Annotated in this window: 50 protein-coding genes (2 of these 50 only partly in view); 31 read left to right on the forward strand and 19 right to left on the reverse strand. The window is 46.5% G+C overall.

The window, feature by feature from the left end; all coding sequences use genetic code 11:
- A protein-coding gene (gene argF, locus C2740_RS07640) for an ornithine carbamoyltransferase (protein WP_215292877.1) crosses the window boundary here: on the reverse strand, window positions 1-385 show its beginning. It extends 554 nt beyond the left edge of the window; 385 of the gene's 939 nt are visible here — the first part of the coding sequence; the start codon lies at window positions 383-385; its stop codon lies beyond the left edge, outside the window.
- Window positions 386-543: 158 nt separating this feature from the next.
- Between argF and C2740_RS07645 the strand changes: the two genes are divergently transcribed.
- Window positions 544-858 (forward strand): DUF3579 domain-containing protein, encoded by a 315-nt coding sequence (locus C2740_RS07645; protein WP_215292879.1) that lies wholly within the window; start codon window positions 544-546, stop codon window positions 856-858.
- A 73-nt stretch (window positions 859-931) separates the two neighbouring features.
- Here C2740_RS07645 and rpsT read toward each other — a convergent pair whose 3' ends face one another.
- Complete coding sequence (rpsT, locus tag C2740_RS07650) at window positions 932-1,198, reverse strand: 30S ribosomal protein S20 (RefSeq protein ID WP_071466054.1); 267 nt, start codon at window positions 1,196-1,198, stop codon at window positions 932-934.
- A gap of 151 nt (window positions 1,199-1,349) precedes the next feature.
- On the opposite strand from rpsT, the gene murJ reads away from it, so the two are divergent.
- Together murJ and C2740_RS07660 are read left to right on the forward strand one after the other, a co-directional pair.
- A complete protein-coding gene (gene murJ / locus C2740_RS07655) occupies window positions 1,350-2,903 on the forward strand; it encodes a murein biosynthesis integral membrane protein MurJ (protein ID WP_215292881.1) in 1,554 nt (517 codons plus the stop codon).
- A gap of 5 nt (window positions 2,904-2,908) precedes the next feature.
- Window positions 2,909-3,751 carry a SirB1 family protein gene (locus C2740_RS07660; RefSeq protein WP_215292889.1) on the forward strand — a complete coding sequence of 281 codons (843 nt, stop codon included), beginning with the start codon at window positions 2,909-2,911 and terminating at the stop codon, window positions 3,749-3,751.
- 33 nt (window positions 3,752-3,784) lie between these two features.
- Here the strand turns inward: C2740_RS07660 and C2740_RS07665 are convergent, their stop codons facing one another.
- Window positions 3,785-4,429 (reverse strand): VTT domain-containing protein, encoded by a 645-nt coding sequence (locus tag C2740_RS07665; RefSeq protein ID WP_215292891.1) that lies wholly within the window; start codon window positions 4,427-4,429, stop codon window positions 3,785-3,787.
- A 58-nt stretch (window positions 4,430-4,487) separates the two neighbouring features.
- Here C2740_RS07665 and miaA point away from each other — a divergent pair, with 58 nt between their 5' ends.
- Window positions 4,488-5,492 carry a tRNA (adenosine(37)-N6)-dimethylallyltransferase MiaA gene (gene miaA / locus C2740_RS07670; protein ID WP_215292893.1) on the forward strand — a complete coding sequence of 335 codons (1,005 nt, stop codon included), beginning with the start codon at window positions 4,488-4,490 and terminating at the stop codon, window positions 5,490-5,492.
- A 23-nt stretch (window positions 5,493-5,515) separates the two neighbouring features.
- Here the strand turns inward: miaA and purM are convergent, their stop codons facing one another.
- Complete coding sequence (purM, locus tag C2740_RS07675) at window positions 5,516-6,568, reverse strand: phosphoribosylformylglycinamidine cyclo-ligase (RefSeq protein ID WP_215292895.1); 1,053 nt, start codon at window positions 6,566-6,568, stop codon at window positions 5,516-5,518.
- Window positions 6,569-6,640: 72 nt separating this feature from the next.
- Between purM and C2740_RS07680 the strand changes: the two genes are divergently transcribed.
- From C2740_RS07680 to panB, 6 genes are read left to right on the forward strand one after another with little or no spacing between them, the layout of a single operon-like run.
- Window positions 6,641-7,630 carry an AI-2E family transporter gene (locus tag C2740_RS07680; RefSeq protein WP_215292897.1) on the forward strand — a complete coding sequence of 330 codons (990 nt, stop codon included), beginning with the start codon at window positions 6,641-6,643 and terminating at the stop codon, window positions 7,628-7,630.
- Between the two features lie 10 nt (window positions 7,631-7,640).
- The gene (gene hda, locus C2740_RS07685; RefSeq protein WP_215292899.1) at window positions 7,641-8,396 is read left to right on the forward strand and encodes a DnaA regulatory inactivator Hda; all 756 of its coding nucleotides are present in this window, start codon (window positions 7,641-7,643) and stop codon (window positions 8,394-8,396) included.
- A gap of 19 nt (window positions 8,397-8,415) precedes the next feature.
- A complete protein-coding gene (locus C2740_RS07690; protein WP_215292901.1) occupies window positions 8,416-9,096 on the forward strand; it encodes an HAD family phosphatase in 681 nt (226 codons plus the stop codon).
- A complete protein-coding gene (pcnB, locus tag C2740_RS07695) occupies window positions 9,093-10,496 on the forward strand; it encodes a polynucleotide adenylyltransferase PcnB (protein ID WP_215292903.1) in 1,404 nt (467 codons plus the stop codon). The genes C2740_RS07690 and pcnB overlap by 4 nt, the downstream gene beginning before the upstream one ends.
- 52 nt (window positions 10,497-10,548) lie before the next feature.
- A complete protein-coding gene (folK, locus tag C2740_RS07700; protein ID WP_215292905.1) occupies window positions 10,549-11,076 on the forward strand; it encodes a 2-amino-4-hydroxy-6-hydroxymethyldihydropteridine diphosphokinase in 528 nt (175 codons plus the stop codon).
- Between the two features lie 17 nt (window positions 11,077-11,093).
- On the forward strand, window positions 11,094-11,909 hold the full coding sequence (gene panB, locus C2740_RS07705; RefSeq protein WP_215292907.1) for a 3-methyl-2-oxobutanoate hydroxymethyltransferase: 816 nt from the start codon (window positions 11,094-11,096) through the stop codon (window positions 11,907-11,909).
- 7 nt (window positions 11,910-11,916) lie between these two features.
- On the opposite strand, the gene dnaJ is transcribed toward panB, so the two are convergent.
- The 5 genes from dnaJ to hrcA all read right to left on the reverse strand — a co-directional run bounded on the left by dnaJ (window position 11,917) and on the right by hrcA (window position 18,054).
- Window positions 11,917-13,056: a molecular chaperone DnaJ gene (dnaJ, locus tag C2740_RS07710; protein ID WP_215292909.1), complete on the reverse strand. Its 1,140-nt coding sequence runs from the start codon at window positions 13,054-13,056 to the stop codon at window positions 11,917-11,919.
- 100 nt (window positions 13,057-13,156) lie between these two features.
- Window positions 13,157-15,091 (reverse strand): molecular chaperone DnaK, encoded by a 1,935-nt coding sequence (dnaK, locus tag C2740_RS07715; RefSeq protein WP_215292911.1) that lies wholly within the window; start codon window positions 15,089-15,091, stop codon window positions 13,157-13,159.
- Window positions 15,092-15,282: 191 nt separating this feature from the next.
- Entirely contained in the window at window positions 15,283-15,825 is a 543-nt protein-coding gene (gene grpE / locus C2740_RS07720) for a nucleotide exchange factor GrpE (protein WP_215292913.1), read from the reverse strand.
- 75 nt (window positions 15,826-15,900) lie between these two features.
- The gene (gene hemH, locus C2740_RS07725) at window positions 15,901-16,995 is read right to left on the reverse strand and encodes a ferrochelatase (RefSeq protein ID WP_215292915.1); all 1,095 of its coding nucleotides are present in this window, start codon (window positions 16,993-16,995) and stop codon (window positions 15,901-15,903) included.
- A 48-nt stretch (window positions 16,996-17,043) separates the two neighbouring features.
- Entirely contained in the window at window positions 17,044-18,054 is a 1,011-nt protein-coding gene (hrcA, locus tag C2740_RS07730) for a heat-inducible transcriptional repressor HrcA (protein WP_215292917.1), read from the reverse strand.
- A gap of 37 nt (window positions 18,055-18,091) precedes the next feature.
- On the opposite strand from hrcA, the gene C2740_RS07735 reads away from it, so the two are divergent.
- Both C2740_RS07735 and recN read left to right on the forward strand, forming a co-directional pair.
- Window positions 18,092-18,997, forward strand: a complete 906-nt coding sequence (locus C2740_RS07735; RefSeq protein ID WP_215292919.1) for an NAD kinase — start codon at window positions 18,092-18,094, stop codon at window positions 18,995-18,997.
- Between the two features lie 26 nt (window positions 18,998-19,023).
- The gene (recN, locus tag C2740_RS07740; RefSeq protein WP_215292921.1) at window positions 19,024-20,694 is read left to right on the forward strand and encodes a DNA repair protein RecN; all 1,671 of its coding nucleotides are present in this window, start codon (window positions 19,024-19,026) and stop codon (window positions 20,692-20,694) included.
- A gap of 6 nt (window positions 20,695-20,700) precedes the next feature.
- Here the strand turns inward: recN and glnE are convergent, their stop codons facing one another.
- Window positions 20,701-23,499 (reverse strand): bifunctional [glutamate--ammonia ligase]-adenylyl-L-tyrosine phosphorylase/[glutamate--ammonia-ligase] adenylyltransferase, encoded by a 2,799-nt coding sequence (glnE, locus tag C2740_RS07745; RefSeq protein ID WP_215292923.1) that lies wholly within the window; start codon window positions 23,497-23,499, stop codon window positions 20,701-20,703.
- A 78-nt stretch (window positions 23,500-23,577) separates the two neighbouring features.
- On the opposite strand from glnE, the gene C2740_RS07750 reads away from it, so the two are divergent.
- Genes C2740_RS07750 through C2740_RS07765 form a run of 4 tightly spaced genes read left to right on the forward strand, consistent with a single transcriptional unit; the run spans window position 23,578 to window position 31,225 of the window.
- On the forward strand, window positions 23,578-27,723 hold the full coding sequence (locus tag C2740_RS07750; protein ID WP_215292925.1) for a YhdP family protein: 4,146 nt from the start codon (window positions 23,578-23,580) through the stop codon (window positions 27,721-27,723).
- Between the two features lie 5 nt (window positions 27,724-27,728).
- Window positions 27,729-28,559, forward strand: coding sequence for a carbon-nitrogen hydrolase family protein (locus C2740_RS07755; RefSeq protein ID WP_215292927.1), 831 nt, complete (start codon window positions 27,729-27,731; stop codon window positions 28,557-28,559).
- 20 nt (window positions 28,560-28,579) lie between these two features.
- The gene (tldD, locus tag C2740_RS07760; protein WP_251369624.1) at window positions 28,580-30,070 is read left to right on the forward strand and encodes a metalloprotease TldD; all 1,491 of its coding nucleotides are present in this window, start codon (window positions 28,580-28,582) and stop codon (window positions 30,068-30,070) included.
- 30 nt (window positions 30,071-30,100) lie between these two features.
- Window positions 30,101-31,225, forward strand: a complete 1,125-nt coding sequence (locus tag C2740_RS07765; protein WP_215292929.1) for a 3-deoxy-7-phosphoheptulonate synthase — start codon at window positions 30,101-30,103, stop codon at window positions 31,223-31,225.
- 38 nt (window positions 31,226-31,263) lie between these two features.
- Here the strand turns inward: C2740_RS07765 and C2740_RS07770 are convergent, their stop codons facing one another.
- Window positions 31,264-31,833, reverse strand: coding sequence for a cob(I)yrinic acid a,c-diamide adenosyltransferase (locus C2740_RS07770; RefSeq protein ID WP_215292931.1), 570 nt, complete (start codon window positions 31,831-31,833; stop codon window positions 31,264-31,266).
- 27 nt (window positions 31,834-31,860) lie between these two features.
- Here C2740_RS07770 and C2740_RS07775 point away from each other — a divergent pair, with 27 nt between their 5' ends.
- From C2740_RS07775 to proC, 5 genes are read left to right on the forward strand one after another with little or no spacing between them, the layout of a single operon-like run.
- The gene (locus C2740_RS07775; protein ID WP_251369723.1) at window positions 31,861-33,366 is read left to right on the forward strand and encodes an FAD-linked oxidase C-terminal domain-containing protein; all 1,506 of its coding nucleotides are present in this window, start codon (window positions 31,861-31,863) and stop codon (window positions 33,364-33,366) included.
- Window positions 33,366-34,508: a glycolate oxidase subunit GlcE gene (gene glcE, locus C2740_RS07780; protein ID WP_215292933.1), complete on the forward strand. Its 1,143-nt coding sequence runs from the start codon at window positions 33,366-33,368 to the stop codon at window positions 34,506-34,508. Before C2740_RS07775 ends, glcE begins: the two co-directional genes overlap by 1 nt.
- Before the next feature lie 8 nt (window positions 34,509-34,516).
- Window positions 34,517-35,794 carry a glycolate oxidase subunit GlcF gene (glcF, locus tag C2740_RS07785; RefSeq protein ID WP_215292935.1) on the forward strand — a complete coding sequence of 426 codons (1,278 nt, stop codon included), beginning with the start codon at window positions 34,517-34,519 and terminating at the stop codon, window positions 35,792-35,794.
- Complete coding sequence (locus C2740_RS07790) at window positions 35,791-36,516, forward strand: YggS family pyridoxal phosphate-dependent enzyme (RefSeq protein WP_215292937.1); 726 nt, start codon at window positions 35,791-35,793, stop codon at window positions 36,514-36,516. The genes glcF and C2740_RS07790 overlap by 4 nt, the downstream gene beginning before the upstream one ends.
- On the forward strand, window positions 36,513-37,382 hold the full coding sequence (gene proC, locus C2740_RS07795) for a pyrroline-5-carboxylate reductase (protein ID WP_215292945.1): 870 nt from the start codon (window positions 36,513-36,515) through the stop codon (window positions 37,380-37,382). The genes C2740_RS07790 and proC overlap by 4 nt, the downstream gene beginning before the upstream one ends.
- 15 nt (window positions 37,383-37,397) lie before the next feature.
- On the opposite strand, the gene ubiA is transcribed toward proC, so the two are convergent.
- Window positions 37,398-38,261, reverse strand: coding sequence for a 4-hydroxybenzoate octaprenyltransferase (gene ubiA, locus C2740_RS07800; RefSeq protein WP_215292947.1), 864 nt, complete (start codon window positions 38,259-38,261; stop codon window positions 37,398-37,400).
- Window positions 38,262-38,271: 10 nt separating this feature from the next.
- Window positions 38,272-40,338, reverse strand: coding sequence for an ATP-dependent DNA helicase RecG (recG, locus tag C2740_RS07805; RefSeq protein WP_215292949.1), 2,067 nt, complete (start codon window positions 40,336-40,338; stop codon window positions 38,272-38,274).
- 30 nt (window positions 40,339-40,368) lie between these two features.
- Between recG and queA the strand changes: the two genes are divergently transcribed.
- The 5 genes from queA (at window position 40,369) to secF (ending at window position 45,890) form a co-directional block, all read left to right on the forward strand.
- Window positions 40,369-41,415 (forward strand): tRNA preQ1(34) S-adenosylmethionine ribosyltransferase-isomerase QueA, encoded by a 1,047-nt coding sequence (gene queA, locus C2740_RS07810; protein WP_215292951.1) that lies wholly within the window; start codon window positions 40,369-40,371, stop codon window positions 41,413-41,415.
- Window positions 41,412-42,569, forward strand: a complete 1,158-nt coding sequence (tgt, locus tag C2740_RS07815) for a tRNA guanosine(34) transglycosylase Tgt (RefSeq protein WP_215292953.1) — start codon at window positions 41,412-41,414, stop codon at window positions 42,567-42,569. Before queA ends, tgt begins: the two co-directional genes overlap by 4 nt.
- 131 nt (window positions 42,570-42,700) lie before the next feature.
- Entirely contained in the window at window positions 42,701-43,027 is a 327-nt protein-coding gene (gene yajC, locus C2740_RS07820) for a preprotein translocase subunit YajC (protein ID WP_215292955.1), read from the forward strand.
- A 25-nt stretch (window positions 43,028-43,052) separates the two neighbouring features.
- Entirely contained in the window at window positions 43,053-44,912 is a 1,860-nt protein-coding gene (gene secD / locus C2740_RS07825) for a protein translocase subunit SecD (RefSeq protein WP_215292957.1), read from the forward strand.
- Between the two features lie 3 nt (window positions 44,913-44,915).
- Entirely contained in the window at window positions 44,916-45,890 is a 975-nt protein-coding gene (gene secF, locus C2740_RS07830; protein WP_215292959.1) for a protein translocase subunit SecF, read from the forward strand.
- 12 nt (window positions 45,891-45,902) lie between these two features.
- Here the strand turns inward: secF and C2740_RS07835 are convergent, their stop codons facing one another.
- Together C2740_RS07835 and purB are read right to left on the reverse strand one after the other, a co-directional pair.
- Window positions 45,903-47,258, reverse strand: a complete 1,356-nt coding sequence (locus C2740_RS07835; RefSeq protein ID WP_371818571.1) for a 3-deoxy-D-manno-octulosonic acid transferase — start codon at window positions 47,256-47,258, stop codon at window positions 45,903-45,905.
- A 2-nt stretch (window positions 47,259-47,260) separates the two neighbouring features.
- Window positions 47,261-48,640 (reverse strand): adenylosuccinate lyase, encoded by a 1,380-nt coding sequence (gene purB, locus C2740_RS07840; RefSeq protein ID WP_215292963.1) that lies wholly within the window; start codon window positions 48,638-48,640, stop codon window positions 47,261-47,263.
- A 95-nt stretch (window positions 48,641-48,735) separates the two neighbouring features.
- On the opposite strand from purB, the gene C2740_RS07845 reads away from it, so the two are divergent.
- Entirely contained in the window at window positions 48,736-49,350 is a 615-nt protein-coding gene (locus tag C2740_RS07845) for a glutathione S-transferase N-terminal domain-containing protein (RefSeq protein ID WP_215292965.1), read from the forward strand.
- A 16-nt stretch (window positions 49,351-49,366) separates the two neighbouring features.
- Here the strand turns inward: C2740_RS07845 and mnmA are convergent, their stop codons facing one another.
- The gene (gene mnmA / locus C2740_RS07850; protein WP_215292967.1) at window positions 49,367-50,488 is read right to left on the reverse strand and encodes a tRNA 2-thiouridine(34) synthase MnmA; all 1,122 of its coding nucleotides are present in this window, start codon (window positions 50,486-50,488) and stop codon (window positions 49,367-49,369) included.
- A 176-nt stretch (window positions 50,489-50,664) separates the two neighbouring features.
- Here mnmA and C2740_RS07855 point away from each other — a divergent pair, with 176 nt between their 5' ends.
- From C2740_RS07855 to C2740_RS07865, 3 genes are read left to right on the forward strand one after another with little or no spacing between them, the layout of a single operon-like run.
- The gene (locus C2740_RS07855; protein WP_215292969.1) at window positions 50,665-51,795 is read left to right on the forward strand and encodes a Re/Si-specific NAD(P)(+) transhydrogenase subunit alpha; all 1,131 of its coding nucleotides are present in this window, start codon (window positions 50,665-50,667) and stop codon (window positions 51,793-51,795) included.
- A gap of 28 nt (window positions 51,796-51,823) precedes the next feature.
- A complete protein-coding gene (locus tag C2740_RS07860) occupies window positions 51,824-52,159 on the forward strand; it encodes a proton-translocating transhydrogenase family protein (protein WP_215292971.1) in 336 nt (111 codons plus the stop codon).
- 29 nt (window positions 52,160-52,188) lie between these two features.
- Window positions 52,189-53,556, forward strand: a complete 1,368-nt coding sequence (locus tag C2740_RS07865; RefSeq protein ID WP_215292973.1) for an NAD(P)(+) transhydrogenase (Re/Si-specific) subunit beta — start codon at window positions 52,189-52,191, stop codon at window positions 53,554-53,556.
- Between the two features lie 57 nt (window positions 53,557-53,613).
- Here the strand turns inward: C2740_RS07865 and C2740_RS07870 are convergent, their stop codons facing one another.
- Window positions 53,614-54,447 (reverse strand): DUF5672 family protein, encoded by an 834-nt coding sequence (locus C2740_RS07870; RefSeq protein ID WP_215292975.1) that lies wholly within the window; start codon window positions 54,445-54,447, stop codon window positions 53,614-53,616.
- Between the two features lie 131 nt (window positions 54,448-54,578).
- On the opposite strand from C2740_RS07870, the gene C2740_RS07875 reads away from it, so the two are divergent.
- Window positions 54,579-55,397: a DUF5672 family protein gene (locus C2740_RS07875; protein WP_215292977.1), complete on the forward strand. Its 819-nt coding sequence runs from the start codon at window positions 54,579-54,581 to the stop codon at window positions 55,395-55,397.
- A gap of 14 nt (window positions 55,398-55,411) precedes the next feature.
- Here the strand turns inward: C2740_RS07875 and C2740_RS07880 are convergent, their stop codons facing one another.
- Together C2740_RS07880 and C2740_RS07885 are read right to left on the reverse strand one after the other, a co-directional pair.
- A complete protein-coding gene (locus tag C2740_RS07880) occupies window positions 55,412-56,971 on the reverse strand; it encodes a tetratricopeptide repeat protein (RefSeq protein ID WP_215292979.1) in 1,560 nt (519 codons plus the stop codon).
- A gap of 13 nt (window positions 56,972-56,984) precedes the next feature.
- Window positions 56,985-57,671 carry the final stretch of a tetratricopeptide repeat protein gene (locus tag C2740_RS07885; protein ID WP_215292981.1) on the reverse strand. The gene runs 1,500 nt beyond the window's last position, so the window shows 687 of its 2,187 coding nt (coding positions 1,501-2,187); its start codon lies beyond the right edge, outside the window — the gene reads right to left on this strand; the stop codon is at window positions 56,985-56,987.

Consider the following 57,671-nt stretch of genomic DNA (forward strand, 5'->3'; position numbering starts at 1 on the left):
CTGGCACCCTAGAATTGGCGGCAAAACGCTCAATGATGTCTTGGCCAAAAGTGCGGATCATGATGATGTCAGTCATCCGAGAGATCACCTGTGCAGCGTCCTCCACAGGCTCACCACGGCCTAACTGGGTATCACGGGTATTTAGGTATACAGCATGCCCACCAAGCTGATGGATGCCTGCCTCGAAAGAGAGGCGAGTACGTGTGGAATGCTTCTCAAAAATCATTGCCAAGGTGCGGTCGTGAAGTGGGTGCCAAGTCTCATAGCTCTTGAACTTAGACTTCAGCCATGCGGATCTTTTTAACAAATAGTCATATTCTTCACGGGTAAGGTCAGCAAACTGCAGGTAGTGCTTGACCTGACCAGGCACTTGAGGCTTCGCCATAGATGTCATAGTTGAGCTTTCTACTAAAGTTTTGGCTTGCATTTTTCTTAAACCATTCGACTGCACGAAAATAGAACCTAAAGTCATCTTACGGCCAACTCAGGCTGTTAAGCTAGATGACTTACCAATACTGATCCCACCACCCTCATTACGCGAACTTGAACCACAAAAAGCTTTTCATTCAAGGCATTACCACTTCTGGCAAACCATTTCGACCCAGTGATTGGGCGGAGCGTCTGTGCGGGGTAATGGCTAGCTTTCGCCCTCCAGGAGATTCTGGAGACCCGCGCTTCACTTATTCTCCCTATGTCATTCCGGTCGTGATTGCTGCAGTGAAATGCGTTGTTATTGATACCAGACTAGGCGATCTTGATCCAAGAGCGTTGGACTTTGTTACGAACTTTGCCAAAGACAACGGTCTACCGATCGAAGAGGCATGCGAGTTCGAACCCAAACCCCAAACCCAGTCCTAAAAACAAAAACCCGCTCTGATGAGGAGCGGGCTTAGGTCGAAATTACTTCGACCAGCCTAAAACAAATACTGTATTACGCTGCCATCGCCTTGATAGCTGCAGACAAACGTGACTTCTGACGTGCTGCAGTATTTTTGTGAGCAATCTTTTTGTCAGCGATCTTGTCGATCGTTGCTTGAGTTGCTGCAAATACTTTCGCTGCAGATGCTTTGTCACCAGTTTCGATCGCTTTACGAACTGCCTTGATGGAAGTGCGAAGCTTTGAACGCAAACTGGAGTTGTGTTCGTTCTGTTTTACTGCCTGGCGTGCGCGCTTACGCGCTTGTGCTGTATTGGCCATCTTTAAACCTTGCCTCTATAAATTGCAAAATGCGATTAGTTAAAAATCCTGCGGACTTGCCAGATTCATAAGCAAGCTCGCCAAAACCCAAGATTTTACCTTAAAGGGGCAAAAAAGCCCAGTCAACCTATAAATAGGTGAAAATCGGCTCATGAACCTGCTTTCTGCCGCCGCCAAGGTTAGCTCCCTCACTATGCTGTCCCGCATTACTGGACTGCTCCGGGAGACCTTAATCGCTCGAAGTTTCGGGGCTTCTGAGTGGACAGATGCCTTTAATGTGGCTTTTAGGATACCCAATTTACTGCGTCGATTATTCGCCGAAGGGGCCTTTTCGCAGGCTTTTGTCCCAATTTTGGGTGAAATCTCTAAGGATGGGGATCAAAAACAGGCTCAAATCCTCGTTAATGCTGTCGCCACCCTCTTATTTTGGGCGCTGCTACTCACGGTATTCCTAGGTGTAATTGGCGCCCCCTTGCTGATCCTGGTGATTGCTACAGGGTTTAGCGGTGGCCCAGCATATGAAGCCAGCGTCGTCATGACCCGCATTATGTTTCCCTATATTGGCCTCATTTCCCTAGTTTCACTATCAGCCGGAATTCTCAACACTTTTCAGCGCTTTGCCATTCCAGCTTTTACTCCCGTTTTATTAAACCTAGCTTTAATCGGAAGCGCGCTGTTTCTTGCGCCGCATTTAGAACAGCCAATCTATGCACTCAGTCTTGGAGTGCTCTTGGGCGGGGTCCTGCAATTAGTCATTCAAATTCCGGCGCTATCTCGCTTGGGTCTTTTGCCCCGCATTGGCTTGTTTCCAGGCGCCATTAAATCTGCCCTCACCAATCCCGAGGCAAGACGAGTTTTAAAACTCATGGGGCCAGCAGTCTTTGCAGTCTCAGTTGCCCAAATTTCCCTCATCATCAATACCAACATTGCTTCACGCTTACAAGCAGGTAGCGTGTCCTGGTTGTCCTACGCGGATCGCTTGATGGAGTTTCCGACAGCGTTGTTAGGCGTCGCCTTAGGGACCGTTCTTCTTCCAAGCCTAAGTAAAGCCAATGCTAAGAATGACCTAGTTCACGCCGGTGAACTACTCATCTGGGGATTACAACTCACGTTCTTATTAGCCGCACCTTGCGCAATTGCACTCTTTATTTTTGGTGAGCCCTTAGCGGCAGTGCTTTACCACTATGGAAAATTTAATGCGCTAGATGTCTTGATGACACAACGTGCATTAGCAGCCTATGGTGTCGGCCTCATTGGATTGATTTTGGTAAAAATTTTGGCGCCTGGTTTTTATTCACGCCAAGATATTCGCACTCCCGTAAAAATTGGTTTGCTGGTGCTGGTTGCAACTCAGCTAGCCAACTTTGTTTTTGTACCCTGGCTAGGGCATGCAGGTCTCGCCCTTTCTGTTGGCGCTGGCGCCTGCCTCAATGCCGCCCTCCTTTGGATAGGTCTGCATCAGCGTGGTGCCCTACCAAGCTCAGCGTGGGCGAAATACCTTGGGCAGCTATTTTTTGCCTTAATCCCCTTTTCTGCGGTACTTTTTTATGCCGCGGGAGCCCATAACTGGATCGCGCTGCAAGCAGAACCCTGGACGCGCATTAGTCTGCTGGCAGCATGGTTAGCACTTGCTGCCCTTGTTTACTTTGGAACCCTAGGTCTAGTTGGAATTCGCTGGCAAAAATTCTTACGTCATGCAAAATAGGACTTATGCCAACACAACAACTCGACTATTTCACCTCCTTAGTTGCTGAGGACGAACATCTTCCATTAACGGAGGCAGCAATCGCCGTAGCGCAACATGCATATCCAGATTTAGATGTTCAAGGCGTGCTCGATCAACTCGATCAACTGGGTAATAAGTTGAAGTCACGAATTACTCCTGACACATCACCAATTCAGCGCTTACAAATTCTGAAGCACTTCTTTTATACCGAGTTAGGATTTGGCCCTAACCCAAATGATTTCTACGCACCCGAAAATTCGTATTTGCACTATGTGCTTGAGAATCGCCGGGGCATTCCGATTTCATTGGCCATTCTCATGATGGAATTGGGAAATCAAATTGGCTTAAAAATTCGTGGCGTTTCATTTCCCAACCACTTCATGATGCGCATCTCCTTGGCGCAAGGTGAAGTGATCATGGATCCACTCACTGGAGAATCACTCTCTAAAAATCAATTACAAGAGATGCTAGATCCCTATTTAGATGCCAAGGGCTATCGTGGTGAATTGAGTTTGCCACTCAACGTCTTCTTGCGAGCCTCCAACCCACGTGAAATCTTGTCTCGCTTTCTGAGAAACCTCAAAATGATTTACTCGGAGCACGAACGCTGGGAGCGCTTACTGGGAATTCAGGAGCGCTTAGTCATTTTGTTGCCAGACTCCATTGAAGAGATTCGTGACCGCGGGCTAATCTTTGCCCAACTAGAATATTTGCGTCCTGCATTAGAGGATATGCATCACTACCTTAGTGAATCGCCAGAGGCGGAAGATGCCAGCGATATTCGTGAACATATCGCCACACTGGAGAGTCAAGCGAAGTTTCATTAAAGCCCAGCTTAAATCCAGGGATGATGTTTAACCCTACTTTTCTTTGCCCTGAAATATTTTGTAAAGGGCAGCCAAGACAACTGGAATAGCTGCAGCACCAACGCCTATCAAAACAATCACATTGAGGTTTTGGCGAATGATCGGAATATTGCCAAAGAAGTATCCGGCAATGACTAAACCAAATACCCATAATGCCGCGCCAGTAATATTAAAAAACTGAAAGCGTGAAAAGTTCATTTCTGATACCCCTGCAATAAAGGGTGCAAAGGTGCGAATGATAGGCAGGAAGCGCGCTAAGATGATGGTCTTGCCGCCATGCTTTTCATAAAACGCATGTGTCTTTAACAGGGCTCGCTGATCAATCCAGCGCGACTGGCTGCTAAAAACCCGTTTGCCGATCCAGCGTCCAATAAAGTAATTCACGGTGTTGCCCGCTACTGCAGCAGCCAATAAACCCAAACATAAGGTCCAGATATTGAAATGCTCAGTAGCGCAATAAGCTCCTGCTATAAATAAGAGGGAATCGCCCGGTAGGAATGGAGCAACCACTAAGCCGGTTTCAGCAAATACGATTGCAAATAGCAGCCCATAAGCCCAGGGGCCATATTGCGCGATCACTACATCTAAGTGGCGATCGATATGCAGAAATAAATCACTGAGTTGTAAAAGGGCATCCATTCACTTGCACTCCAAATATTGGCTTGATGCGGATATTAACAGGCTCCTATAATCAGGCATGCAATCTGAACCCTACATTCAGCCTATGCATGCTCCAGAGGCTGTGCCCGTTCTTTGTATCGTTGGCCCAACTGGTGCAGGCAAAACTCATCTCGCCATGCAACTTGCCGAGCATGCCAAATCCAGCGGCTTAACCATCGAACTCATCAGCATGGATTCAGCATTGGTCTATCGTGGTTTAGATATTGGTAGCGCGAAACCTACGAAAGCAGAACAAGCTGCGGTCGTTCATCATCTAATCGATATTCTTGAGCCCACAGAAGTCTATTCCGCCGCACGCTTTGCGCAAGATGCAAAACGTCTCTGCGAAGAAATCCGTTGCAGAGGAAATATTCCAGTCATTGTTGGTGGGACGATGTTGTATTGGCGGGCATGGGCATACGGACTCTCTTCGCTACCGCCAGCTAACCCAGAGATTCGTGCACGACTTGATGAAGCAGGTAAAGTACTTGGCTGGCCCGCGATGCATACAAAGCTTGCCAGGCTGGATCCAGAAACTGCAGCGCGCTTAAAGCCCAATGATTCACAACGCGTGCAGCGTGCACTTGAGGTATTTGAAATTACTGGCAAGCCAATGTCTGTATTGCTTGCCGATGCTCCTAGCGAGGATGGCAGGGAAGGATCAAGTATCCCAGAGTGGATTCGGTTGGTTTCACTTGAACCCAGTGACCGTAAACGACTCCATCAGAATTTAGAAAAACGTTTTGATGAAATGCTGCTTGCTGGGTTTTTAGATGAAGTCAGGGCTTTGCGAAAAAATCCAGATTTACACGCTGATCTACCAGCTATTCGCTCCGTAGGTTATCGCCAAGCTTGGGAATTTTTGAATGGCGAAATTGACGCTGAACAAATGCGCTATAAAGCATTAGCAGCTACGAGACAGCTTGGGAAACGCCAACTTACTTGGCTCAGAGCAATCGCAGGCAGAAATACTTTTGACCCCTTCAACCCAGGAGATCTGAAGGCTGCTCTAGATTACTGCAAAAGTAACTTAAAGAAATAAAAAGCGATTGTAGTAAGCGCTGTCTAGACAACAATAGTTTGTGGCGCGCCCTTTGGACGCTCAAGCACCTCGCCAACGGCCCAAGCCTTTAAGCCTTGAGCAGTTAATGACTTGATCGCAGCATCTGCTTGGTTAGAAGAAACAATGACCACCATGCCAATGCCGCAATTGAATACGCGAACCATCTCTGCATCTGCAACGCCACCCTTCATCTGCAACCAACGGAAGAGCTCAGGCATCTGCCAGCTATCACGATGCAAGACTGCTTGAGTATTCTCTGGAAGAACGCGTGGTACGTTATCTACTAAACCGCCACCGGTAATGTGCGCCATACCCTTCACATCAATTTCAGAAATGAGCTTCAGGAGAGGCTTCACATATATTTCGGTTGGCGCCATCACCACATCGCCGAGTAATTGACCGCCTAAATCGTCAGTAGGTTTTGCGCCTGCGCGTTCGATAATTTTGCGTACCAAAGAATATCCATTGGAATGCGCACCACTTGAACCAATTGCTAGCACAACATCGCCAGGAACAATAGTATTACCAGTAATAATTTTGGATTTTTCAACCGCGCCAACTGCAAATCCAGCTAGGTCATATTCACCCGGCGGATACATGCCCGGCATCTCGGCAGTTTCACCACCAATTAAGGCGCAGCCAGCGAGTTCGCATCCTTCAGCAATACCGCCAACAACAGTTGCTGCAGTATCCACACTAAGTTTGCCGCAAGCAAAGTAGTCTAAAAAGAAAAGAGGTTCTGCACCTTGGACCAAAATATCGTTGACACTCATTGCCACCAAATCCTGACCAATGGTGTCGTGGCGATTCCATTCAAATGCTAGGCGAAGCTTTGTGCCCACACCATCAGTACCCGAAACTAAAACAGGCTCCTTGTAACGCTTGGGCACCTCAAAAAGGGCTCCAAAGCCACCAATTCCAGCCAAAACGCCTTCCCGCATGGTTTTCTTGGCTAAAGGTTTGATGCGATCAACCAAATCATCCCCAGCGTCAATATCGACGCCAGCATCACGGTAGGAAAGGCCTTTTGATGGGGAATTAGTAGATGAAGTCATATTAGAGTCGGAATATTGGTGAAAAATGTCACTTGGTCAGTAGAATCATTGAATTCTAGAGGATTACTTGTAATGGCTGAAATTTTTACCCCTTTTCTGGCTGCTTTCATTCTGGCTTACATCCTTAGGCCTGCCTTTCTATGGCTGGAGAGACGACGAGTGCCAACTTCTTTGGGGGCTCTACTGACTGTAGTCCTTGGCTTAGGAGTCTTGATTGCAATTTTGAGTCTATTTATTAGCCTTCTTAGAACTGAGTTGCCTTTGATTAAGACCCAATTGCCCGGCTGGATTCAAAATACTCAAGCATGGTTAGGTCCAAAGCTATCTGAATTCCATATTGATGTCGATTGGGGTACCTTAAAAACTACCGCATCTCAAAAAATCTCAGATCATATTAGCGACAATGCTGATGCTCTCATGACCACTACTTTTGAAACTGTGCTCATGTCTGGCAGCTCTGTAATCGCTGGGTTTGTAAATTCTGTTTTGATTATCTTTGTCATGTTCTATTTACTCATCGACTGGGATCACTTCTTTGGACTTGTCAAAAAAATGGTACCGCTGCGCGCTCAAGAAACCGTTCATCACTTAGCAATGCACACGGATGGTTTGCTCTCACAATATTTACGCGGGATGGTCATCGTCATTTCCATCATGTCTGTTTTTTATAGCATTGGTCTAAGCTTGATTGGCATCAAAGGTTCTGTGGCCTTAGGTGTATTCACGGCCCTGATGATTGTGATTCCCTATATTGGTATTGCCCTCGGCTTAAGTCTTGCAGTCCTCTCCGCAATTCTACAATTCGGCATTGGCACTGAGTTGCTTGGGGTTTTAGTGATATTTGGCATCGGTCAACTCCTTGAAGGCTTTTTCTTAACACCCCGACTCATCGGTGAACGAATCGGCTTACACCCCGTTGCAGTGCTATTTGCCTTGCTACTTTTTGGCAATCTCTTTGGCTTTTTCGGAGTGCTACTTGCGCTGCCGATTAGTGCTGTGAGCTTGGTGTTAGTTCAATACCTTTGGTCTGTTTATACGCAAAGCTCTTGGTATCAAAAATAATTTCGCAGTAATGAATACACCCTCACTTCCAAGACAATTCGCTTTAGACCTTAGCCACATACCCAAAGCTAGTCTAGATAACTATCTACCTAGCAAAGACCTGGCTTTAGTTTCCGCATTACAGAATCTTTCAGAATCTTGGCAAGATCTTGCTCATACACAATCTAGCAATCCACTGAACAATCGCTGGATTTATTGGTGGGGCCCAGAAGGATCTGGGCGCAGTCATTTACTAGATGCCATGACAAACGCCGCAGAGAATGCGAAGATTCAATCTTTTTCTCTCAATCCGAGAGAGCCCATCTCCTGGGTGCGTGTTGAAGAAAAAATGGGCTCTCTTGCACAAAGTGATACGCCATCAGTTATTACCGTTGACGATGTGGATGCCTTAGACGAGCGCCTGATGGGCGCTTTATTTCGCATTCTCAACGGCGTTCAAGCCAGCAAGAACATTCATATTTTTATGGTCGGCAAGGCTGCTCCAGCCAATTTAGAAATACGCGAAGACCTGCGCACCCGCCTTGGATGGGGTTTGGTCTTTCAAACGCAACTTTTGGATGATGGTGAGAAAATACAAGCTTTAGAGCAAGCAGCTAAGGCTCGAGGATTGGTTTTGTCCCCAGATGTATTGCCTTGGTTATTAAATCGCTTTTATCGGGACATGCCCAATTTAATGGCCTTAATTGATGCTTTGGATGCGTATTCATTAGAAACAAAACGTGCCGTAACCTTGCCCCTCGTTCGCGAGCTCTTACAGTCAAAATAATTTACTTGATATTCAATTTGTGACCCAGCTAGCCCTCTTCGATTTAGATCACACCCTCCTACCTTGCGACAGCGATTATGAGTGGGGTCAATTTCTAGCGCGCATCGGCGTGGTCGACAGTGAGTATTACGCCAAACAAAATGAGCGCTTCTATCAAGACTATAAAGATGGCAAGCTCAATATTCATGAATTTTTACGCTTCGCCTTAAAGCCTCTTTCAGAACATTCGCGTGCCCAACTCAGAGATTGGCACGATACTTTCATGAAAGAAGTCATTAATAGTCAACTACGCCAAGAAGCGATTGACCTAGTAAAGCGCCATCAAGATGCCGGTGATCTTTGCTGTGTCATCACGGCAACCAATAGCTTTGTCACACGCCCGATTGTGGAAAGTTTTGGCATCGCACACCTGATTGCAACTGAACCCGCCACCGTCGACAATAATCCTGTCGCTAATTACACCGGCGAAGTGAAGGGCATACCGAATTTCCGCGAGGGCAAAATTCAAAATCTGCATGACTGGCTGGCAGCGCAAAAACTCTCTTTTGATCAGATGCCGCGGAGTTATTTCTATTCCGACTCGATAAATGACCTTCCTTTATTAGAAGAGGTCAGCAATCCTATTGCCACAAATCCAGATGATCGCTTGCGCCAAGAAGCTAGCAAACGTCATTGGCCTATTCTTGAACTGTTTACATGATTACTAAGTTCATCAAACGCATCCTGCGTCGCGACCCCATGGCAAAGCATACGCAAGCCAACAAAAGTGGGGCGCCAAAACGCATTTCTAAAAAAGCACACCGCATTGATCCCCATTTACTCTCAAAAAATGCTGTCAAAGTAACGCACACCCTTCAGCAAGCCGGCTTTGAAGCCTTCATTGTTGGCGGGGCAGTACGCGATCTCGTTTTAGGCATTGGCCCAAAAGATTTTGACGTTGCTACTAACGCCACCCCAGACCAAGTCCAAAGACTGTTTCGCAAGGCGCGCCTAATTGGCCGTCGCTTTCAGATTGTGCACGTAACTTTCTTTGGCAAAGGTCACCCTGAAATCATTGAAGTTTCCACCTTCAGAGCCTTGTTGGATAACGCTGGTGACCATGTTGCCGAAAGCGGTCGCATATTGCGCGATAACGTCTGGGGCTCACAAGGCGAAGATGCTGCAAGAAGAGACTTCACTATCAACGCTATGTATTACGATCCGTCTAGCGAAACAGTGCTCGACTATCACGGCGGCATGGCAGATATGCAAAAGAAAACTTTGCGTATGATCGGTGACCCAGCAAAACGCTATCGCGAAGATCCCATTCGTATGTTGAGAGCCATACGTTTTGCTGCAAAGACCGAATTTACTTTAGACGCTGCTACCCGCGAGCCCATTGCTAAGCTAAGCAATCTTTTGCAGGATGTTCCATCGGCTAGACTTTTTGATGAAATCCTCAAGTTACTCATGTCTGGCTATTCTTGGGCTGCGATTCAGGGCTTGAGAGATGCAGGTCTTCATCATGGTTTATTGCCATTACTTGATCACATTCTGGATAGTGGCGAAGATTCTAAGGGTGCAAATAATTTCGTTAAATTAGCATTAGCCAATACCGACGAACGAATTCAGTCCGGAAAAAGTGTTTCTGCTGGATTCCTCTTTGCCACCTTACTTTGGCCTGATCTGCTGAAAAACTGGAAAGCCAATATTGCCAAAGGTATATCCAATATCCCTGCGCTACACGATGCCATGGATGATACGATTGCCACTCAAAGTAGCGGTATGACGATTCAACGGCGCTTTGAGAGTGATATGCGCGAGATCTGGTCAATGCAGCCCCGCTTTGAAAAACGGGTTGGCCGCTATCCCTACCGCCTCATTGAATCCCCACGCTTTAGGGCTGGCTATGACTTCATGCTCCTGCGCTGCGCAACTGGTGAGCAAAACCCTGCTATTGGCGAATGGTGGACCAATTTCATTGCCTCCGATCCAGCAGGGCAAGAAGCCTTGATGGCTAGCGCCAAAAGTGACCCGGGGAACAGCGTGAGCTCTCCAACTAAACGGCGGCGGCGCCGAAAACCTAAATCTGCCTCAACTCCCGAACCTGAAGCAAGCTAAGCAAACTTAGAGAAATTTCAGTAAAGTAGTTTTATCTCAAGTTTGGAATCGTATGGCACGAGCATTTATTGGATTTGGTGGCAATATCGGCGACACACGGCAGCTCATTACTGACGCAATTGTTTGCCTTGCGCTGCGTGCTGAATTACAAATTCTTGCCAAAAGCTGTTTTTATCAAAGTGCGCCCGTAGAAGCAAGCGGTGGCGACTATATCAATGCTGTAATCGAAATTGAAACCGAACTTACACCCTATGGACTGCTGTATGTCTGTCAAGCGATTGAACAAGAGTTTGGCAGAGAGCGCCCCTACTCCAATGCGCCTCGTACACTTGATCTCGATATCCTGTCTTTTGAAGGTGTTACCCAAAACGATACTGCGCTGATTTTGCCTCACCCAAGAATGATTGAGCGTTCGTTTGTCCTCCTCCCTCTTCTGGAAATCGCACCTAATTTCTTTTTGCCAGATCTCGGCGAACTCAAGGCCTATTTACCCCAAGTTGCCCACCAAAGAATTGAAAAACTACCCTGCAGGAACTGCAATTGTGGGGAAAAAGACGTTTATAGCCAATCGGCGCATTAATTCATTAAACTCTCGCCATGGGTTACTTACAAGGCGATAAGCCAATCACCATTACCAAACTCCTCGCTATGCATGCTGAGCGAGAGAAAATTACTATGCTCACCGCATATGACTCGACTATGTCTGCGCTACTCAATCGCTGCGGAGTCGAGACTATTTTAATTGGTGACTCATTGGGCAACGTCATTCAAGGTCACTCCAGCACCACGCCAGTGACTATTGAGCAAATGGCCTATCACACTGAATGTGTGGCGCGCGTCAATACCCATGCATTCCTAATAGCAGACCTTCCATTTGCAAGTTACGGCGATCCAGCCCAAGCACTAGATTCTGCAGCAGAGCTGATGCGCGCTGGTGCCGACATGGTCAAACTTGAGGGCGGGGACTGGCAAGTAGACATCATTCAATATCTGGTTGAACGCAGCGTTCCTGTTTGCGCACACCTTGGCTTGCTTCCACAATCAGTCCATCTTTTGGGTGGCTATAAGGTACAAGGCAAATCTAAAGATGCTGCAAGTCATATGCTTGAACAAGCGCTAGCTTGCCAGGAAGCCGGTGCGCAGATGGTCGTGCTTGAAGCAATTCCTTCGTCACTCGGAGAAAAGATTACTGCCGAACTTCATATCCCAACCATCGGAATTGGTGCAGGACCAGATTGCTCCGGCCAGGTCTTGGTCTTACAAGATATGTTGGGTATCAGTCCAGGAAAACCACCCAAGTTTGTTAAAAACTTTATGGATGGTCACCAGTCAGTTGAGGCAGCGATTAAAGCTTACGTGCGCGACGTGAAGTCCGGAAAATTCCCCGGACTCGAGCACGGTTTTGCTGGCTAATTAGCCTCTAATTAAAGAAGCTCTTAACACCTTCAAACCAGCCTTTTTGCTGTGGGTTATGTTTATCGCCACCGGATTTGAGGCTTTCATCAAACTTTTGAAGTAGTTTTTTCTGCTCATCAGTTAACTTGACTGGCGTCTCAACTAAAACATGCACAAAGAGATCGCCCACCAAAGCTGAACGTAGTCCTTTAATGCCTTTATTACGCAAACGGAAAGTCTTACCTGTTTGAGTGCCCTCTGGAATCGGAAATTCCACGCGACCTGATAAGGTTGGAACCTCGATTTCACCGCCAATGGTTGCCGTTGCAAATGAAATCGGCATTTGTACATGCAAGTCGCTGCCGTCACGCTCAAATACTGGATGCGGCTTTACACGAACTTCTACGTAGAGATCGCCTGATGGGCCGCCGTTAATACCGGGCTCACCATTACCAACTGAGCGCACGCGCATGCCATCATCAATGCCTGCTGGAATTTTAATCTCCAGGGTTTTTTGCTCTTTGTGCTTGCCTGTGCCATGACAGGTTTTACAAGGCTTGGGAATGTACTCACCAGTACCGCGGCACTTTGGACATGTCTGCTGCATAGAGAAGAAACCCTGCTGGACACGCACTTGACCATGGCCATCACAGGTAGAACATTTTTCTGCTTTTGTACCAGGCTCTGCGCCAGTACCATGACATGGCTTGCAATTGCTCCAGCTGGGTATACGAATCTGTGTGGTGTATCCCTCGGCCGCTTGCTCGAGAGTGATATCCATGTTGTAGCGCAGATCGGAACCCTTATAAACCTGCGGACCAGCATGGCGCCCACCACCTTGACCAAAGATATCGCCAAAAATATCCCCAAAGGCATCAGCAAATCCGCCGCCACCGAAACCGCCGCCGCCGAAACCACCGCCACCCATTGAGGGATCAACGCCCGCGTGCCCATACTGGTCATAAGCGGCACGTTTATTGGGGTCGGAGAGTGTTTCGTAAGCTTCTTTAGCTTCTTTAAATTGCGCTTCAGCCGTTTTACTATCGGGATTGCGATCGGGGTGATACTTCATTGCCAGTTTGCGATAAGCCTTTTTGAGCTCTTCGTCATTAGCACCTTTTGCTACACCAAGCACTTCATAAAAATCGCGTTTACTTTTAGGCACGGCCTATTCCTCTCAACAACCTGAATGACACAAGTCGGCACGAGGCCGACTTGTTGTTTAAGCACATCAAAACTACGTTAATAGATATCCAATGACTTGATTACTTCTTGTCATCAACCTCTTTAAAGTCAGCATCCACTACGTCAGCATCTGGCGCAGCGCCAGGAGCTGCACCACCAGGGGCTGCGCCTGCAGCTGCACCAGCTTTAGCCTGCTCAGCAGCCATGACCTTTTCACCAAGTTTCTGACTTGCCTTACCCAAAGCTTCGGTCTTCGTTTCAATGGCTTCTTTATCGCTGCCCTTGATTGCTTCATCTAGTTCTTTGAGGGCCACTTCAATGACTTCTTTTTCAGACGCTTCTAAGCTGGCACCATGCTCTTCTAAAGCCTTCTTAGTAGAGTGAGCCAAGGCATCAGCAGTATTGCGAGCCGTTACCAACTCTAATGCTTTCTTATCTTCAGCAGCATTGGCTTCAGCATCTTTCACCATGCGTTGAATTTCTTCTTCAGTCAAACCAGAGTTCGCCTTAATAGTGATCTTGTTCTCTTTGCCAGTAGTCTTGTCTTTTGCTGTTACATGCAAAATGCCGTTAGCATCAATATCAAAAGTCACTTCAATTTGTGGCATACCGCGTTGGGCTGGTGCGATACCTTCGAGGTTGAATTCACCGAGCAATTTATTTGCAGCAGCCATCTCGCGCTCACCTTGGAAGCATTTGATGGTTACAGCAGGCTGATTATCTTCCGCTGTGGAGTAAACCTGTGAATGCTTGGTAGGGATCGTTGTGTTCTTTGGAATCATCTTGGTCATTACGCCGCCAAGAGTTTCGATACCCAATGACAATGGAGTAACGTCCAAGAGCAATACGTCTTTACGATCGCCAGACAATACAGAGCCTTGAATCGCAGCACCAACAGCAACTGCCTCATCTGGGTTTACGTCTTTACGTGGTTCTTTGCCAAAGATCTCTTTAACTTTATCTTGAACAGCCGGCATACGAGTTTGACCGCCGACCAAGATCACGTCATCGATATCCGCCACGTTTACACCAGCATCTTTAATGGCAGTTAAGCAAGGACCAGCCGTACGATTGATCAACTCTTCAACCAAAGACTCCAACTTGGCTCGGGTCAACTTCAAGTTCAAATGCTTAGGGCCACTAGCGTCAGCTGTCACGTAAGGCAAATTAATTTCAGTTTGTTGCGCAGATGACAATTCGATCTTGGCTTTTTCGGCAGCGTCTTTTAGACGTTGCAATGCCAAGACATCTTTACTCAAATCAACGCCTTGCTCTTTCTTGAACTCAGCAATGATCCAGTCAATAATGCGCTGGTCAAAGTCTTCACCACCCAAGAATGTATCACCGTTAGTTGAGAGCACTTCAAATTGCTTTTCACCATCAACGTTAGCAATCTCAATGATGGATACGTCGAATGTACCGCCACCCAAGTCATACACAGCGATCTTGCGATCTACTTTGTCTTGCTTGTCCAAGCCAAATGCTAATGCAGCAGCAGTTGGCTCATTAATAATGCGTTTCACATCTAGGCCAGCAATACGACCAGCATCTTTAGTTGCTTGGCGTTGGCTATCATTAAAGTAGGCGGGAACAGTAATCACCGCTTCCGTTACCTCTTCACCCAAATAATCTTCAGCAGTTTTTTTCATCTTGCGCAAGATTTCTGCAGAAACTTGCTGTGGCGCCATTTTCTTATCGCGTGCTGAAACCCAAGCATCGCCGTTCTCTGCCTGGACAATTGCGTAAGGCATTAGACCAATATCTTTTTGCACCTCAGGATCGGTGAATTTACGACCCATCAAACGCTTCACCGCATAGATTGTGTTTTTAGGATTGGTTACTGACTGACGCTTAGCTGGTGCACCAACCAATACCTCACCATCTTCAACGTAAGCGATGATGGATGGAGTTGTGCGACCGCCTTCTGCATTCTCGACAACCTTAGGTGCATTGTTTTCAACGACTGAAACGCACGAGTTAGTGGTTCCCAAGTCGATTCCGATAATCTTTCCCATAATTGCTCCAAAAAATTAAGTTACTTTGTTGTACTTCTAATGTGTAAGCGGCAATTCCCAGAACTACCGCAAATATTCCAATATTGAGTAAATGGGGGCTAAAAAGTCGAATTCAAGGGTAGAAACAGCAAAAAAGGCAGAAATCTGCCTTTTTTATGCTTTTATAAGGCTTTTAGCCCTACTGATTGGGTTTATTTAGGGGCGCTAACCGTCACCAAAGCAGGTCTAAGCACCCGATCAGCTACGGTATAGCCCCTTTGAAGGACTGAAACCACAGTATTGGCGTCTTGCTCAGAGGGGACCGAGGCAATTGCTTGGTGATGATGGGGGTCGAACTTATCGCCGACCGCAGGGTTAATTTCAGTCATTCGGCCTTTATCAAACGCAGATAAGAGCTGCTTGAGCGTGATTTCTAATCCTTCTTTAAAAGCCTTAGCATCGCCGGCATCAGTACTCAATGCTGCATACAGGCTATCAGTAACTGGCACTAAGTGCTCGGCAAAACTTTCAATCGCAAACTTATGCGCCTTGGCAATATCTTCAACTGCACGACGACGAATATTCTCACCTTCCGCTTTGGCTCTTAAGAAGTTATCTTCTAACTCGCCAATTTTTTGATTAAGCTCCGCAATCTCTTGCTCGGGAGTTTTGACAGCAGCAACTTCAGGAGCTGCTTCAGCTGGAGCATCCGCTGCTGGATTCTCTTGCTCTGGATTAGTGTTTTCTTGTGTCATGGATGCTCATTCACTTTTCTGTATTTGTTTTACGTAAGGCTAGTGCAAATGAATATTGGGGCATTCTATTCAATTTCAAGGCTTAGCCTTTTCAGCCAGTTCAGCCCTCTCGGCTCGTAGGGTTAACTCCGCTTTGGATTCAGTCCCCAAGGTCCAGCCTAGTAAGTGCTGATAGGCTATATCACTTAGGGCATCAATCCACTTGGAATTGCTATTCAAGCAAGGAATATAGCGGTAATCCTTACCACCGTGGTCTAAAAATATTTCTTTAGCTTCCATCGCAATTTCCTCTAAGGTCTCCAAACAGTCGGCCGGAAACCCTGGGCAAAAAATGTCAAGACGCTGGCAACCTTCTTTTGCTAACTTCTCAATAGTTGGAGCGGTATACGGTTTTAACCATTCGGCCTTGCCAAAACGCGATTGGAATGTAACGATGTATTGGCACGGCTCTAAACCCAAAGACTCTCCAAGCAAGCGACCTGTTTTAAGGCACTCACAGTGATAGGGGTCGCCCTTCATTAAATTGCGTTTAGGCAATCCATGGAAAGACATCACAAAACGATCGCCTCGATCAAATTCAGGGCGGCCATTTTGGTCCCAAGCACTAAGCACTTGATCACGCAATGCGTTAATGTATGCAGGATTATCGTGGTAATGCTTAACCAAACGGAGCTCAGGTTGATCCCTCCAAGTACCCAGCACCCGAAAGACTTCATCAAAACTAGATGCCGTAGTGGTTGCAGAATATTGCGGATATAAAGGCAGCAGTAGCAAGCGCTCCATGCCCTGGGCCTTTAGACTATTCAAGACCTCCTGGGTAGAAGGCTTGCCATAGCGCATTGCCAGATCAACTAAGACGGAGTGACCCTCATTCGCAAACTTCTCACCTAGCTCTTTCGCTTGTAAACGAGAGTAGTGCATCAAAGGCGACCCCAATTGTGGCAACCAAATCGATGCATATTTTTTTGCTGATGCACTACTGCGAATCGGCAAAATAATGCCGTTCAAAATGCACCACCAAATAATGCGTGGAATTTCTACTACACGTGGATCGGAAAGAAATTCTTTTAAATATGCTCTCACCGCTTTTGAAGTTGGTGCGGATGGCGTGCCCAAGTTCAATAGAAGAACTGCAGTCTTGCTTGCTCGTAAGTGTGGATTCTGATTCAAGATAATTTGTCTCTGATGGATGTATTGATAAATGCTTGAAATTGCTTGTTAGGAACTCAACGCGCCTGACAATAACTTGGAGGTGATATCTACTATAGGAATCACCCTGTCATAAGCCATGCGGGTTGGACCAATCACACCTAAAGTGCCAACAATCTGGCCGTCTACACTATAAGGCGCACTGATCACCGCTAAGTCCTCGTAAGGTAATAAATCGCTCTCGCCACCAATGAAGATTTGGATGCCATCGGCATGACTCGACACGTCAAGCAATTGCATGAGGACGGATTTTTGCTCCAACATATCAAACATCTTGCGCAGCTTATCCAGGTTAGAACTTAAGTCGCCTACATTCAGTAAACGCCTTTCACCTGAGAGCACCATATCGCCGCGACCCATATCGTAATCAGCAACACCACTTTGAAGCGCTAAAGCCATCAACCCAGAAATATCCGCCCTTAAATTATCCAAGTCAGCTTTGAGATGCAGGCGCACTTGATCAAAACTTTTTCCCGCAAATTGGGCGTTGATGTAGTTGCCAGCCTCTATTAATTGACTTGGCGTGTAATCCTGAGTTGTTGGCAAAATTCGATTTTGTACATCCCCCTCTGGGGTCACCATAATCAACAAGATCTTGCCTTCACCTAAGCGCAAAAACTCGATATGCTTAAAAACCTGAGCCCGCTTGGGGGTCATCACAACCCCTGCAAAATGACTCAAGTTCGACAAAATCTGGGCCGCAGAACTCAAAACCCTCTGGGGAGAATCTGGCAAAAGGCCTTTTTCAAGCTCGCGAGTAGCGATTTCTTCTAGAGGGCGAACCGTCACCATTGTGTCTACAAACAAGCGGTAGCCCCTAGGGGTCGGAATTCGGCCTGCTGAGGTATGCGGACTAGTTACCAACCCCATATCCTCTAAATCAGCCATGACATTGCGGATAGTGGCGGCAGAGAGGTCTAAACCCGAGAATCTAGATAGGGTGCGAGAGCCAATGGGCTGGCCCTCCTCGATGTAACGCTCAATGAGGGTTTTTAGTAAAGCGCGGGAACGTTCATCCATGGTGGAAGGGATTTTATGCCTATGGTTTAATCGTTATATGTTAAGCCCATCCCCAAATTCCACCAAGAAGGCATTTAGCCGGGTGGCGCTTGTCGGCAAATTTCAGGCCGATGGCATTGAGGAGCACCTTAAAGACCTTGCCAAACTGGTCTCAGGCTTAGGGTGCGAGGTTTTTATTGAGGCTGACACTGCCGCCAATCTTGGCTTAAACAACTACCCCACTAAAACTGCCCATGATTTTGCAGGCGCAATTGACCTGGTAGTTGTCTTGGGGGGTGATGGAACAATGCTGGGCATTGCCCGTCAATTAGCTGGCAGCAATGTTCCACTCGTTGGAATCAATATGGGTCGTCTTGGTTACATGACAGACATTCCCATTCAGTCTGTAAAAGATACCCTGCCCAAAATCATTGCCGGCGACTATGAAGCCGATACCAGAACCTTGCTAAATGCTGTCGTAATTCGTGATGGCAAAGAAATTAATCATGCCTTGGCGCTAAATGATGTTGTCGTAAATCGCTCTGGTATTTCTGGAATGGTGGAACTGGCTGTACGCGTTAATGGTTCCTTCATGTACAACCAACGATCCGATGGCTTAATAATTTCCACTCCGACTGGGTCAACTGCATACGCCCTGTCTGCTGGCGGCCCCATTTTGCACCCCCACGTTGCAGGCATTTTGCTAGCACCGATTGCACCCCATTCACTCTCTAACAGGCCGATCGTTTTGCCGCAAGATAGCGTTACCGTCATTGAAGTGGTTAATGGACTTGAGGTGATTGTAAATTTTGACATGCAATCCCAAACCAACCTTCAGAGCGGCGACATGGTTGAAGTACGTCAATCTGATAAAACAATCGCCCTTTTACACCCCAGCAATCACAGTGACTACAAAACTCTGCGTGAGAAGCTGCATTGGAATGAATATCCATCGACATTCTGATGTCGAGTTCTTGGCTACCCTAAGACATGCTTCAAACTATCTCGCTTCGTGACTTTGTCATTGTTGATCAGCTTGAGTTAGACTTTTCGGCTGGGTTTACCGTCCTCACCGGTGAAACTGGCGCCGGCAAGTCCATTCTTCTCGATGCGCTTAGTCTTGTTCTAGGTGAGCGCGCCGACAGCAGTCAAATTCGTGAAGGCAGTAATCGCGCAGAAATCTCTGCCCTCTTCCGAATCAATCCCGAGCTCTTGCAATCTTTTGGTCAATGGCTAGATGAGCAAGGCTTTCCTATTGAAGATGATGGTCAAAGCCTCTTACTGAAAAGAACAGTAGAAGCCAATGGTCGAAGTCGTGCTTTCATTAATGGCAGCGTTGCCACATTGGTACAACTGCGTGAGGCAGGTGATCAACTCGTAGATATTCATGGGCAACATGCGCACCAACTATTACTAAAGGGTGGTGCACAGCGTGAACTACTAGACCGTCATGCCGGCTTATTACCACTCGCTGCCGAGGTAGGGCAATCTTTTAAAACCCTCAATGATTCTCGTCGTCGCCTAGAGCAAGCAGAAAATGCAGGGCAAGATATTGAACGTGAACGTGAACGCCTAGAGTGGCAACTCGAAGAGCTCACTGAGCTTTCACCTCAAGAGGGTGAGTGGGCAAGTATTCAGGGTGAGCACGCACGACTAGCTAATGGCGCCAAAATTATTGGCGGCTGTCAAGAAGCCATTGAAGTCTTAAGCGATGCTGATAACTCCATTGAATCCAGCCTCTCCAAGGTATGCGGAACTATTAGCACATTGGCCGAACATGATCCAGTGCTAAGCAATATTAGCCAAGCGCTTGAATCTGCACAAATCCAATTGGATGAAGCCATTCATAGCCTTAATCGATACTTGCAAAAAGTAGATCTTGATCCGACAAGGCTGGCACAAGTTGAAGAACGCATGCAAGCACTTCACAGCACCGCTCGCAAATATCGAGTAGAGGTAGATGCACTGCCAGCACTCCTCCTAGAGACTACTGAGCGCCTAGATGCCTTAACCGCATCCCAAAATATTGAAGCCTTACGTGAACAAGTAAAGCAAGAGGAGTCAGCTTATCTCAAACTTGCAAAACAACTTTCACAAAAACGTGGGCTGGCTGCAGTTGAACTAGGCACACTAGTAACCAATGCAATGCAGAACCTATCCATGGCAGGCGGACGACTAGAAATAGCCTTGACCCCACTGAGCGAGGGTGGCTCACACGGCTTAGAACAAATCGAATTCTTGGTTGCAGGTCATGCAGGTAGTACGCCGCGCTCTTTGGCTAAAGTTGCGTCCGGTGGCGAGCTTGCACGTATCAGCCTAGCGATTAGTGTCATCACCAGCAAAGCATCATTTACACCCACCTTAATCTTTGATGAAGTGGATGCGGGGATCGGCGGCGCAGTTGCAGAAACTGTTGGCAAGCTATTACACCAGCTTGGTGAATCCCATCAGATCCTATGCGTCACGCATTTGCCTCAGGTTGCTGCGCAAGGAAACTATCACCTCAAAGTCAGCAAATCACAAACAGGCGACAAAACAATTTCTCAAGTACAGCCCTTGGGCAGGGTTGAGCGGGTCGAGGAAGTAGCACGCATGTTGGGTGGCACAACAATCACTGATACCACCCGTCGCCATGCTCGTGAGTTACTCGAGCAAAACTAACCCCGCTTAAGCCTCGGATGATGCTTGGAAAATTTCTAGCCAGAGCGCCATAACAGCGGTTCTAGCAGCACTAAGTTCAGATTCCTTTTCGAGCTTAATGCGCGTTTTTTCAGCCCCATCTAAACGCAAGCGATGCTGGCGTGACCTCAGGAGACGATAAGCATCCCCAACAGAGGCAGCAGTTTTTTGCTTAATCAAACCTACCTCTCCCGCAATGCGGAGCAAAGCAATATTACCAAGATTGTCAATCAGTTGCTGGTATTGATGCGAGTAAGCCAGCACCAAGAACTGCACAATAAATTCAATATCCACCATTCCACCAGAGTCATGCTTCAAGTCGAACTCACCGCTTGGATTGGGGTGGCCCGCATGAACTTTGCGGCGCATCTCTAAAATTTCATTACGGAGCTGATCAATATTTTGCTTCTGACTCAATACCTGCGAGCGCACTAGAGCGAACTTCAAACCTACGGCTGGATCACCAGCGGAGAACCGTGCTCTGGTTAAGGCTTGATGCTCCCATACCCAGGCAGTATTGTCCCCTTCACGCAATTGATACTTTTTGAATGCCTCTATATTGGTAACTAAAAAGCCAGCTGAACCATTGGGGCGAAGACGTGTATCAATCTCAAACAAACTCCCAGTAGATGTAAAAGCAGTCAACCAATTGATCATTCGCTTTGCTAAAAGCGCATAGATTTCTTGGGCGGCATAGTCTGACTCCTCTGATTGATATAAAAACACCAAGTCTAGATCCGAGGCATAACCCAGCTCCTTGCCCCCCAATTTGCCATAGGAAATAATTGCAAATGGGGCAACAAAATCTTTAGGTAAATTAAACTTCTGCGCAATACCAGGCCACACACGTTCAAATGTAATCTGCAGTATTAGATCCGCCAATGTCGACAAATGATCGCTTACCTTCTCGACCGAAAGGGGCTCCCCAACACCGATGCCAAGATCCGCTAAAAGCGTGATAAATGTCTCAGTGTGGTGAGTCACACGCAAAATATCCATTGCCTGCTCTGAACCATCGCCATCAGCCATGACATCATCGAGACGCATATTTAAATTCGCTTTTACTTCTTGCCAATATTTTTCTGGCTGATCGATTAAAGCTTTCTCTGTTCCAGAGTTGAGCAAGTGATCCAGTAAATGGGGGTGCCGCGTGAGGTACTGAGCGCCCCATTGCGATGCTTTAAGCAAATCCAACACATTCAACAGCGCCCTAGGATATTCGGCCAAAATTGACAGATATGCACTCCGTCTTACGACCGCCTCAAGCAAATCAAAAAAACGAAGCAGGGTTTGATCGCCACTACCAAACTGCATACTTTCTGCAGCCTTACGCATTAAATTATCAAAGACAAGTCGACTCTTCTCGGGAAGCTGTCTTTGCTTGGGGCTATCAACCCATCCCTGCCATCGCACAAGAGTTTGTGGAAAATATTGCTCATCCGGCTCCCAACTTAAATCTAAAGGGGCGAGTTCTAGCCTAGTGCTATCGTCAAGCAAAAAAGCCTTTTCAAAGAGGCGGGTAACATTATTTTGATGACGATCTAACTCGGCCATGAAAGATTTGCCATCTTCACCAAGACCTTCTCCCATTGATAATGCCAAACGCGCTCGAGCTGCCTCGTCATCAGGAAGGTAATGGGTCTGTTGATCATCCCAAACTTGAATGCGATGTTCTAAGCGCCTTAAAAAAACATATGCCGCTTCTAGAGCGCCCACTTCTTCTGTGGCTAAGATGCCTTGCTGCTTGATGAGATCAAGAACTTCTAAAGTAGGTCTGACTCTAAAGCGCGGATCGGTACCACCTCGCATCAATTGAAACATTTGTGCTAGAAATTCAATTTCTCGAATACCCCCACGACCAAGCTTAATATCCCGCGAGCGGCCCTCATGCCCAGATGATCTCTTATCCGCCTCACGCTGAATCTGTGCATGCAAATCGCGTATAGAAGCAATCACGCCATAATCCAGGTGGCGCCTAAACACAAATGGGCGGATCAACTGATCTAATTCTTTTGCACAATAGACGTGACCCGGAGATCCAGTTAAGGGCGCAATCAAGCGCCCTTTAATCCAGGCGTAGCGCTCCCACTCCCTACCTTGAACCAGGAGATACTCTTCGAGCATTTCCAAGCTGCATACCAATGGGCCAGAATCCCCATTGGGACGAAGCCGCATATCCACCCGAAAGACAAAACCATTTTCATCGTGCTCAGACAAAAATCTAATTAAACTTTTGCCCATGCGGGAAAACCATTCATGGTTGGAAAGGCTTTTTGGCCCACCCACCGTTTCGCCCTCATGCTCATACAAAAAAATCAGGTCAATATCAGATGAAAGGTTGAGTTCGAGACCGCCCAACTTGCCCATACCCACAACCAGCAGCGGCATCTCCATGTTGTTTTGCTTGCTCCATGGAAGCCCAAATCGGTTTTTTAAGTCTTCGCGAATAAAGGCAACAGAATCCGCCACAGCCAACTCGGCAAAATGACTTAAACCCTGGGTAACCTCACCCAGACTCGCCATTCCATTAAGGTCTCTGAACGCAATCCAAATCATTAAGCGCTGTCTAGCAATTCTTAAATTGGCCATAAATTGCGCCTCATCTAGCGCAAGCCCCTGCCGAGAAATGCCACCAGTTTTCAGCAGATCTTGGATACCGCGCAAATCGACCTTTGTCTGCCCATAAGACCTTAACCAGTCAATCCACTCGGGTCGAGCATTGAGCCAGCGTCGCGCATACGTAGAATGCTGCTCTAAAAATGCAATTTGCCTTGAAAATTCATCCATCCCACCATCTTAATCGGTACCTAGAGCCTCATGACAGAAGCTTGGCGAGGGACCAAAGGCTGACGGATAATAGAGGACATGCTGCAAAACATCATTCCGCCTCGCCTCAAGAGCCTGCTTGCTAAACGTCTTAAAAGTTCTGGCGGACCTTGGCGCAAACGCGCCCTAATGCTCTGTAGTCTTGTTTTAACCCTTTTGGTAGTTGGCCACTTTGGCATTCGCTTTATTGTTTGGCCCCAAATCGAGAAATCCAAAGCATCAGTTGAAAAGCTCATTAGCGCTCGCGTTGGCGCAGACGTCACCATGGATAACTTGAGAGTTTCCTGGACTGGTATCAGACCCGATTTCGAAATCGATGGCCTACGTTTCAATGGCCCCGAACACTCTAAACCCTTATTGCAGATTCAAAAAATTCGTGGTGAACTCAGCTGGACTTCTTTTTATCACCTGGCGCCATACTTTCATGAGTTGTACTTTGAGGGTGCTGAAATATATGGTCAGCGCAGTAGCAAAGGCATCACTAGCATCGCAGGAATTCCCATTCACGGGAACTCAAATGATTATGGGTTTGAAGATTGGCTACTATCTCAAGACAAGATTGAAGTTAACAATGTCAAATTGTTTTGGACTGATGAATTAGAAAAAAAATCACTTACGTCTATTGAGATTCAAAATCTAGAACTGAGCAATGGTATTCGCAGACATCAAGCCTCACTTAAAACGATAACCCCATGGACTAATGGCCCCATTGAAATCAAAGCAGATTTTGTTCATCGTCTTGGCGGTCAGGCTGGAAACTGGCGCGACTGGATTGGAACCATTTACTGGGATCTAGCAGACCTCAATCTCAATCAAATTTCAAAAGAATTTTCGCTCCCCCTCGACACCTTGGAGGGCATGCTGAGCTCTAAAGGAAAATTAAAAATTGACAATGGACAAGCCGATGGTGGTGATGCCTATATTGTTGCCGACAACCTCACTATTCAACTGGCAAAAAATGAAGATGCGATTGCCCTGGGAAGGCTAGAAACAAACCTTACCCAAGAAAATGATAGCGGCTTGATTTCTGTTACCACTAAAACATTTGCTTGGCGAGAGATGGGAGGCTCACATACTGAGCCATTAGAAAATATAAGCCCTATGACTTTTAGCTGGAGGCCACCTGGAGCTGATGGTGAAATCAAAGAGTTTGGATTTTCCTCTCCAAAAATTCTGGTTGAGGATGTCGCGCTATTCGCACTAAATCTTCCTCTATCCAAAAAAGTTCACAAATGGATTAAAGCCTCTCATGCAGATGGCGAACTACAAGATCTGGATATCCGCTGGTCTGAGAGCAAGTCCTCCTTATCAACCCTAAATATCCCTGGTGGCTGGTTCAAATCAAACAAGCTTGATTTTTCTGTTAGCGCCAAACTAATCAATCTGAGCTTTGTTGGTATTGATAAATCCATGCCGTCCGTTTCAAACCTCTCCGGATTTATTGCTGGCGATCAAAATCAAGGAAGCTTCTTCATTAACTCAAGCGATCTTGAGCTTGATATCAATGACCTGTTAGCCGACCCCAAAATTAAATTAGATCACGCAAATGGAGAGGTTAGCTGGTCAAAGAAAAGAGGTAACTGGGTTGTCAACGCTAAAAAACTTGCACTAAGCAATCCAGAGATCAATACAACGCTTGATATCAGCTATCTGATTGGCGATCCCAAAAAACCCGATCTGATGACACTCGATATGGATTTTGCAACAGCCAATCTAACTTCTGCATACCGCTACTTACCACTTGGGATGGGTAAGGAGGCAAGACTTTACTTAAGCAAAGCATTTTCTGCGGGCACCACACAAAAAGGCAAGCTGCATATTAAGGGCGACCCCAATCAAGTTCCCTTTCCCAATAGCGGCGATGGAGAGTTCACCCTAAATCTGCCAATTATTGGAGCCACATATAGCCCTGTTCCATTACTACCAAGCAATCAAGGAGTTTGGTCTGCCTTTAGTAATGTCAATGGGGTGCTTGCCATGCAAAACTCTAGCTTGACAGTTGATGTTTCTCAAGCCAATTACAAAGGCGTTGGGCTCAGTAAATTTCATGCGGCAATTCCCAATGTCAGTGCAAAGCAATTAGTTCTAACGGCGCATGGCAATGCTCAGGGTGATGCGCCTCAGATGCTGGAGTATTTATTCGCTTCTCCGTTTGGTAAAAAACAAAATAAGCTAGAAAAGAATTTACGAGTTAACGGTCCGCTCAATTTAGATCTAGGCTTAAAGGTTCCCCTGTCTGGTAATGACGATACCAACGTTGATCTCAACCTTACTTTGCCTGGCAATAAAGCGCAGTGGGCTAACTTACCTCCGCTCGAAAATCTCAAGGGCAAGATTCGGATCACTGAAATTAACCCTGAATTTGAAGATGTCACCGCCAATTTCCTAGGCGGCTCTTTGAAAATTAGCAGCTCCCCATCAGCGATAGGCAAACAAAACTTTACGATTGCGGGGGACATTACTGCGGGATTTATTAAAGACTATCTTGTTAATACACTCAAAACAGAATCCACCTCCATCTTAGAGGCCATGAGCGGCTCCGCAAAGTATGAAGGCACTCTCAGCTTCAATAAAACGGGTAGCGAAACCAATCTTAAATTTGATTTACGCGACTGGGCAAGTGCCGCACCCGCACCTGCCAAGAAGTTGATGGGTGCACCCATGACCGGTCAAGTTACCTTTAAAACTGCGCTCAGCGCTCAACCCGGGGTAAATCGCTTGAGTTGGACCGGCAAAATTGGTGATGTGTATTCCGTTCAAGGCGACATAAATGCCGATGATGAATTGCGCTATGCCCTAGGTATCGGTGCACCAGCCAATCTCACTCAACCTGGATTCCAGCTAAACCTTGCCAGCAATGACCTGAATTTAGATGCTTGGTTAGATTTCTTAAAAAAACAAAAGCAAAAGAGTGATGCCACCGAGGGAAATGATATTAACCCAAATGGTATCTATGTGACTGCACAAGTGAAGAAGCTCACCTTGTTTGACCGTATTTGGCAGGACATAAACTTATCTGCAAACAATAAAAATATTGCCTGGAGGCTGCGCATTAATTCGCCACTGATTGCCGGTCAAGCTCAGTATCAAGCTCCCGATAAAACCTATACCAGTGGCTTAATCAGCGGTCATTTGAGTAGACTGAAGGTGCCAGATGAGTCCACCCTTGCGACAGATTCTAAGAACCTCAATTCAGATTCCGTCAAGCCTGCCCAACGGAATAGTGCTGGCAAAAGCAAGCTTTCACCCAATGCCATTCCGAGTCTTGATTTAACCATCGATGATTTTAATTGGGCAAAAGCGCATCTCGGGCAAACCAAACTCAAAACAAAAACCAGCAATAATCTACTTAATATTGAGTCTATTCAATTTAATAATCCACAGGGAAGCTCCACCACCTCCGGCCAATGGATTGGTGCTAGTGCAAATCAACAAGAACACAGCAACATCAACATTGACTTAGATGTTAAAGATGCCGGCAATATTATTGCCAACTGGAGCTCACAAAAATCGGTTGAAGGTGGCCAAGGAAAAATAACTGCTATTGCAGAGTGGGATGGCTCACCTTTTAATCCCAAATATGAGACTCTCACTGGCAAGGTCAATTTAAATCTTGAAAAAGGACGCTTGCTAGAAGTAAATACCAGTGGCGCTCAAATTCTGGACGTACTTAGCCTTCAAAGTCTATTTAGGTTTGCCACCCTAGACCTTCAAGGTAGTCTCGGCAATATCGTTAGCAAAGGCACTCCCTTTAATACTATCAATGCAAATTTTGATATCAGCAACGGAATTGCCCAGACCAAGCAATTCACCATGAGCCTAGATCAAGCTAGAGTGGCTATGACAGGACAAATCAACGTCCCAAAACAAACTCAAGATCTGCGGGTCACCATTTTCCCGACGATTGATGCTACCGCCGGCTCCTTGGCGGCGTTCGCAATCAATCCTATTGTTGGATTAGGTGCATTGGTTGGACAGTACCTCATCACCAACCAAATCAACCGAAATCTACAATCTGATTATTTGGTGCAGGGGTCTTGGGATAAGCCAGAGGTTATTCCGCTGGATCAAAAAGGCCAGCCAATTGATGCTAAAACCTTAGATACGATACGAAGCAAAGATTTGCTAAAAGAGCAAACCAAGCCCGGCACTAACACCACCCCTACACCGAAACCGCAAACGTAAACTTTATGAGTAACACAAACCCCCTAGAACTCAAAATTGCCGGGGTTCAAATGGTGTCCACTCCCGGGCTACAAGAGAATCTAGAAACGGCCAGTAGGCTGATTAAAACGGCAGCTCTAAATGGTGCGCAAGTTACCGTTCTGCCGGAGTACTTTTGCATCATGGGACTAAAAGACACTGATAAGGTATCTGCCAGAGAAGTATTTGGAAGCGGGCCGATGCAAGAAAGGCTCGCGGCGATTGCTAAAGAAAATGGTATTTATTTAGTCGCAGGGACAATTCCACTCGAAGCAAAAAATCCAAACAAAGTACTTAACACAACGCTGGTGTTTAACCCAGATGGTCAAAGGGTTGGACGCTATGACAAGATTCATTTGTTCGGGTTTCAGACTAGCGCAGAGCGTTACCAGGAATCAGAAACCATTGAGGCCGGTGAAGAGCCTAGCATGGTCAAAATTACCATCGACGGCGTAGAGTGGAAGCTTGGTCTGAGTATTTGCTATGACTTGCGCTTCCCAGAACTCTATCGCACCCTCGGGCAAGTGGATTGCCACATCATCCCTGCAGCATTCACATACACTACTGGCAAAGATCATTGGGAAATTCTATTACGTGCTCGCGCCATTGAAAATCAATGCTACGTTTTAGCTTCAGCGCAAGGCGGCACACATCAAAATCAAAGACGTACCTGGGGCAACACCATGCTAATTGATCCCTGGGGCACGGTCTTGAGCGCGCTCCCTGAAGGAGAAGGATTTATTTCAGGGGTTTTGAGCAAAGATAAATTAAACGAGGTACGCTCTAAGTTACCCGCGCTTGCGCACCGCAAGCTTTAAAGAGAGATCTACCGAATCACATGAATGCACCTGAAGCACTATTTCCAATCAATTGGACCAAAGCCAAAAAGCAGGGAGATCTTCTTAAATTAGCTAAATCTATTCTGCTTGAGCCTACCGGACTCTCAGAGCAAGATCTTCATAAGACATTTGGCAGCATGTTCGCTCATCGCCTAGATGATGCTGACTTGTACTTCCAGCATACCCGAAGTGAAAGCTGGAGCCTTGAAGAAGGCATTGTGAAATCAGGCAGCTTTAACATTGATCAGGGCGTTGGAGTGCGAGCAATTTACGGCGATAAAACTGCCTTTGCATACTCAGACGAAATTAATTTAGAAGCACTGAGCAAGGCCGCTAAAGCTACACGCGTGATTGGCCCAGAAGGTGGCAAACAGGCTGTTGCTAGCAAACTATTCAATCCACTATCGAATAAGCTTTACTCTGATGTCAATCCCCTGGACTCATTACAGCCCAAAGAAAAGATTGCCCTCCTAGAAAGTATTGAGCGTCGCGCCAAAGCACGTGATCCTCGCATCATTCAGGTAATGGCAAGTCTTGCAGGTGAATTTGATGTTGTCTTGGTTGTGCGTGCCGATGGCTTGCTGGCTGCGGATGTGCGACCGTTAGTACGCGTTTCAGTTCATGTCATTGCAGAACAAAATGGTCGACGTGAATCTGGATCTTCAGGTGGTGGCGCACGACATGATTACCATTATTTTGATACTGCCCTTATCAATCAATATGTAGATGAAGCAGTGGATGGCGCTTTGGTAAATCTCGAATCACGCCCTGCGCCTGCCGGCCCAATGACGGTTGTCATGGGTCCGGGTTGGCCTGGCGTTCTATTACACGAGGCCGTAGGACATGGCCTCGAAGGCGACTTTAATCGCAAAGGATCCTCAGCATTTGCTGGTCGCATTGGACAACGCGTAGCTGCAAAAGGAGTGACTGTTGTTGATGACGGCACTCTTTCTGGACGCAGGGGCTCTCTTAATATCGATGACGAAGGTACGCCCACTCAATGCACCACCTTAATTGAAGATGGGATTTTGAAGGGCTATATTCAGGACAGTCTGAATGCGCGCCTTATGAAAATGCCGCTGACCGGCAATGGTCGCCGGGAAAGTTTTGCGTCGCTACCAATGCCGCGCATGACCAACACTTATATGTTGGCCGGTAAAGATGACCCCCAAGAAATTGTTGCCAGCATCAAACGTGGCTTATATGCAGTCAATTTTGGCGGGGGCCAAGTCGACATTACCAGCGGCAAATTCGTATTCTCGGCATCAGAAGCCTATTGGGTAGAAAACGGCAAAATCCAATATCCCGTAAAGGGCGCCACTATTATTGGCAGCGGTCCAGAGTCCTTAAAACAGGTCTCTATGATTGGTAATGACCTCAAATTAGACGGCGGTATCGGGGTTTGCGGCAAGGAAGGGCAAAGTGTTCCTGTCGGGGTTGGGCAACCTACTTTGCGCATAGACAGCCTCACGGTCGGCGGAACTGCCTAAGATTGCTGAATTACGGCTTAAAATAGTTGCATGAGCCAACAAACCACTAATTCCACCAATTGGTACTCCGCCGTTGACAAAACGTCGGATACCGACGATCAACGCATTGATAAGATTGCCGTTCTGCCCCCGCCAGAGCACTTGATTCGCTTTTTCCCAATTTCGGGAACCCCAACTGAAGCTCTAATTAGCAAAACGCGTAAAAAGATTCGCGACATTATTCATGGCAAAGATGACCGCTTGCTCGTCATCATTGGGCCCTGCTCTATTCATGATCCACGTGCAGCGCTCGAATATTGTCAACGCCTTTTAGTCGAGCGTGAACGCTTTGCTGGCGAATTAGAAATTGTGATGCGCGTCTATTTTGAGAAACCTCGCACTACAGTTGGATGGAAAGGCCTCATTAACGACCCTTACTTGGATGAGAGCTACCGTATTGAAGAAGGTCTGCGTCTTGCACGTCAAGTCCTAATGGAAATCAATCGCCTTGGTATGCCAGCAGGTAGCGAGTTCCTTGATGTTATTTCCCCGCAATATATTGCCGACCTCATCTCTTGGGGTGCAATTGGGGCGCGTACCACTGAAAGTCAAGTTCACCGTGAGCTTGCCTCTGGTTTGTCTGCACCTATCGGATTTAAGAACGGCACTGATGGCAATATCAAGATTGCTACAGATGCTATTCAAGCGGCGAGTCGTCCACACCACTTCCTGTCCGTTCACAAGAACGGCCAAGTAGCGGTTGTAGAAACCAAGGGCAACAAAGACTGTCACGTCATTTTGCGTGGCGGCAAAGAGCCCAACTACGAAGCTCAGCATGTGCAGGCAGCTTGCGCTGAGCTAACAGCAGCAAAGCTTCCAGCTAGCTTGATGGTTGACTTATCGCACGCCAACTCTAGCAAGAAGCATGAGCGCCAAATTATTGTCGCTGACGATATTGCCCAGCAAATTGAGTCTGGTTCACATCAGATTTTTGGTGTGATGGTAGAGAGCCATCTGAATGACGGCGCGCAGAAATTTACACCTGGAAAAGATGATCCAAGCAAACTGGAATATGGCAAGAGCATTACTGATGCCTGTATTGATTGGGATGATTCATTGAAAGTGCTTGAGCGTTTAGCGACTGCTGTAAAGAAACGCCGAAGTAAGAAAAAATAATACGAGCAGCAATCATGACAAAACTAAAAGAGGCTAATTTATTTGGTCTCTTTTTTTTCGTGCTTCCAAAGTACATCTGTACCACCAGCCGCGCGATTGAGAATGCGTGACAGCACAAACAATAAATCAGATAAACGATTGACGTACTGACGAGGTGAGTCATATAAAGGCTCGGCCCATCCTAAGCGGACAATTGAGCGCTCTGCTCTTCTGCAAACCGTGCGACATACGTGCGCTTGTGCAGCAGCACGAGTGCCGCCGGGCAAAATAAATTCAGTTAACGGGGGGAGCTGTTTGTTGTACTTTTCTAGCCAAATATCCAATTGAGCAACATGGTCTGGATTTAGTAGCTTGTAATTAGGAATACAAAGCTCGCCACCCAAGTCGAATAAATCATGCTGCACCTGCAAAAAAAGCTCTTTTAGCTCAAGGGCAATGCCCTCTGGGATCTCCTCAGTCATCAAAACACCGATTTCTGAGTTCAATTCATCGACGTCGCCCATGGCGCAAATCCGCAAATGATCCTTCTCAACGCGACTTCCATCACCCAAGCCAGTCATTCCAGCATCACCCGTTCTAGTGGCGATTTTTGATAGTCGATTTCCCATGAGCTTAATTATAGGTAAATGGCTAAAATGATTCATATGAATATGGTGACCCCGCCCCCCGATCTGGCCGCTATTAGCGCGCTTCAGTCAAAACTGGTTTCGGCCTTGCGTCCAATCCTTCCTGAGCACGCCCTGCTTTGGGAGCCTGAAGACACGATTCCCTATGAATGTGATGGTTTAGCTGCCTATAAGCGTATGCCTTTGGCGGTAGCCCTCCCAGAAACAGAAGAGCAAGTTGCCCAAATCCTTAAAATTTGCTTTGCAATGCAAATCCCAGTGGTTCCAAGAGGATCTGGAACGGGGCTAGCAGGTGGGGCCATGCCAATCTCACAAGGTTTGGTGCTATCGCTTGCAAAGCTCAAGAAAATTCTGAGTATTGACCCATTTACTCGCACTGCAGTTGTTCAGCCTGGAGTTCGCAACTTAGCTATCTCTGATGCCGTTGCCCACCTAGGTCTTTACTACGCTCCCGACCCCTCATCACAAATTGCTTGTTCTATTGGCGGTAACGTCAATGAAAACTCGGGCGGCGTGCACTGCCTCAAATACGGCCTCACCCTGCACAATGTTCTACGCGTGCGCGGGATCTTAATGAATGGTGAAATTGTTGAATTCGGCAGCCTGGCACCAGATTCTCCTGGTTTAGATTTGCTCGCCATTGTTCTAGGCAGCGAAGGCATGCTTGCGGTCGTCACTGAAGTTACAGTGAAGTTGGTTGCCAAGCCAAAACTAGCGCGCGTCATTATGGCTAGTTTTGACGATATTGAAAAAGGTGGGAATGCAGTTGCCGCAATCATCGCTGCCGGCATTATTCCTGCAGGCTTAGAGATGATGGATCAAGCCACTACAAGAGCAGTAGAGGAATTTGTAAATGCAGGCTATGACCTAGAGGCGGCAGCCATTTTGCTTTGCGAATCGGATGGCACACCCGAAGAAGTTGCCGAAGAAATTGAGCGCATGACTAAAGTGCTTGAACAATCTGGCGCTAGCGGTATTCGTATTTCTAGAGACGAAACTGAACGACTGAAGTTTTGGAGTGGTCGCAAAAATGCCTTCCCGGCCGCAGGACGCATAGCGCCTGACTACTACTGCATGGATGGCACCATTCCGCGCCGTCATATTGCAACCTTGCTGAAGCGTATTCAGGGCATGGAAAAAAAGTATGGCTTAGGCTGCTTGAATGTATTCCATGCTGGTGATGGCAATATGCATCCTTTAATTTTGTTTAATGGTGCCGATGAAGAAGAATGGCATCGTGCTGAAGAATTTGGCACTGAGATTTTAGAAGCCTGCGTTGAGCTTGGAGGCACAATTACTGGCGAACATGGGGTTGGTATCGAAAAGATTAACACTATGTGTGTGCAGTTTGGCGAGGGTGAACGCGAATCTTTCTGGGGCGTTAAAGCCGCATTTGACCCAGAAAAACTCCTCAATCCCGATAAAGCTATTCCAACATTAAGTCGCTGTGCTGAATATGGCCGCATGCGCATTAGTGGAGGCAAATTGCCGCATCCAGAATTGGAACGTTTTTAATGAATGCTACCAATCCCATCATTGAGGCATTTCGTGAGCAAATCCTGAATGCAGCAAAAAATAAAACACAACTCTCCATTGAGGGTGGCAGTACAAAATCTTGGTATGGAAATACCAATACGCATACCAAGCTAGATACCCGCTCTTACTCAGGCATTCTGGAATATCAACCAGAAGAATTAGTCATCACGGCCTGTGCAGGTACGCCATTAAAAGAAATTGAGGCGGCTCTTCACGAAAAAAATCAGATGCTCGCGTTTGATCCGCCACACTTTGGTGAACATGCCACTTTTGGTGGCGCCATTGCAGTTGGCTTGGCTGGTCCGGGTCGTATTAGCGCTGGCAACTTGCGAGATTTTGTTTTGGGTGCGCGCATTCTTGATGGCAAAGGTCAGGATTTAACTTTTGGCGGACAGGTGATGAAAAACGTAGCAGGCTATGACGTATCACGCTTGATGCCGGGCTCTATGGGCACCCTGTCACTGTTACTAGAGGCGTCTGTAAAGGTGCTACCCAAACCAGCTGCGACTGCAACACTACGTTGCCACATCTCTCAAGAAAAAGCATTGCGCACTTTAAATGAGTGGGCCGGTCAACCACTGCCACTCTCTGCAAGTTGCTGGATTGGCAATGCTACTGACGAAGGTCAATTAACCATTCGTTTAGCAGGCGCAGCAGCAGCCATCAAGGCGGCTATTCCTTTGATGAGCTCCTTGGTAAATGCAAGTGAAATAGATCCTCAATCTGCAGAAATATTCTGGAATAGCTTGCGCGAACATCGGCTGTCGGAATTTGAAAATCTCGCTGCCGATCAAACGCTTTATCGCTTAGCTTTACCTGCAGCCTGTGGACCTCTTTCTATTCCAGGTGTAAATAATGAAGTTGTCTTGGAATGGCATGGCCAACAGCGCTGGATTAAAGCGCCTGGTGATGAAGCTACATTCAGCTTAATGAAACAACTCGCATCAAGCCATGGCGGACATGCAATGCGCTTTAAACAGGGCGCTGATGTTAATCCTGCGTTTCAGCGCTTTACGTTGCTTAATGAGCAGGCCCACTCTCAAGCCCTCGAACTTGTACAAGAGCGCCTAAGATCTGCATTTGATCCTGCCGGCGTATTTGCAACCAAACGTCTTCCATAAGTAACTCTATGTACACTCAACTTGCCCCCCAATTTGCCAATACTCCAGAGGGAATAGAGGCGGCTAGTATTCTGGGTAAATGTGTTCACTGCGGTTTTTGCACTGCTACTTGCCCAACTTACCAGATACTGGGTGATGAGCTCGATGGCCCACGTGGTCGCATCTACCTCATCAAGCAAATGGCCGAAGGTTTAGCACCCACAGAAAAAACCCGTACCCACTTAGATCGCTGTCTTTCTTGTCGCAATTGCGAAAGCACCTGCCCTAGTGGTGTGCAATACGGCAACTTAGTCGATATTGGTCGTAAATGGGCAGAAGACAATAGCCCATTGCGCCCACTTGGTGAGCGTCTTACTCGTTGGGCGCTAAAAGAAGGTCTGACTAAACCAGCATTATTTAATTCGGCAATGGCTCTAGGTCGTCTAGTACGCCCACTCATGCCAAGCGGCATTAAACGCAAAATTCCAGAAGCCAGAAATAAGGCTTTGAGCAACTCAACTGATCCTTATGCCAGACCGACAACTGGACACGCTCGCAAAATGCTCATTCTGGAGGGCTGTGTTCAACCGGGGATGTTGCCAAATATCAATTCAGCAACTGCACGCGTTTTAGATGCGCTAAAGATCCAATTGATTAGCGCTCCAAATGCTACCTGTTGTGGTGCCCTGCGCTACCACTTAAATGATCAAGCAGGTGGTCTAGAGAACGCCAAGCAAAACATGGATGCTTGGTGGCCTTTAGTTGAAAGCGGTGTTGAGGCGATCGTCATGACCGCCTCCGGCTGTGGTGTTATGGTCAAGGATTATGGTCATCTATTTGCCAATGACCCCGCCTATGCAACTAAGGCTAAAAAGATTTCTCACTTGACTAAAGATATCTCCGAGATATTGCCAAGCTTTCAGAATGAATTAATTCAACTCGTTGGCATAGATCAAAAGCCGGGCGTGGTTTATCACCCACCCTGCACGTTGCAACATGGTCAACAAATCCGTGGCAAGGTGGAAGGCTTGTTATCAAGCCTTGGTATTGGCGTCCGCCTGTGCGCTGATAGTCATTTGTGCTGTGGATCTGCGGGTACTTATTCAATAACCCAGCCTGAGCTATCGGAGCAGCTTCGCAAGAATAAGTTGGATCATTTACATGCAGCTTGTGAAGCATCAGGGGCAGAAGTCATTGTGTCCGGCAATATTGGCTGTATTACGCATCTTCAGCAAGAAGATAAGCCAGTGCTACATTGGATTGAACTCGTAGACCAATTAATCAGCAAATCCTTTAAGGCCCAATGAATTCAATCGTTGTTAATTTAATGCAGGTACGTCAGCGGATTGAACTTGCCGCCCTAGCAGCAAAACGAGAGCCCGAAGAAATTGAGCTCTTAGCAGTCAGTAAAACCTTTCCGGCCTCGGCAATTGAAGAAGCTATGCATGCCGGACAGTCTGCTTTTGGCGAAAATTATGTTCAAGAGGCTGTTGAAAAAATTACTCAGTTAGCCAAATTACGTCCATGGCTTATATGGCACTTTATAGGCCCACTTCAAAGTAATAAGACTAAAGAAGTCGCAGAACATTTTGATTGGGTTCACAGCGTTGATCGCCTGAAGATTGCGGAGCGACTTTCTGCTCAACGGGGTGAATTTCCTAATCTTCCAGAATTGCAGCTATGCGTTCAAGTCAATGTGAGTGACGAGGATAGTAAAAGCGGCATACCCCTTTCTGAGGCTGAGGCACTTTGTGATTCCATTACTCAATTACCCAATATCATTCTTAGGGGATTAATGGCCATTCCGGCTCCTAGCTCGGATTTAGCTGAACAGCGCAAGGCCTTTTCGCAGGTTCAAGATTGCTTTAAACATATTCAAACTACCAGATTAATAGATCCCAAATATCAATTCTTTGACACCCTATCTATGGGAATGTCAGATGATCTTGAGGCCGCCATTGCTCAAGGCAGTACGATTGTTCGTGTTGGTACAGCCATTTTTGGGAAGCGCGATAAGATTAGCCAATGAGCGAAAATCGGAATAAGCCAAACAATAGCAATGTTCACATTACCTTTATCGGTGGTGGCAATATGGGACGCGCTTTAATTAGTGGCTTACTCGCCAACGGATTTAGCTCTAATCAAATCTCTGTAGTCGAATCAAATGCGGCAACCGCCCTAAAGTTACATGAAGACTTTGGCGTTCAAGGTATTGCAGCCTTGGAACAAATAGCTTTTAACTTCTCAAAAAATAATGTCGTGGTGATGGCCATCAAGCCACAAGACTTTAATGTTGTTGCTAAGGGCATAGCAACAAAACTCAAACATAATTCAGCCTATGGCCCGCTGATCTTGAGTATTGCCGCTGGTATTCGTTTAAAAGATATGAGTCGCTGGCTAGACCATACCCGCTGCGTTCGTGCTATGCCCAATACTCCAGCGTTGATTGGCAAAGGCATTACTGGCCTATTTGCCGATTCAGCGGTAAATGAATCTGATCGTAATTTAGCGCAGACTATCTGCAATGCGGTTGGCCAAAGCATTTGGGTTTCTGAAGAAAAGCTAATGGATGCTGTTACCGCTGTATCTGGTAGCGGCCCCGCCTATGTCTTTGCGTTTCTGGAGGCGATGCAATCAGCTGGTGAAAAATTAGGTTTAGATGCCATAAGCGCTCGCAAGCTAGCCTACGCAACACTTGAAGGCGCAACGCAACTCGCCCACAACTCTGACGAACATGCTGGCGTCCTACGTGAGCGCGTCACCTCTAAAGGCGGCACCACAGCAGCCGCTCTTGATGTGATGCAACAGCAGGGATGGCACGAGATCTTAGAAAAAGCGATTGATGCGGCAAGCCAACGTGGCAAAGTAATGGGCGATGAACTGGGGAAGAGTTAATTACCCAAGCAACTCTTAGCGAAGGCTAAGACCGAGCACAACTCCTAGAAATAAAAATCCGCCCAAATAATTATTGTGGCGAAATGCCCGAAAGCATTCTTCACGTTTGCGCGTAGAGATGAGTTTTAAGTGGTAGACGGCACAAGCGAGAGCCGCAAACCATCCAACTAAAAAGTAATTACTCAAGTCAGTCAACTGGGCGACCCAAATTTGACTAATAAATAAGATGGCATAGCTAATCGCTATTGCCAGCACCTCAAATTGCCCAAAGGTGATTGCCGATGTACGTAAGCCCAATCGTAAATCATCCTCTCGATCGACCATGGCATAAGCGGTGTCATAGGCTATGGCCCAAAAAATATTTCCTATAAATAAGATCCAGGCCTCTAAGGGGATGGTGTTGAGAATGGCAGCATAAGCCATTGGGATGCCAAAACCAAAAGCAATCCCCAGAACAGCTTGGGGCATGGCAAAAAAGCGCTTGGTAAAGGGGTAAATAAACGCCACCGCCAATGCAAGTACTGAGAGTTTCTTGGTATACCCATTCAGGGTTTGAATTAGCAAGAAGGCAATCAAAGCCAAAATAGCGGCAATCAATACCGCCTCTTTGCCAGAAATCTTGCCACTAGTGACTGGACGCGCTTGTGTTCTCTGCACATGACGATCAAAGTTGCGATCAGCGTAATCGTTAATCGCACATCCCGCGCTGCGCATCAAGAAAGTACCTGCCACGAATATCAATAAGATTTTTAAATCTGGCACGCCACCACTAGCAAGCCATAAGGCCCACAGGGTTGGCCATAAAAGCAATAAGATGCCAATCGGCTTATCCAGGCGAATCAGATAAGCATATGAAATCAGGCGGTCGTTCAGAAACATTCTGTAATTATCACGCCTTTAGAAAATCAGCACGAGACCCAAGCCAACGCTCAAGATGACGCTCCACTACATCAGCATGCTCTGCTAATAATCGCTCAGCCGCTTGTTGAGCCAGCTCAATGAGCCAAGCATCACGCTGTAAATCAACAAATCGCAACATGGCATCTCCGGACTGCTTCGCTCCAAGCAATTCACCAGGACCACGTAAAGAAAGATCCCGCTCTGCGATAACAAAGCCGTCAGATACTTCACGTAAAGTTTGCAAACGCTCTTTAGCGGCCATTGATAAAGGCTCAGCGTACATCAAGATACAAACTGAATCGGCAGAGCCACGGCCCACGCGCCCACGCAGTTGATGAATTTGCGCATAACCAAAGCGTTCAGCATGCTCAATCACCATCAGCGCAGCATTGGGCACATCCACCCCGACTTCAATAACAGTTGTAGCAACTAAGAGTTGGATTTCATTGGCCTTGAAGGCGGCCATCACCGCCGCTTTTTCTTCGGCCTTTAAGCGGCCATGTACTAGACCAACCTTAAAATCAGGCAAGGCCTGTGTTAATTGCTCATAACTCTCAACCGCTGTTTGCAATTGCAGCGCTTCAGACTCTTCAATCAAAGGACAAACCCAATAAGCTTGTAATCCTTTAAATAGCCAACTCTGTAAACCTCCAATCACCTCATCGCGGCGACTGGCCTTCACCACCCTAGTGGCAATCGGTTTTCGACCGGGAGGCAACTCATCAATCACAGACACATCAAGATCTGCGTAATAGGTCATTGCTAAAGTACGCGGAATTGGCGTGGCGGACATCATTAATTGATGGCAGTAGAACAATTCGGATCCAAGTCTTTGCTGAATTTCGAGACGCTGCCTCACTCCAAAACGATGTTGCTCATCTATGACCGCCAAGCCCAATTTAGAAAAACTGACGCTCTCCTGAATAAGTGCATGAGTACCGATAATGAGCTGAGCCTGCCCGCTCTCAATCATTTCTTGGGCCAGTCTTTTTTCTTTGGCCTTCAAGCTGCCAGAGAGCCAGGCAATTCGAACACCTAACGGCCCAAACCATTCCTTCATCTTTAGATAGTGCTGCTCAGCCAAGATCTCTGTAGGCGCCATGATCGCAGCCTGATAACCATGATCCATAACCCTCGCCGCCGCTAAGGCAGCAACAACAGTCTTACCGCTGCCTACGTCACCCTGCAAGAGACGATTCATGGGAAACGATTTTTCTAGATCATTGCCAATTTCCGACCAGACGCGATCTTGTGCTGCAGTGAATTTAAAAGGTAGCACTTTGCATAAACCCCTCTCAAGACTTTGTTCTTGGGAAGGCTTTGCAAAACTCGGGGCATGTCTATCTCTACGAATGGCATGGGCACGCTTTAAAGAAATTTGTTGTGCAAGCAATTCTTCGAACTGCACTCGTCGCCATGCAGGGTCGGTACGCTCAAACAATGCTTGCGTATCAGCATCCGCAGGTGGTTGGTGCAAATAAGTAATGGCAGATTGCAGATTTGGCCAGTCATTACTGGGGAGCAACTCTGCCATTAACTTCTTAGGCAAGAACTCAGCTAAGCTATCTTGCAAGCGAGGATCACGTAATGCCTGCGCAACTGCTTTGCGAATGACCGTTTGCGAAACACCAGCACTTGCCGGATAGACTGGGGTAAGACTAGTTGGCAAAGGGGCATCTGCGGCTAGAGCCCTAACAGTAGGATGGACCATTTCCGACCCCTGAAACCCTTCGCGCACCTCTCCGCGGACTCGGACATGCGCACCCACTGCCATTTGCTTTTGCTGACTCGGATAGAAATTCAGGAAGCGCAGTTGCAAAGTCGCAGTATCGTCTTCAATGGTGACTAGCATCTGCCTTCTGGGTCTAAATAAGACCTGATTACGAATTACCACCCCTTGGGTCTGCGCCGAACTAAATCTGCCTTGATTTAAGGCGTCTTCAATCGTCAATAACTCGGTCTCGTCTTCATAACGTGAGGGAAGATGCAAAGCAAGGGCCATAGGGCTGTCTAAACCCATCTTTTGGAGTGTGCTTGGCGCTTGTTTAGTAGTCATCGTTAAAATCTAATACCTGATGGTAATGCTATGCAACTTTCCGACTTTAATTACGAACTTCCCGCCAATCTAATTGCCCAACACCCTTTGGCAAATAGAACCGATAGCCGCCTCCTAGAGGTCAATGCTGACGGGAAGAATGACGCCCAGCTAATAGACCGTCAGTTTAAGGATATTCTTAGCCTTATCAAGCCAGGGGATTTATTGGTATTCAATGACACCAAAGTCATTCCCGCAAGACTGCATGGCAAAAAAGAGACTGGCGGTAATGTTGAGCTTCTCATCGAGCGAATTAGTGGTGACATGCAAGCTTGGGTCCAAATCAGGGCATCCAAAGTTCCTAAAACAGGCTCCATTGTGCATATCCATAATCAAGCTGGAGAAACTTTTCCAGTAAAAATGATTGGATATGATGGTCGCTTTTACGAAGCCCGCTTTCCGGAAAATGTATTTTCTCTGCTCGAGCGTTTCGGTGAATTACCGCTACCACCCTATATCGAACATCAACCCGATGGTGAAGATGCACAGCGCTACCAAACTGTAGTGGCGAAAAATCCAGGTGCAGTAGCTGCACCTACCGCCGGACTTCATTTTGACGAAAACATTTTGCAGCAATTAAAAGATTTTGGAGTGCATCAAGCCACTATTACCCTACACGTAGGGGCGGGCACCTTTACCCCTGTTCGTGAAGAAGACCTCTCGAAACACAAGATGCATCATGAGTGGTTCTCCATTCCAGAAGAAACTTTGCAAGCGATTGAAGACACCAAGAAAAAAGGCGGGCGAGTAGTTGCAGTAGGTACAACCAGCCTCAGAGCCCTAGAGAGCCAGGCTCTTAGCCGACAAAGCAGTAGTGAGACCAACCTCTTTATTACCCCGGGCTTTCAGTTCAAAGTCGTAGATTGCTTGTTAACAAACTTTCATCTGCCAAAATCTACCTTATTAATGTTGGTGAGCGCTTTTGCGGGCATGGGCAATATCCGCGCCGCCTACCAACATGCCATTGATCAGAGATATCGCTTCTTCAGCTATGGAGATGCAATGTTTCTTTGCCGACTTGAGAATACAAATCCATGACCAAACCTGTTCACTTTAATATTTTGGCGCGCGACTCGCAAAGTCCTGCTCGCCTTGGTCAACTTGATCTTCCCCATGGCAGCGTGCAAACGCCCATTTTTATGCCAGTCGGAACTTATGGCACCGTAAAGGCAATGACACCGCGCGACCTGAATGAAGCAAAAGCGCAGATTATTTTAGGCAACACCTTTCATCTTTGGTTGCGCCCAGGTCTAGATGTCATCAAGAAACATGGTGGCTTACATCGCTTCATGGCTTGGGATAAACCTATTCTGACTGACTCAGGCGGCTTTCAGGTGTTTAGCCTGGGGGCACTTCGCAAGATCTCCGAAGAGGGCGTCACTTTTGCCTCCCCGATTAACGGCGACAAATTGTTCATGTCTCCAGAGGTATCAATGGAGATTCAGGCGGTATTGAACAGCGATATTGCCATGCAATTTGATGAGTGCACCCCTTACGAAATCAAAGGTCAACCTACTTCAGAAAAAACTGCCCGAGCCTCGCTTGAAATGTCACTTCGCTGGGGCGATCGGTCGCTCAAACGTTTTCGAGAACTCAATACTGGCAATGGTTTATTTGGCATCGTCCAGGGCGGCATGTTTGAGAATCTGCGCGAGTTTTCCTTAGATGCCGTCAGTCAGCAAGGTTTTGATGGAATTGCCATTGGCGGACTCTCCGTTGGAGAGCCTAAGCCTGAATTTGAGCGAATCTTGAATTTCACGGCACCCAAGCTTCCCGAGCATATGCCGCACTACCTTATGGGCGTTGGGACGCCCGAGGACCTAATTCTTGGAGTTAGCCTAGGTATTGATATGTTTGATTGCGTAATGCCCACCCGAAATGCCCGCAATGGCTGGCTATTTACCCGCTTTGGAGACCTCAAATTACGCAATTCTGGCTACAAGGACGATGATCGACCACTCGACCCTACTTGTAGCTGTTACACCTGCCAGAACTTCACCAGATCCTATTTAAATCACCTCCAAAAAGCCAATGAGATTCTCGGATCGCAGCTCAACACCATTCACAATCTCTCCTATTACCTCCAGTTGATGACGGAAGTCAGGGAGGCCTTGAGCAAAGATCGTTTTAGCGCCTATCGCGAAGAATTTCATCAGAATCGTCAGCGTGGCGTTGAGCCTGGGCAGGATTAATAGCCCTGCAGGGCGCACGCCCCTCTAAATCACCCCCAAAGCCCCACACAGTTTAGAATTGCGGGTTTACGGCTTTGCTTAAAAGCCTAAAACCGAAGCAGTTTCCAAATAGTCTTTAACGGAGGTTTTGTATGTGGATTAGTAACGCTTTTGCCCAAGCTACAGCTGCGGGTCCAGATTCTGGTGGCTTAATGAGCTTCCTTCCATTGGTTTTGATGTTTGCAGTTTTGTACTTCATCATGATTCGCCCACAAATGAAGCGTCAAAAAGAAACTAAAGCTATGCTCGAATCATTAGCAGTTGGCGACGAGGTCGTTACTGTTGGCGGCATTATGGGCAAAGTAACAGCGCTGAAAGATCAAGTTGTCACTGTTGAAATTTCTGCCGGCACTGAAGTGCAGTTGCAAAAAGGTGCTATCACTACCGTTTTGCCAAAGGGCACGCTGAAGTCTGCTTAATACCTTTGTTTAAAAGTATCCCACTATGAATCGCTACCCCCTCTGGAAGTATCTAGTTATCGCCGTTGCTTTATTAATTGGCGGGCTATATTCATTACCAAATTTTTATGGTGAGGCTCCAGCGGTTCAAATCTCGTCCGCCAAACCAACCATCAAGGTTGATTTGGCGACACAAGCTCGCGTTGAAAAGATTTTGACTGAGGCTGACATCAGCAACACTGGCATTTTCTTTGAGAACGCCACCAATGTAGGTTCAATCAAAATTCGGTTTAACAGCACTGACATCCAACTGCGCGCACGAGATCTCTTGCAGCAGAAAATGAATATCGATCCAAATGATCCCAATTTCACAGTTGCCCTTAATCTCCTATCCAATACACCGGGCTGGTTAAATGCAATTAACGCCCTACCTATGCCACTGGGGCTTGACTTGCGCGGCGGTGTCTACTTCCTTTTACAGGTAGATATGAAGGGTGCAGTTCAGAAGAAGGTTACCTCTTTGGCAACTGATATCCGCACCCAACTACGAGACAAGAATATTCGCCATCAAGGTATTGAGCGTGGCGCAGATAGCATTACTATTAATTTTGGCAGCACTACTGATGCTGAGGCTGCTCGTACAGTTCTGTTATCTACTCAGCCTGAACTGATTTGGCAAGTCAAGCCTACCGGCCTCTCCCCAAAGTTAGTTGGCGAATTCAAACCAACAGCTTTAAAAGAAATACAAGATAACGCAGTCAAGCAAAACATCATCACCCTGAATAAGCGCGTGAATGAGTTAGCCGTTAAGGAACCCGTTATTCAGCAACAAGGTGCAGAGCGCATTGTGGTGCAATTGCCAGGCGTTCAAGATACTGCGCGTGCCAAAGACATTATTGGTCGTACAGCAACCCTAGAGTCTCGCTTGGCCGACCCATTGGTCTCCACTATTGGTATTGGTGAAACGCCGCCTCCAGGCATGGATACCTTCCGCTTTGGAGAAAACCGTTTAGGCGTATTTAAGAAATCTGTCATTTTCAGTGGCGATCGCATTACTGATGCAAGCGCTGGTTTTGATCAAAACCAGCGTCCCGCCGTCAATATCTCACTGGATGCCGCTGGTGGCCGCGTAATGCAAGAAGTCACTCGCGAAAACATTGGCAAACCAATGGGCATGATTCTGTTTGAAAAAGGCAAAGGCGAGGTTCTGACAATCGCCACCATTCAAGGTGAATTTGGATCTAAGTTTCAAATCACGGGCCAACCAACTACTGCGAGCGCAAATGACTTAGCACTCTTGCTGCGCGCTGGCTCTTTGGCTGCCCCAATGGAAATCATTGAAGAGCGAACCATTGGACCAAGCTTAGGCGCCGAAAATATCGAGAAAGGCTTCAAGTCACTCTTAATTGGCTTTGGTGCAATTGCTATCTTTATGATGGCTTACTACTTACTCTTTGGCACATTCTCGGTAGTTGCCTTGGCAGTGAACTTGCTCCTGCTGATTTCCGTCTTATCAATGTTGCAAGCCACTCTCACCTTACCCGGCATTGCCGCGATGGCCCTGGCACTTGGTATGGCAATTGACTCCAACGTATTGATTAACGAACGTATACGTGAAGAGCTACGTAATGGCGCTGCGCCACAAACCGCTATTGCAGTTGGCTTTGATAAAGCTTGGGCAACGATTTTAGACTCCAACGTGACAACCTTAATTGCTGGTCTTGCCCTTTTAGCATTTGGCTCTGGCCCAATCAAAGGCTTTGCGGTGGTTCACTGCTTAGGCATTTTGACTTCAATGTTCTCGGCCGTCTTCTTCTCGCGTGGTCTTGTCAACCTTTGGTATGGCAGACATAAGAAGGTTCAAAAACTCGCTATCGGCCAAGTTTGGCGCCCACAGGAGAAATAAGTCATGGAATTTTTCCGGATCAAAAAAGATATTCCCTTCATGCGCCATGCATTGGTGCTTAATGCAATTTCTTTAATCACCTTTTTAGCAGCAGTCTTTTTCTTATGGCATAACGGCCTTCATCTCTCAATTGAATTTACTGGTGGCACGGTGATGGAGGTGAGCTATCCTCAAACTGCTCCACTAGATTCCATTCGCACTAAGGTTGAAAAGCTTGGTTATGCTGATACCCAAATTCAGAACTTTGGTAGCTCACGTGATGTCATGATTCGTTTGCCATTGCAAAAAGATGCTGAAGGCAAACTCATCTCTTCCGCAGACCAGAGTGCAGCTGTTATGCAAGCACTTGAGCCCGCAAGCAGCGGCGCCAAGTTACAGCGCGTAGAGTTCGTTGGACCACAAGTTGGCCAAGAGCTGGCCATGGATGGCTTGAAGGCTCTGGTCTTTGTGATCATCGGCATTGTGGTGTACCTCTCCTTCCGCTTTGAGTGGAAGTTTGCGGTCGCAGGCATCATTGCGAACTTACATGACGTAGTTATCATCCTAGGCTTCTTTGCGTTCTTCCAGTGGGAATTCTCGCTCTCTGTCTTGGCGGCAGTCCTTGCGGTTCTGGGTTACTCCGTGAATGAATCTGTAGTGATCTTCGACCGTATTCGCGAGAACTTCCGCAAATACCGCAAGATGAATACCCGCGAGATTATTGACAATGCGATTACCAGCACAATCAGTCGTACCGTCATTACTCACGGCAGTACTGAAATGATGGTTTTGGCCATGCTGGTCTTTGGCGGCCCAACACTCTTTTACTTTGCTCTCGCACTGACTATTGGCATTTTGTTTGGTATTTACTCTTCAGTGTTCGTCGCTGCTGCTTTAGCCATGTGGCTTGGAGTAACGCGTGAAGATTTGGCAAAGGGCGACAAGAAGCCGGATGATAATGCCCGCAACGATGACCCTAATTTTGGGGCACGCGTTTAAGCCAAACTTGGCTTAATTTAAAGAGAAGTTTTGTTGATCAAGGGCAGCTAGTATTCGCTTAGTTGCGCCTTGATGCTCAATTGAGTAAGTCTTTGCCGCTTGACTCATCGTGCCAAGCTCAGCAGTATTCAAGAGCAAAACCTTCAGAGCTTCCATCAAAGCAGTTGGTTCGCTCAACAATAAGTCACCCCCAATACGCTTTGCAGCGCCTGCTTGGATTGCATCTAAGGAGGCCTGCTGAAAGTTGTAAGTGTGCTCACCCAAAAGAACGGGGCAGCCTGCAGCACAGGCTTCAATAAGATTCTGACCACCGAATGGCAGTAGACTACCGCCCATAACCACCAAATCAGCCGCGCTGTAATACATTGGCATCTCCCCCATAGAGTCACCTAAGACTACATCTAAGCCAGCACACTCCGTTGGAATTCCTGACCACTCAGTGCGACGACGAAACTTCAAACCAGCCGAATACATTAGATCAGCAACATCAGCAAATCTTTCTGGGTGGCGCGGCACCAAACAGAGCAAAGGAGCAATCACAAAGGAATTGCTGAGCATTAAATCTTTCCAAGCTTTCAGAAGAATTTCCTCTTCACCATCGCGGGTACTAGCAGCGCAGACCATCAAACGTTTACTAGCATGCAGCTCCTGTTGCCATTGTTTTCCCTGCTGGATCAACAGTGGATCAAGAGGCACATCAAACTTGAGATTGCCTACGATGCTGATATTCTTCACACCAAGACTGCGATATCGCTGCGCATCAAATTCGGTTTGCGCTAAGATGCCAGCAAAGGCTTGAAACAATGAACGTCCAGCTTTACCAAATCGATTGACGCGACGTGCACTTCTCTCGGAGAGGCGGGCATTCACCAAGAACAAAGGTGGGCCGATCTCTGCGCAACGAAAAACGACCGTTGGCCATGCCTCAGTTTCCATAAAGAGCCCAAGCTTAGGCTTGAAAATATTCAAAAAATGTTCAACCGACCAGCAAAGATCATATGGCAAGTAAACCTGGCGAATCTGCCCAGAAGCAATTTGATTAGCAAACAATTGCTTACCTGTACGACGACCATTTAAAGTCATGTGTGTTAACAAAATGGTTTCACCACGAGCAAGGTAGGCGTCAATTAATGGCTGAGCAGCACGGGTCTCACCTACTGAAACTGCATGAATCCAAATTGATTCTTGCTTGATTGGTTTGTCATAACCAAAGCCAAGACGCTCTGGAATATGGTGCAAATAAGCAAAAGAATGGCGTGCGCGCCAAGCTAGGCGGATAAAAGCCAATGGCAACAAGAGATGCCATAGCAATTGATAAACAGCAAACCAGACTCGGGGGCGCGCCCCGTATTCTGCACTGGAGCTCACACTCACTTTTTGAGACGTTCGGTCAATTCAACCGCCTTACCTAGGTAAGAAGATGGTGTCATTTCCAGCAAACGTGCTTTTGCATCTTCTGGAATCTTCAATCCGCGAATAAAGGCTTGCAAATCAGCCTGATTAATACCTTTGCCACGAGTTAATTCTTTTAGCTGCTCGTAGGGATTCTCAATACCGTAACGGCGCATCACAGTTTGCACTGGCTCTGCCAGCACTTCCCAACAGGAATCTAAATCTGCAGCAATAGCTGCATGATTTACCTCCAACTTACCAAGGCCACGCAAAGCGCTGTCATAAGCTAATACGCTATGACCGAATGCTGGACCGAGATTACGCAAAACGGTTGAGTCGGTAAGATCACGCTGCCAACGAGAGATTGGCAACTTTTCTGCAAGGTGATGCAGTAGAGCGTTTGCAACCCCTAAGTTACCTTCAGAGTTTTCAAAATCAATCGGATTCACTTTATGCGGCATGGTTGAGGAGCCAATTTCGCCAGCCTTAGTGCGCTGCTTGAAATAACCCACAGAGATGTAAGCCCAGAAGTCTCGATCCATATCCAAGAGGATCGTATTGGCACGGGCAATCGCATCAAACAATTGGGCCATACCATCATGCGGCTCAATCTGAATGGTGTAAGGATTAAAAGTTAAACCAAGACGTTTCTCAACTACGTTCTTAGAGAAATTCTCCCAATCAAAATCTGGATAAGCAGATAAATGCGCGTTGTAATTACCTACTGCTCCATTCATCTTGCCGAGCAATGGAACCACGGCAATTGATTCAATAGCGCGCTCTAAACGTTTTGCGATATTGGCAATCTCTTTACCAAGCGTACTTGGTGATGCAGGCTGACCATGAGTGCGAGATAACAAAGGTACTTTAGCGTTTTCAAGAGCGAGATCCGTTAATACCGAGAGTACTTTTCTGAGTTGCGGCAAGAGAACTTCATCACGCGCCCCACGTAGCATCAAACCATGCGATGTATTGTTGATATCCTCAGAAGTACAAGCAAAGTGGATGAACTCACTCGCCTTTAATAGCTCTGGACGATCTGCTACCTTTTCTTTTAAGAAATACTCAACCGCTTTCACATCATGATTGGTAACAGCCTCAATATCTTTGATGCGCTGCGCATCCGCATCAGAGAAGTTTTCAGGGAGCGAGAGCAAGAAAGCTTCATCGGCTGCGTTGATTTTTGGCACGTCAGGAAGATCTGCGGCAGCCAATGCCAACAACCAATGAATTTCCACAAATACCCGCTGACGCATAAAGGCTGCTTCCGAAAGCCAGGGGCGCAAGGAATCGAGCTTGCTGGCATAACGACCGTCTAAGGGGGAAAGGGCATTAAGGGTAGAAAGCGGCTGACTCACGAATATTGCCTTTGCATTGAATATGTCAATAAAACCTGATTTTAATGCGTTCCAGGGTCAAGCAGGCCTCCATGAGGATGGCTATACTGTGCCCTATGAAACTAATCGGATCCCTCACTAGCCCCTATGTACGTAAAGTACGTATCGTATTTTCTGAGAAAAAGGTCGATGTTGACCTTGAATTGGAGAATGTTTGGGCTGCAGACACCAAAATAGCCAATTCCAACCCCCTGGGGAAGGTTCCCTGCCTTATTCTGGAGGATGGCGAGGCTATCTATGACTCTCGCGTGATCGCCGAATATGCCGATGGCCTTAGCCCCGTAAGCAAGCTCATTCCCACTGACAACCGCGAGCGTGCAACTGTCAAAACCTGGGAAGCCCTGGCTGACGGAATCACGGATGCTGGCATTTTGGCGCGACTCGAGCGCACATGGCGCCCAGCTGAAGAGCAAAGCTCAGCTTGGGTTGATCGCCAAATGGGTAAGATTCAAAATTCTCTGCGTCAAATGTCTGAGATCTTAGGAGAAAATGCCTGGTGCCATGGCAATCAAATGACACTGGCAGATATTGCAACAGGATGTGCGCTTGGCTGGCTGTTACTGCGCTTTCCAAACATTCAATGGCAAGCTCAATATCCAAACTTAGATCGTCTCTACCAAAAATTATTGCAGCGACCTTCTTTTATGGAAACTGAACCACCAGCAGCGTAAGTCAAATTTGCATTTCTCATTGGGATGAGGCGGAAATAATTCCGCCACCCAAACAAATATTGCCGTCATATAAAACCGCTGATTGCCCGGGTGTTACTGCCCATTGCGCATCCGGAAATCCCAGCTCAAAACTAAGATCTGCTGTACCAGCAGTTAAAGTGCATGCGGAGTCCGCTTGACGATAGCGAGTCTTGGCAGAGTAACTTCCAGAGGCTGGGGCGGCACCGGCAATCCAACTCGCATCAATAGCTTCTAGGGTCTTAGCCAAAAGCCATGGGTGTTCATGACCCTGCGCTACATACAGCGTGTTATTCGCCATATCCTTACGCGCTACATACCAAGCATCACCATTACCATCCTGACTGCCGCCCAAGCCAATCCCTTTACGCTGGCCCAAAGTGAAAAAGGCTAAGCCCATATGCTCGCCAACAGTCTTGCCATCTGGTGTTTTAATTGGGCCCGGTGTACATGGTAAGTAGCGATTTAAGAATTCCCTAAAAGGACGCTCACCAATAAAACAAATTCCAGTACTATCTTTTTTGCGCGCGTTGTGTAAGCCAATTTTTTCGGCAATCTTGCGCACTTCAGTTTTTGGAATTTCCCCTAGAGGAAACAAAACATTCGCCAATTGCTGTTGCGTTAAACGATGTAAAAAATAACTTTGGTCTTTGCTCGCATCAAGTGCTTTTAACAATTGCACTTTGCCGCCCTCGTGACGCACCCTGGCATAGTGCCCAGTAGCAATAGCATCAGCGCCCAAACTCATAGCGTGATCTAAGAAAGCCTTGAATTTAATCTCGGCATTACAAAGAACATCCGGATTAGGGGTGCGCCCTGCAGCATATTCACGTAAAAATTCAGCAAATACGCGCTCTCGGTATTCAGCGGCAAAATTAACCGCTTCAACATCGATTCCGATCAAATCGGCTACAGACACAACATCGAGCCAATCCTGACGGGAAGAGCAATACTCATCGTTATCGTCGTCCTCCCAATTCTTCATGAAAAGGCCAATAACCTCATAACCCTGCTCCTTGAGCATCCAGGCAGCAACTGATGAATCCACCCCTCCAGACATGCCAATGACGACTTTCTTGGGCTTTGTGGGCGGGATTGAGGAAGAATTGAGCGGGATCATCAAAAAATGCGAGAATTCAATATAAGCTGGGAGTCCATATTGTAGAAGTCTTAGTCTGATTTCACAGAAATTTAGGCAAAAACCAAGCATTTAGACTTAGAGGTGAATAAATAGGTGAAATTGAGCCTATTTAACTAAAATAGATTTTTTATAAATTTTGCTTTTGGAGACATGCCATGCGCATAGGAGTGCCGCTGGAAACAAGGCCCGGGGAAACTCGAGTAGCCGCAACACCAGAAACCGTAAAAAAACTGATCGGCCAAGGTCACAGTGTTGTCATTCAAAGAGACGCTGGCGTTCAGGCTAGTCAACCAGACGCTGCGTACGTAGCCGTAGGCGCCACTATTGGTAGCGCAGCCGATGCATTTGGCGCAGAAATTGTGCTTAAGGTGCGCGCTCCTGAAGCTGCTGAGCTTAAGCAAATTAAATCTGGCAGCGTACTCATCGGCATGCTCGATCCATTTGATAATGACAATATTGCTGCAATGGCTGCGCAAGGTGTAACAGCGTTTTCATTAGAAGCCGCTCCGCGCACCACTCGCGCACAAAGTATGGATGTGTTGTCATCACAAGCAAATATTGCGGGCTACAAATCAGTCATGATTGCTGCAAATGAATATCAACGTTTCATGCCTATGCTCATGACAGCAGCAGGCACTGTAAAAGCTGCTCGCGTACTTATTTTGGGTGCTGGTGTTGCTGGCTTGCAAGCGATTGCTACTGCAAAACGTCTAGGCGCCGTTATTGAGGCATCAGATGTACGCCCAGCTGCTAAAGAACAAATTGAATCTTTAGGCGCTAAGTTTGTTGATGTACCTTATGAAACTGATGAAGAGCGTCAAATCGCGCAAGGCGTTGGCGGCTATGCCCGCCCAATGCCAGAAGCGTGGATGAAACGTCAGGCAGCCTTAGTTGCCGAGCGCGCTCAACAAGCTGACATCGTGATTACCACCGCTTTAATTCCAGGACGCAAGCCGCCAGTCCTATTGCACAGCGACACCGTTGCCAATATGAAACCAGGCTCTATCGTGATTGATATTGCTGCCGGTCGTGGTGATAACGGCTCGGGTAACTGTCCGCTCACTCAAGCCGACAAGATTGTGGAAATCAATGGCGTCAAGATTGTTGGTTATACCAATCTTGCAAGCATGGTCGCAGCGGATGCATCAGCGCTCTATGCGCGTAACTTGATCGACTTTATGAAACTCATTGTTGATAAGGAGGCGAAATTGGTCATTCCTACTGACGACGATATCGTTACCGCCTGCTTAATGTGTCGTGATGGCCAAGCTGTCCGCAAAAACTAATAGAACAAATTTAGACTAAGGAAATATCATGGATCTCGCTGCTTTTCAAAGCATCCTCACAGTCCAAAACATCACCGTGTTTGTATTGGCCATTTTTGTTGGCTACCACGTGGTTTGGAACGTTACTCCAGCATTGCATACACCATTGATGGCCGTGACTAATGCCATCTCCGGAATTATTATTGTCGGCGCACTCTTGCAGACTGAAGTTATCGGCGGAGATGAAATTACTCTCACCAGCATTATTGGTGCCGTTGCAGTATTCCTGGCCTCCATCAATATTTTTGGTGGTTTTATGGTCACCCGCCGCATGCTGGAGATGTTTAAGAAAAAAGCTCCTAAAGCTGATGCAGCAGCCAAATAAATAGAACAAGATCTATAGAGACCAAAACAATGTCAAACATAACCGCTATTTCTTATCTCATTTCCTCGGTGTTGTTCATCCTCGCATTGCGTGGACTGTCCTCACCAACCACATCACGCCAAGGCAATACTTTTGGCATGATTGGTATGTTGCTGGCAGTGATCACCACTTTCTTGATTCCTGATTTCAAACCTGTTCTCTCACTGATCGCCGTGGCGATTGTGGGTGGTGCAATCATCGGAACGATTGCGGCTAAACGTGTACAGATGACCAAAATGCCAGAGCTTGTTGCTTTGATGCACTCTTTTGTTGGTTTGTCAGCAGTCTTGATCGCAATTGCTGCTGTATTTAATCCGGCCCATGACCATACTGGCGCACAAAAGATTGAATTATTTATTGGTGCGTTTATTGGCGCAATCACCTTTACTGCCTCCGTAATTGCTTTCGGGAAATTATCCGGCAAGGTCAGCGGAAAACCAGTAACCTTTTCTGGTCAACATCTTCTAAACCTCGTTCTTGCTATCTCCATGGTTGGTGCAGGTATTGCTTATTACATGGGCGATAGCCATGCCGCCTTCTTGGCGATGTGTGCAATTGCGCTGGTATTGGGTGTGACCTTAATTATTCCTATCGGTGGCGCTGATATGCCGGTAGTGGTATCCATGCTGAACAGTTATTCAGGATGGGCAGCGGCAGGTATTGGCTTTACTTTGAACAACCCTGTGTTGATCATTGCGGGTGCTTGCGTAGGATCTTCAGGCGCAATTCTGTCCTACATTATGTGTAAGGCGATGAATCGCTCAATCCTCGCAGTATTGCTTGGCGGTTTCGGGGCTGAAGCTACTGCTGGCGGCGCTGATGACGGCAGTCCTAAAAACTACAAAACTGGCTCTCCAGAAGATGCGGCCTTCCTCATGGAAAATGCCGACACTGTGATCATTGTTCCGGGCTACGGATTAGCGGTTGCACGTGCACAACATGCCCTTAAAGAGTTAACTGAAAAGTTGACGCACCATGGTGTTACCGTAAAGTATGCAATTCATCCAGTAGCAGGTCGCATGCCTGGACATATGAACGTACTCTTGGCTGAAGCTGAAGTTCCATATGATCAGGTTTTTGAGATGGAAGACATCAATAGCGACTTTGGGCAGGCTGATGTAGTGTTAGTGCTTGGTGCAAATGACGTGGTGAATCCGGCTGCACGTACACCAGGTAGCCCAATCTTTGGGATGCCAATCTTGGAGGCATTTAAAGCTAAAACCATTATTGTTAACAAGCGTTCAATGGCAGCTGGCTATGCTGGCTTGGACAATGAACTCTTCTACATGGATAAAACCATGATGGTCTTCGGTGATGCGAAGAAAGTGGTTGAAGAGATGGTCAAAGCGGTAGAGTAATTCAATAGCCGTTATTGGCCATTCTAGGCCGATAACGGCTAGATTCTGATATACGCGTCAAAAATTGCTCATGACACTTTGAAATCGCTTGCACCATGGACTCTCTCCATCCATTAAATTTTTATCAATCATTTCTACAAGTGCTGGGCGCGCCTCAATTACATCCACGGATTGAATCAATAATTGTCTAAACTTTCTTTCGCGACAATTTTCTAGATAGGTTGTCAAAATCTTAAAATTAGAAATGCGCTCAATTATTTTGTCCGCTATCAAAAGTAAGCCATTTTCGCTAAAAAATAATGGCAAACACCAAGGGGAATGGAATCCAAATATAGAACGCATATCACTGTATTGGCCCTCCTGGAAAGCAAATCGGCGTGCTATTTCCAGGGGAGCAAATTTAACTCCTTTTCTCTCTAGGTGGTCCCTGTACTTACAACATATCAATAGATCCTCGGGCCAGGATTCAGATAACCAGACCTTACGATCAAGCAGGCCTTCAAGCGCTTCCATGAGCCGAATAGACCGATAAGAGAACCCCCCATTTCCAACTTGTAATATTGAATCAACAAAATGAGGGGCGCCAATATAGTCATAATCTAAAAATTCTTGCTGCCACTGGGCTGGATTTAGAACAAAACCGTCCCACTGAATTATTAAAAAATCTTTGTTAATAATCTTTATCAAATCAAACAAGACTAATTCTTCGTAATCTTTAACTGAGGTAATTGGGGGTATTTTTACGAACTCTGCGCCATCAAAATATGGGACATCGCTGAAGGTGTAAACTTTATCAATGGCATGGCATTCAAGAGTTTTCTCGATCGCCAACTTTGGCAATGTTTTGTCGCTATAGGTATCAATAATAACTGCCGAAATTCTACGATTCACGCAATAATCCTATATAAAGAATATGATTAATCATAATCCAGGATGACTCGCAGCACCAATCTTCGGCAAACAAAAATCAAATTTTTAATAATCGTCTTAGCAAATAACCCAATCAACAGCCCATGAGCAAGATGCAAAATCTCGATGATGTAACCCTTCTGACTGTTACTTCAGTAGAAGTGGATTTGGCAAAAAATGCACTCATGATCTCAAATGAGTTTTGCAACTTCGGCTCGGTAAAAATCCTAGCGCCTAAGAGGCCAGAAAATTTACCAACTTCAATGGAGCACATTGTAATACCGCCGATAAATTTTCTTGGTTACAGCAAATTTATGATTGAGGATCTAAATCAATATGTTGATACCGACTTTTGTTTAATAATTCAGGCAGATGGTTTCGTGATCAATCCGCAGCTGTGGAGCGATGGATTTTTAGATTATGACTACATTGGCGCCCCCTGGCTCCCAATCGTAAGGCAAAGCAATGCTTCTCGAGGGTTTGAATTTAATAGAAACAGGGTTGGCAACGGGGGATTCTCCCTGAGAAGTAAAAAACTTCTTGAGGTTTGCTCTCAAATTAAATTTGATGAATTAAATCTGCCAATTAAGTCTGAGGATGTAGTTATTTGCCACTACTTCTACGAAGAAATGGTTAAAGCTGGCGTCAAATTTGCTCCAATTGACTTGGCCAGTCAATTTTCTATCGAGTCAGTTGTACCAGGCTTAAATGCCAATCTAAACTCTAGTTTTGGATTTCACGGCAAGCATTGGCTATCAAATAATCATCTTAAAAAACTAGCTTCTGAGTCAAAATATAAAGATGAATTTTTAAGTTTATTGAAGTTGCCACCAGTTAGACAAGAAGTTAAATCGAATCGCGTTGGCAGACTTGACCCATGCCCCTGTGGAATTGGCAAGCGTTATAAAGAGTGTCATGGGAAAATAACCTAATTCCTGATGAGCGCTTAAAGTAAACCCACATCAATCTGAATTTTTTCCAACACCCCTGCCCAGTCACCAATTTTCTCCTGCCTATACAAGCTTATTGAGGGGTACCAAGGGGTATCGGATCTATCTAAGAGCCACCTCCAATCTGGGACGAAAGGTAGTAGCACCCAGGTTTTTTTACCTAAGGCGCCACTTAAATGCGCCACACTTGTATCAACACTAATAACGAGATCTAAGCACTCTATCAGGGCGGCACTATCACCAAAGCTCTTAAGATATTGCGAAAAGTTTCGGATCCTTGTATTTAACTCAAGAGTCAATTGATCCGCTTCGCGAACCTCTTTTTGAAGACTAATGTACTCATAGTGTTCTGGCAGGTAAGGGAGCAAGTCTTTTAATGCCAAGCTGCGGTTGTAGTCATTCTTGTGATCTGGATTGCCGCTCCATACCAAACCTATTCTCGGTTTAGTCTTTTGACCTAATCTTGCTTCCCATTCAGTTACCGCCGCAAAATTGCCAGATAAATACTTCTGTGCAGATGGGATGTTGCTTAGATTAGTTTTAAATGCCAAAGGCAGACTGAGAAGAGGGCACTGGAAATCAAATGATGGAAGCTCTTGCTCCTTGATGACTAGCTGCGAAACGCCATCCAAGTCAGATAGGAGGGTAACAAGAGGATCAGGCACCTCCAAGATAACGCGCGCACCTAATTCTGAAACTAATTTTGCGTACCGACAAAACTGAATAAAATCACCCAACCCTTGTTCACCATAAAGTAAGATGGATTTATCTTTGAGTGACTCAGTGCCAGCCCAACAAGGTTTATCGAAGCGACGATTTCCTATGACTTTGCTCACTGAATCTGAACTCCATCGACTTTCATATAAGGGTAGACCACGTTCAAAATCGCCTTGCAGCAAAAGGGTTAGGGATTTATTGAGGAAGGCCTCATAATGCCCCGGATTTAGTCCAATAGCTTTATCGTAATCAGCTAGAGCCTCATCAAAATATCTCAATTGATTTAAAGCAAAGCCCTTGTTATTCCAGGTAATGTGATCATTTGGATTAAGAATTAAGGCCTGATGGTAGCTATTAATAGCCTCTTCATGGCGATCAAGCATCCTCAATGCATTGCCCCTGTTAGACCAGGCATCAGCATAATTTGGCTTCAGAGAAGCAGCATGTTCGTAATGGGTTAGAGCCTCAACAAAACGCTTTAGCTCGAAAAGAATATTTCCCTTGTTCAGCCAAGCCTCATCGTATTTTGGGTCTAACTTAATAGATTGATCAAACGCCTCTAATGCAGATTCGTATTGTTTCAATTCAAATAACGCACTTCCCAAGTTGCATTTAGTTAGTGGATTTTTAGGTAGCACCCTTAGGGATGTATTTAAATAGTCAATCGCCTGCTTATGTTGTCCCTTTTTTATAGCCACAACTCCTAATAACCTCAATATATGGGGATCTTTGGGGTTAAATTTAATCGCTTGATTTAAATACAACGCTGCTGAATCTACATTTAAGTTTCTGAGAGCGTCTAAGGCTTTATTTAAAAGGAAGCCTACTTGCGGATTCATATGATTCAGTCTCTCAAACAAAAAGGTGGTCTACTGGCTCAGCATTTAGATATCTCTTATACATCTCCAAATAAGCAGACTCAATATTTTTTGCATACAGCTGAGTATCAAAGAGGGGAGTGGTGAATCTATTTTTTATTAACCTTATTCTTATATCTCGTAATTTTTCCGTGTGTGTAGCAAGCTCAATAGCTAAACGCTCGTACTCACCCATATTTTGAGTAACCAACTCTGGTATGCCTACAGATCGCAGCAAACTACCGGCCACCCTGCCCGGGAAAGTCTCTCCAAGACAGGTAACCAAGGGTAGTCCGGCCTTGAGTGCATCTACTGCTGTGGTATGGGCATTGTAAGGATTGGTATCTAAAAATAAATCTGCAAGGGCGTATCTAGCTAAATGATCTTCCATTGAATCCACTCTTTGGGAGAAAATAATTCTCTCAGGACCAACGCCTAATTTTTTAAACTCTTTGAGAATATTTTCTCTGAAAAGAGCGGTATTCTCAGAAATCCAAAAAATACTCTTATCTACCTTTAATAAGACTCTTGTCCAACTCTCAAGAATTTTTTTATTGAACTTGTAACTATTATTGAAACAACAAAAAATAAAATGATCGTCAGGTAGGCCATACTCAGTTCGTGTGATGGGCCTCGAAGATGGCACTCTTTTTGAGTCATCAACCATAAATGTATTGGGTAA

It is taken from the genome of Polynucleobacter sp. MG-5-Ahmo-C2 (assembly GCF_018687735.1).
Taxonomy (GTDB): domain Bacteria; phylum Pseudomonadota; class Gammaproteobacteria; order Burkholderiales; family Burkholderiaceae; genus Polynucleobacter.

Excerpts from the sequence above, each read along its gene's own strand:
- folK (WP_215292905.1), top strand. The coding sequence starts at position 10,549 with ATGGCACGAGCATTTATTGGATTTGGTGGCAATATCGGCGACACACGG.
- tldD (WP_251369624.1), top strand. The coding sequence starts at position 28,580 with ATGAATGCACCTGAAGCACTATTTCCAATCAATTGGACCAAAGCCAAA.
- ubiA (WP_215292947.1), bottom strand. The coding sequence starts at position 38,261 with ATGTTTCTGAACGACCGCCTGATTTCATATGCTTATCTGATTCGCCTG.
- C2740_RS07750 (WP_215292925.1), top strand. The coding sequence starts at position 23,578 with ATGCTGCAAAACATCATTCCGCCTCGCCTCAAGAGCCTGCTTGCTAAA.
- yajC (WP_215292955.1), top strand. The coding sequence starts at position 42,701 with ATGTGGATTAGTAACGCTTTTGCCCAAGCTACAGCTGCGGGTCCAGAT.
- hrcA (WP_215292917.1), bottom strand. The coding sequence starts at position 18,054 with ATGGATGAACGTTCCCGCGCTTTACTAAAAACCCTCATTGAGCGTTAC.
- C2740_RS07660 (WP_215292889.1), top strand. The coding sequence starts at position 2,909 with ATGCCAACACAACAACTCGACTATTTCACCTCCTTAGTTGCTGAGGAC.
- C2740_RS07790 (WP_215292937.1), top strand. The coding sequence starts at position 35,791 with ATGAATTCAATCGTTGTTAATTTAATGCAGGTACGTCAGCGGATTGAA.
- C2740_RS07735 (WP_215292919.1), top strand. The coding sequence starts at position 18,092 with ATGTTAAGCCCATCCCCAAATTCCACCAAGAAGGCATTTAGCCGGGTG.
- hda (WP_215292899.1), top strand. The coding sequence starts at position 7,641 with ATGAATACACCCTCACTTCCAAGACAATTCGCTTTAGACCTTAGCCAC.
- pcnB (WP_215292903.1), top strand. The coding sequence starts at position 9,093 with ATGATTACTAAGTTCATCAAACGCATCCTGCGTCGCGACCCCATGGCA.
- glcF (WP_215292935.1), top strand. The coding sequence starts at position 34,517 with ATGTACACTCAACTTGCCCCCCAATTTGCCAATACTCCAGAGGGAATA.
- secF (WP_215292959.1), top strand. The coding sequence starts at position 44,916 with ATGGAATTTTTCCGGATCAAAAAAGATATTCCCTTCATGCGCCATGCA.
- mnmA (WP_215292967.1), bottom strand. The coding sequence starts at position 50,488 with ATGATCCCGCTCAATTCTTCCTCAATCCCGCCCACAAAGCCCAAGAAA.
- grpE (WP_215292913.1), bottom strand. The coding sequence starts at position 15,825 with ATGACACAAGAAAACACTAATCCAGAGCAAGAGAATCCAGCAGCGGAT.
- C2740_RS07765 (WP_215292929.1), top strand. The coding sequence starts at position 30,101 with ATGAGCCAACAAACCACTAATTCCACCAATTGGTACTCCGCCGTTGAC.
- glnE (WP_215292923.1), bottom strand. The coding sequence starts at position 23,499 with ATGGATGAATTTTCAAGGCAAATTGCATTTTTAGAGCAGCATTCTACG.
- recN (WP_215292921.1), top strand. The coding sequence starts at position 19,024 with ATGCTTCAAACTATCTCGCTTCGTGACTTTGTCATTGTTGATCAGCTT.
- recG (WP_215292949.1), bottom strand. The coding sequence starts at position 40,338 with ATGACTACTAAACAAGCGCCAAGCACACTCCAAAAGATGGGTTTAGAC.
- C2740_RS07775 (WP_251369723.1), top strand. The coding sequence starts at position 31,861 with ATGATTCATATGAATATGGTGACCCCGCCCCCCGATCTGGCCGCTATT.
- C2740_RS07855 (WP_215292969.1), top strand. The coding sequence starts at position 50,665 with ATGCGCATAGGAGTGCCGCTGGAAACAAGGCCCGGGGAAACTCGAGTA.
- C2740_RS07860 (WP_215292971.1), top strand. The coding sequence starts at position 51,824 with ATGGATCTCGCTGCTTTTCAAAGCATCCTCACAGTCCAAAACATCACC.
- tgt (WP_215292953.1), top strand. The coding sequence starts at position 41,412 with ATGACCAAACCTGTTCACTTTAATATTTTGGCGCGCGACTCGCAAAGT.
- proC (WP_215292945.1), top strand. The coding sequence starts at position 36,513 with ATGAGCGAAAATCGGAATAAGCCAAACAATAGCAATGTTCACATTACC.
- C2740_RS07865 (WP_215292973.1), top strand. The coding sequence starts at position 52,189 with ATGTCAAACATAACCGCTATTTCTTATCTCATTTCCTCGGTGTTGTTC.
- rpsT (WP_071466054.1), bottom strand. The coding sequence starts at position 1,198 with ATGGCCAATACAGCACAAGCGCGTAAGCGCGCACGCCAGGCAGTAAAA.
- dnaK (WP_215292911.1), bottom strand. The coding sequence starts at position 15,091 with ATGGGAAAGATTATCGGAATCGACTTGGGAACCACTAACTCGTGCGTT.
- purM (WP_215292895.1), bottom strand. The coding sequence starts at position 6,568 with ATGACTTCATCTACTAATTCCCCATCAAAAGGCCTTTCCTACCGTGAT.
- glcE (WP_215292933.1), top strand. The coding sequence starts at position 33,366 with ATGAATGCTACCAATCCCATCATTGAGGCATTTCGTGAGCAAATCCTG.
- queA (WP_215292951.1), top strand. The coding sequence starts at position 40,369 with ATGCAACTTTCCGACTTTAATTACGAACTTCCCGCCAATCTAATTGCC.
- C2740_RS07665 (WP_215292891.1), bottom strand. The coding sequence starts at position 4,429 with ATGGATGCCCTTTTACAACTCAGTGATTTATTTCTGCATATCGATCGC.
- C2740_RS07845 (WP_215292965.1), top strand. The coding sequence starts at position 48,736 with ATGAAACTAATCGGATCCCTCACTAGCCCCTATGTACGTAAAGTACGT.
- murJ (WP_215292881.1), top strand. The coding sequence starts at position 1,350 with ATGAACCTGCTTTCTGCCGCCGCCAAGGTTAGCTCCCTCACTATGCTG.
- secD (WP_215292957.1), top strand. The coding sequence starts at position 43,053 with ATGAATCGCTACCCCCTCTGGAAGTATCTAGTTATCGCCGTTGCTTTA.
- C2740_RS07755 (WP_215292927.1), top strand. The coding sequence starts at position 27,729 with ATGAGTAACACAAACCCCCTAGAACTCAAAATTGCCGGGGTTCAAATG.
- C2740_RS07680 (WP_215292897.1), top strand. The coding sequence starts at position 6,641 with ATGGCTGAAATTTTTACCCCTTTTCTGGCTGCTTTCATTCTGGCTTAC.
- C2740_RS07875 (WP_215292977.1), top strand. The coding sequence starts at position 54,579 with ATGCAAAATCTCGATGATGTAACCCTTCTGACTGTTACTTCAGTAGAA.
- C2740_RS07880 (WP_215292979.1), bottom strand. The coding sequence starts at position 56,971 with ATGAATCCGCAAGTAGGCTTCCTTTTAAATAAAGCCTTAGACGCTCTC.
- panB (WP_215292907.1), top strand. The coding sequence starts at position 11,094 with ATGGGTTACTTACAAGGCGATAAGCCAATCACCATTACCAAACTCCTC.
- C2740_RS07770 (WP_215292931.1), bottom strand. The coding sequence starts at position 31,833 with ATGGGAAATCGACTATCAAAAATCGCCACTAGAACGGGTGATGCTGGA.
- miaA (WP_215292893.1), top strand. The coding sequence starts at position 4,488 with ATGCAATCTGAACCCTACATTCAGCCTATGCATGCTCCAGAGGCTGTG.